This window comes from Lacibacter cauensis, from assembly GCF_007830055.1.
Classification (GTDB): Bacteria; Bacteroidota; Bacteroidia; order Chitinophagales; family Chitinophagaceae; genus Lacibacter; species Lacibacter cauensis.
Genome location: NZ_VLLE01000003.1, coordinates 576,716 through 634,386, shown reverse-complemented (window position 1 = coordinate 634,386; position 57,671 = coordinate 576,716). Strand labels below are relative to the sequence as shown.

The 57,671-nt window shown below is 41.3% G+C and carries 56 protein-coding genes (2 of these 56 running past the window's edge); 24 read left to right on the top strand and 32 right to left on the bottom strand.

Annotation, left to right across the window (positions count from 1 at the left end):
- A protein-coding gene (alaS, locus tag IQ13_RS08025; protein ID WP_199758212.1) for an alanine--tRNA ligase crosses the window boundary here: on the bottom strand, positions 1-2,499 show its 5' portion. It extends 117 nt beyond the left edge of the window; the window shows 2,499 of its 2,616 coding nt (coding positions 1-2,499); its start codon is at positions 2,497-2,499; its stop codon lies beyond the left edge, outside the window.
- A 110-nt stretch (positions 2,500-2,609) separates the two neighbouring features.
- On the opposite strand from alaS, the gene IQ13_RS08020 reads away from it, so the two are divergent.
- From IQ13_RS08020 to IQ13_RS08010, 3 genes are all read left to right on the top strand, one after another.
- Positions 2,610-3,581: a M23 family metallopeptidase gene (locus IQ13_RS08020; RefSeq protein ID WP_144885752.1), complete on the top strand. Its 972-nt coding sequence runs from the start codon at positions 2,610-2,612 to the stop codon at positions 3,579-3,581.
- 161 nt (positions 3,582-3,742) lie between these two features.
- Positions 3,743-4,195 (top strand): MerR family transcriptional regulator, encoded by a 453-nt coding sequence (locus IQ13_RS08015; protein WP_199758211.1) that lies wholly within the window; start codon positions 3,743-3,745, stop codon positions 4,193-4,195.
- Between the two features lie 20 nt (positions 4,196-4,215).
- Positions 4,216-4,731: a thioredoxin family protein gene (locus tag IQ13_RS08010; RefSeq protein WP_144885750.1), complete on the top strand. Its 516-nt coding sequence runs from the start codon at positions 4,216-4,218 to the stop codon at positions 4,729-4,731.
- Here IQ13_RS08010 and IQ13_RS08005 read toward each other — a convergent pair whose 3' ends face one another.
- The 7 genes from IQ13_RS08005 to rsfS form a co-directional block, all read right to left on the bottom strand.
- Positions 4,732-5,805 carry a mechanosensitive ion channel family protein gene (locus tag IQ13_RS08005; protein ID WP_144885748.1) on the bottom strand — a complete coding sequence of 358 codons (1,074 nt, stop codon included), beginning with the start codon at positions 5,803-5,805 and terminating at the stop codon, positions 4,732-4,734.
- Positions 5,806-5,840: 35 nt separating this feature from the next.
- On the bottom strand, positions 5,841-6,644 hold the full coding sequence (locus IQ13_RS08000) for a hypothetical protein (RefSeq protein ID WP_144885746.1): 804 nt from the start codon (positions 6,642-6,644) through the stop codon (positions 5,841-5,843).
- Positions 6,645-7,400, bottom strand: a complete 756-nt coding sequence (locus IQ13_RS07995) for a UDP-2,3-diacylglucosamine diphosphatase (RefSeq protein WP_144885744.1) — start codon at positions 7,398-7,400, stop codon at positions 6,645-6,647.
- A 35-nt stretch (positions 7,401-7,435) separates the two neighbouring features.
- Positions 7,436-7,861, bottom strand: coding sequence for a gamma-glutamylcyclotransferase family protein (locus tag IQ13_RS07990; RefSeq protein ID WP_144885742.1), 426 nt, complete (start codon positions 7,859-7,861; stop codon positions 7,436-7,438).
- A 138-nt stretch (positions 7,862-7,999) separates the two neighbouring features.
- Entirely contained in the window at positions 8,000-8,635 is a 636-nt protein-coding gene (locus tag IQ13_RS07985) for a LutC/YkgG family protein (RefSeq protein ID WP_144885740.1), read from the bottom strand.
- A 7-nt stretch (positions 8,636-8,642) separates the two neighbouring features.
- A complete protein-coding gene (ftsH, locus tag IQ13_RS07980; RefSeq protein ID WP_144885738.1) occupies positions 8,643-10,688 on the bottom strand; it encodes an ATP-dependent zinc metalloprotease FtsH in 2,046 nt (681 codons plus the stop codon).
- A 99-nt stretch (positions 10,689-10,787) separates the two neighbouring features.
- Complete coding sequence (gene rsfS, locus IQ13_RS07975) at positions 10,788-11,201, bottom strand: ribosome silencing factor (RefSeq protein WP_144885736.1); 414 nt, start codon at positions 11,199-11,201, stop codon at positions 10,788-10,790.
- 66 nt (positions 11,202-11,267) lie between these two features.
- Between rsfS and IQ13_RS07970 the strand changes: the two genes are divergently transcribed.
- Together IQ13_RS07970 and IQ13_RS07965 are read left to right on the top strand one after the other, a co-directional pair.
- Positions 11,268-12,038, top strand: a complete 771-nt coding sequence (locus tag IQ13_RS07970) for a biotin--[acetyl-CoA-carboxylase] ligase (RefSeq protein ID WP_158637350.1) — start codon at positions 11,268-11,270, stop codon at positions 12,036-12,038.
- A 78-nt stretch (positions 12,039-12,116) separates the two neighbouring features.
- Complete coding sequence (locus tag IQ13_RS07965) at positions 12,117-13,568, top strand: NADP-dependent isocitrate dehydrogenase (RefSeq protein WP_144885732.1); 1,452 nt, start codon at positions 12,117-12,119, stop codon at positions 13,566-13,568.
- 149 nt (positions 13,569-13,717) lie between these two features.
- Here the strand turns inward: IQ13_RS07965 and IQ13_RS07960 are convergent, their stop codons facing one another.
- The 3 genes from IQ13_RS07960 to IQ13_RS07950 form a co-directional block, all read right to left on the bottom strand.
- Positions 13,718-14,095, bottom strand: a complete 378-nt coding sequence (locus IQ13_RS07960; RefSeq protein WP_144885730.1) for a hypothetical protein — start codon at positions 14,093-14,095, stop codon at positions 13,718-13,720.
- A gap of 120 nt (positions 14,096-14,215) precedes the next feature.
- Positions 14,216-14,794: a thioredoxin-dependent thiol peroxidase gene (gene bcp / locus IQ13_RS07955; RefSeq protein ID WP_144885729.1), complete on the bottom strand. Its 579-nt coding sequence runs from the start codon at positions 14,792-14,794 to the stop codon at positions 14,216-14,218.
- A 74-nt stretch (positions 14,795-14,868) separates the two neighbouring features.
- Complete coding sequence (locus IQ13_RS07950) at positions 14,869-16,575, bottom strand: peptidoglycan DD-metalloendopeptidase family protein (RefSeq protein ID WP_144885727.1); 1,707 nt, start codon at positions 16,573-16,575, stop codon at positions 14,869-14,871.
- 387 nt (positions 16,576-16,962) lie between these two features.
- On the opposite strand from IQ13_RS07950, the gene carB reads away from it, so the two are divergent.
- From carB to IQ13_RS07900, 11 genes are all read left to right on the top strand, one after another.
- Positions 16,963-18,609, top strand: coding sequence for a carbamoyl-phosphate synthase large subunit (gene carB, locus IQ13_RS07945; RefSeq protein ID WP_144885725.1), 1,647 nt, complete (start codon positions 16,963-16,965; stop codon positions 18,607-18,609).
- Between the two features lie 187 nt (positions 18,610-18,796).
- On the top strand, positions 18,797-19,900 hold the full coding sequence (locus tag IQ13_RS07940; RefSeq protein WP_144885723.1) for an SGNH/GDSL hydrolase family protein: 1,104 nt from the start codon (positions 18,797-18,799) through the stop codon (positions 19,898-19,900).
- Positions 19,901-19,968: 68 nt separating this feature from the next.
- Positions 19,969-21,831 (top strand): carbamoyltransferase family protein, encoded by a 1,863-nt coding sequence (locus IQ13_RS07935; protein ID WP_144885721.1) that lies wholly within the window; start codon positions 19,969-19,971, stop codon positions 21,829-21,831.
- A gap of 12 nt (positions 21,832-21,843) precedes the next feature.
- The gene (locus IQ13_RS07930) at positions 21,844-22,995 is read left to right on the top strand and encodes an SGNH/GDSL hydrolase family protein (protein ID WP_144885719.1); all 1,152 of its coding nucleotides are present in this window, start codon (positions 21,844-21,846) and stop codon (positions 22,993-22,995) included.
- A gap of 3 nt (positions 22,996-22,998) precedes the next feature.
- On the top strand, positions 22,999-23,151 hold the full coding sequence (locus IQ13_RS21475) for a DUF5989 family protein (RefSeq protein WP_199758210.1): 153 nt from the start codon (positions 22,999-23,001) through the stop codon (positions 23,149-23,151).
- Positions 23,151-23,510, top strand: coding sequence for an SxtJ family membrane protein (locus IQ13_RS07925; protein WP_144885716.1), 360 nt, complete (start codon positions 23,151-23,153; stop codon positions 23,508-23,510). Before IQ13_RS21475 ends, IQ13_RS07925 begins: the two co-directional genes overlap by 1 nt.
- An 86-nt stretch (positions 23,511-23,596) precedes the next feature.
- Positions 23,597-24,790 carry a carbamoyl phosphate synthase preATP-grasp domain-containing protein gene (locus IQ13_RS07920; protein WP_144885714.1) on the top strand — a complete coding sequence of 398 codons (1,194 nt, stop codon included), beginning with the start codon at positions 23,597-23,599 and terminating at the stop codon, positions 24,788-24,790.
- A gap of 199 nt (positions 24,791-24,989) precedes the next feature.
- Positions 24,990-25,463 (top strand): DinB family protein, encoded by a 474-nt coding sequence (locus IQ13_RS07915; RefSeq protein ID WP_144885711.1) that lies wholly within the window; start codon positions 24,990-24,992, stop codon positions 25,461-25,463.
- 149 nt (positions 25,464-25,612) lie between these two features.
- A complete protein-coding gene (locus IQ13_RS07910) occupies positions 25,613-27,676 on the top strand; it encodes a ComEC/Rec2 family competence protein (RefSeq protein WP_144885709.1) in 2,064 nt (687 codons plus the stop codon).
- 117 nt (positions 27,677-27,793) lie between these two features.
- Entirely contained in the window at positions 27,794-29,296 is a 1,503-nt protein-coding gene (purH, locus tag IQ13_RS07905) for a bifunctional phosphoribosylaminoimidazolecarboxamide formyltransferase/IMP cyclohydrolase (RefSeq protein WP_144885708.1), read from the top strand.
- 77 nt (positions 29,297-29,373) lie between these two features.
- Positions 29,374-30,381, top strand: coding sequence for a DMT family transporter (locus tag IQ13_RS07900; RefSeq protein ID WP_199758209.1), 1,008 nt, complete (start codon positions 29,374-29,376; stop codon positions 30,379-30,381).
- A gap of 1 nt (position 30,382) precedes the next feature.
- Here the strand turns inward: IQ13_RS07900 and IQ13_RS07895 are convergent, their stop codons facing one another.
- Complete coding sequence (locus tag IQ13_RS07895) at positions 30,383-31,153, bottom strand: formylglycine-generating enzyme family protein (protein WP_144885706.1); 771 nt, start codon at positions 31,151-31,153, stop codon at positions 30,383-30,385.
- A 104-nt stretch (positions 31,154-31,257) separates the two neighbouring features.
- Here IQ13_RS07895 and rluF point away from each other — a divergent pair, with 104 nt between their 5' ends.
- Entirely contained in the window at positions 31,258-31,992 is a 735-nt protein-coding gene (gene rluF / locus IQ13_RS07890) for a 23S rRNA pseudouridine(2604) synthase RluF (RefSeq protein ID WP_144885704.1), read from the top strand.
- A 5-nt stretch (positions 31,993-31,997) separates the two neighbouring features.
- Here rluF and IQ13_RS07885 read toward each other — a convergent pair whose 3' ends face one another.
- The 7 genes from IQ13_RS07885 to mutY all read right to left on the bottom strand — a co-directional run bounded on the left by IQ13_RS07885 (position 31,998) and on the right by mutY (position 39,024).
- Positions 31,998-33,341 (bottom strand): polysaccharide deacetylase family protein, encoded by a 1,344-nt coding sequence (locus IQ13_RS07885; protein ID WP_144885702.1) that lies wholly within the window; start codon positions 33,339-33,341, stop codon positions 31,998-32,000.
- Positions 33,342-33,349: 8 nt separating this feature from the next.
- Positions 33,350-34,726: a LutB/LldF family L-lactate oxidation iron-sulfur protein gene (locus tag IQ13_RS07880; RefSeq protein WP_144885700.1), complete on the bottom strand. Its 1,377-nt coding sequence runs from the start codon at positions 34,724-34,726 to the stop codon at positions 33,350-33,352.
- A gap of 9 nt (positions 34,727-34,735) precedes the next feature.
- Complete coding sequence (locus tag IQ13_RS07875) at positions 34,736-35,332, bottom strand: DUF3109 family protein (protein WP_144885698.1); 597 nt, start codon at positions 35,330-35,332, stop codon at positions 34,736-34,738.
- A gap of 51 nt (positions 35,333-35,383) precedes the next feature.
- Positions 35,384-36,004, bottom strand: coding sequence for a gliding motility lipoprotein GldD (gene gldD, locus IQ13_RS07870; protein WP_144885696.1), 621 nt, complete (start codon positions 36,002-36,004; stop codon positions 35,384-35,386).
- A 1-nt stretch (position 36,005) separates the two neighbouring features.
- Entirely contained in the window at positions 36,006-37,346 is a 1,341-nt protein-coding gene (gene gldE / locus IQ13_RS07865) for a gliding motility-associated protein GldE (RefSeq protein ID WP_144885694.1), read from the bottom strand.
- A 64-nt stretch (positions 37,347-37,410) separates the two neighbouring features.
- Positions 37,411-37,842: a single-stranded DNA-binding protein gene (locus IQ13_RS07860; protein WP_144885692.1), complete on the bottom strand. Its 432-nt coding sequence runs from the start codon at positions 37,840-37,842 to the stop codon at positions 37,411-37,413.
- Between the two features lie 66 nt (positions 37,843-37,908).
- A complete protein-coding gene (gene mutY, locus IQ13_RS07855) occupies positions 37,909-39,024 on the bottom strand; it encodes an A/G-specific adenine glycosylase (RefSeq protein WP_144885690.1) in 1,116 nt (371 codons plus the stop codon).
- A 180-nt stretch (positions 39,025-39,204) separates the two neighbouring features.
- Between mutY and IQ13_RS07850 the strand changes: the two genes are divergently transcribed.
- From IQ13_RS07850 to IQ13_RS07840, 3 genes are all read left to right on the top strand, one after another.
- Positions 39,205-39,531, top strand: coding sequence for an HU family DNA-binding protein (locus tag IQ13_RS07850; protein ID WP_129131188.1), 327 nt, complete (start codon positions 39,205-39,207; stop codon positions 39,529-39,531).
- Between the two features lie 62 nt (positions 39,532-39,593).
- The gene (locus IQ13_RS07845) at positions 39,594-40,496 is read left to right on the top strand and encodes a tetratricopeptide repeat protein (protein ID WP_144885687.1); all 903 of its coding nucleotides are present in this window, start codon (positions 39,594-39,596) and stop codon (positions 40,494-40,496) included.
- 289 nt (positions 40,497-40,785) lie between these two features.
- Entirely contained in the window at positions 40,786-42,333 is a 1,548-nt protein-coding gene (locus IQ13_RS07840) for an Rne/Rng family ribonuclease (RefSeq protein WP_144885685.1), read from the top strand.
- A gap of 40 nt (positions 42,334-42,373) precedes the next feature.
- Here the strand turns inward: IQ13_RS07840 and IQ13_RS07835 are convergent, their stop codons facing one another.
- On the bottom strand, positions 42,374-42,793 hold the full coding sequence (locus tag IQ13_RS07835) for a RidA family protein (protein WP_317129339.1): 420 nt from the start codon (positions 42,791-42,793) through the stop codon (positions 42,374-42,376).
- A gap of 29 nt (positions 42,794-42,822) precedes the next feature.
- Here IQ13_RS07835 and IQ13_RS07830 point away from each other — a divergent pair, with 29 nt between their 5' ends.
- From IQ13_RS07830 to IQ13_RS07815, 4 genes are all read left to right on the top strand, one after another.
- A complete protein-coding gene (locus tag IQ13_RS07830; protein WP_144885683.1) occupies positions 42,823-43,452 on the top strand; it encodes a 3-hydroxyacyl-CoA dehydrogenase family protein in 630 nt (209 codons plus the stop codon).
- Positions 43,453-43,454: 2 nt separating this feature from the next.
- Complete coding sequence (gene tsaB / locus IQ13_RS07825) at positions 43,455-44,129, top strand: tRNA (adenosine(37)-N6)-threonylcarbamoyltransferase complex dimerization subunit type 1 TsaB (protein ID WP_158637349.1); 675 nt, start codon at positions 43,455-43,457, stop codon at positions 44,127-44,129.
- A 101-nt stretch (positions 44,130-44,230) separates the two neighbouring features.
- Positions 44,231-44,554, top strand: coding sequence for an ArsR/SmtB family transcription factor (locus IQ13_RS07820; RefSeq protein WP_144885680.1), 324 nt, complete (start codon positions 44,231-44,233; stop codon positions 44,552-44,554).
- Positions 44,555-44,637: 83 nt separating this feature from the next.
- On the top strand, positions 44,638-46,044 hold the full coding sequence (locus tag IQ13_RS07815) for an MBL fold metallo-hydrolase (protein WP_144885678.1): 1,407 nt from the start codon (positions 44,638-44,640) through the stop codon (positions 46,042-46,044).
- 34 nt (positions 46,045-46,078) lie between these two features.
- Here the strand turns inward: IQ13_RS07815 and IQ13_RS07810 are convergent, their stop codons facing one another.
- From IQ13_RS07810 to IQ13_RS07755, 12 genes are all read right to left on the bottom strand, one after another.
- A complete protein-coding gene (locus tag IQ13_RS07810) occupies positions 46,079-46,744 on the bottom strand; it encodes a response regulator transcription factor (RefSeq protein WP_144885676.1) in 666 nt (221 codons plus the stop codon).
- Positions 46,722-47,528, bottom strand: a complete 807-nt coding sequence (locus tag IQ13_RS07805) for a sensor histidine kinase (RefSeq protein ID WP_144885674.1) — start codon at positions 47,526-47,528, stop codon at positions 46,722-46,724. The genes IQ13_RS07810 and IQ13_RS07805 overlap by 23 nt, the downstream gene beginning before the upstream one ends.
- Positions 47,501-48,148, bottom strand: coding sequence for a hypothetical protein (locus IQ13_RS07800; RefSeq protein ID WP_144885672.1), 648 nt, complete (start codon positions 48,146-48,148; stop codon positions 47,501-47,503). The genes IQ13_RS07805 and IQ13_RS07800 overlap by 28 nt, the downstream gene beginning before the upstream one ends.
- A 2-nt stretch (positions 48,149-48,150) precedes the next feature.
- A complete protein-coding gene (locus IQ13_RS07795) occupies positions 48,151-48,546 on the bottom strand; it encodes a hypothetical protein (RefSeq protein WP_144885670.1) in 396 nt (131 codons plus the stop codon).
- Between the two features lie 371 nt (positions 48,547-48,917).
- On the bottom strand, positions 48,918-49,802 hold the full coding sequence (locus tag IQ13_RS07790) for a lysophospholipid acyltransferase family protein (protein ID WP_144885668.1): 885 nt from the start codon (positions 49,800-49,802) through the stop codon (positions 48,918-48,920).
- A 35-nt stretch (positions 49,803-49,837) separates the two neighbouring features.
- Entirely contained in the window at positions 49,838-51,439 is a 1,602-nt protein-coding gene (nadB, locus tag IQ13_RS07785) for an L-aspartate oxidase (RefSeq protein WP_144885666.1), read from the bottom strand.
- A 419-nt stretch (positions 51,440-51,858) separates the two neighbouring features.
- The gene (locus tag IQ13_RS07780; protein ID WP_144885664.1) at positions 51,859-52,632 is read right to left on the bottom strand and encodes a hypothetical protein; all 774 of its coding nucleotides are present in this window, start codon (positions 52,630-52,632) and stop codon (positions 51,859-51,861) included.
- 32 nt (positions 52,633-52,664) lie between these two features.
- Positions 52,665-54,704: a (E)-4-hydroxy-3-methylbut-2-enyl-diphosphate synthase gene (ispG, locus tag IQ13_RS07775; RefSeq protein WP_199758208.1), complete on the bottom strand. Its 2,040-nt coding sequence runs from the start codon at positions 54,702-54,704 to the stop codon at positions 52,665-52,667.
- 143 nt (positions 54,705-54,847) lie between these two features.
- Positions 54,848-55,486 (bottom strand): tetratricopeptide repeat protein, encoded by a 639-nt coding sequence (locus tag IQ13_RS07770; protein WP_144885660.1) that lies wholly within the window; start codon positions 55,484-55,486, stop codon positions 54,848-54,850.
- 97 nt (positions 55,487-55,583) lie between these two features.
- Complete coding sequence (locus IQ13_RS07765; protein WP_144885658.1) at positions 55,584-56,606, bottom strand: VWA domain-containing protein; 1,023 nt, start codon at positions 56,604-56,606, stop codon at positions 55,584-55,586.
- Positions 56,607-56,766: 160 nt separating this feature from the next.
- Complete coding sequence (gene blaOXA / locus IQ13_RS07760) at positions 56,767-57,573, bottom strand: class D beta-lactamase (protein ID WP_144885656.1); 807 nt, start codon at positions 57,571-57,573, stop codon at positions 56,767-56,769.
- A gap of 50 nt (positions 57,574-57,623) precedes the next feature.
- Positions 57,624-57,671, bottom strand: partial view of a hypothetical protein gene (locus IQ13_RS07755; RefSeq protein ID WP_144885654.1) — the final stretch only. It continues 474 nt past the right edge of the window; 48 of the gene's 522 nt are visible here — the last part of the coding sequence; its start codon lies off the right edge, out of view — the gene reads right to left on this strand; it ends in the stop codon at positions 57,624-57,626.

The following is a 57,671-nucleotide window of genomic DNA, read 5'->3' as shown; positions in this document are numbered from 1 at the left end:
TTCTTTAATAATCTTGCCTGCATCCAACCCTTTTGCTGCAACAACTGAATCGCTGATGCCTACGGCAACAAATGGCTTACCATCAATATTGGCACAAAGCACAGCCACATAATCGTTAAGATTTGATTTAAGATCGAAGCAAACTTTCTTTAATGCATCTGCATTGCCTACTTCAACAACATCGCCAATGAACGTTACATTGTTGATGATCTCATCTTTCTGCAAGAGTTCGTTGCGCAATACAACCAGCTGACGTGCTTCCAGTTTTTCTAACTTCTTCTTCAGCTCACTGTTTTCGCTTTGTATACTTTCAATAGCCTTGCCAAGATCTTTTGGATTTTTCAACAGTCCACGAATTACACGTGTTGTATTGAACTCTTCGTTTACAAACTGTTCAGCTGCAAAACCGGTAACAGCTTCTACACGACGCACACCTGCAGCAACTGCGCTTTCGCCTGTAATTTTAAACAAGCCAAGCTCGCCTGTTGAGCCAACATGTGTACCACCGCATAATTCAATAGAGTAATCAGGATCCATTATTACCACACGTACTTCATCTGCATACTTTTCGCCAAACAAAGCCATAGCACCCATTGCAATGGCTTCTTCTTTCGGCATCGACTTAATGACTACAGGCACATTTTCACGGATCTTTTCATTTACAATTGCTTCTACTTGTGCAATTTCTTCATCGGTCATTTTTGCAAAATGCGAAAAGTCGAAACGTAGGTACTGATCGTTTACCAAACTACCTTTCTGCGCTACATGCGTGCCCAGCACTTTACGTAACGCAGCATGCATTAAGTGTGTAGCAGAGTGGTGTACAGTTATTTTCTTTCGACGATCTGCATTTACTTTAGCAGCAACAACACCTGTAATGTTTACCGGTAACTGTTCAGTAAAATGAATGATGAGATCGTTTTCTTTTTTGGTATCGGTCACTACTACTTCTTCACCTTCAAACAACAGCACACCGGTATCGCCTACCTGTCCGCCGCTTTCAGCATAGAAAGGTGTTGCCTGCAGCACCAACTGACAAGCTGCTTTACCTTTAATGTTCACCTTACGGTATTTCACCAGTTTGGTATCTGCAGTAACAGCATCATAACCTACAAACGAAGTTTTATCTGCAGCAAATACTTCTACCCAATCTTCTGTATCAATGGTTGTTGCAGCACGGCTGCGTTCTTTCTGTTCGTTCAATGCAGCTTCAAAACCTTTCTCGTCAATCGCCAATTTATTTTCGCCTGCAATCAAACGGGTAAGATCAATGGGGAAACCATATGTATCAAATAATTCAAACGCAGCTTTACCATCAATCACTTCTTTGGTTGTATTGATGATATCATCAATACGCTTCAAGCCTTTTTCCAAGGTACGTAAGAACGCATCTTCTTCTTCCTTTACTACTTTTTGTACAAAGGCTTCCTGTGCTTTCAGTTCAGAAAATACTTTCTCAAACTGTGTTGCCAATACAGGCACCAGCTGGTGTAATAACGGTTGCTTGTAACCGAGATAGGAATAGTAATAACGAACAGCTCTTCTTAAAATACGGCGGATAACATAGCCTGCACCGGTATTACTGGGCAACTGTCCATCTGCAATGGTGAAGCAGATGGCACGGATATGATCGGCCAGCACACGAAAAGCAATACTTTCCTTATCGTCGCCTGCAGTATATTTTTTGCCAACAATTGTTTCAACTGTTGCAATAGTTCCGGTAAAAATATCCGTATCGTAATTGCTTTGTTTGTTTTGCAGCACACGGGTTAAACGCTCGAAGCCCATACCGGTGTCAACATGCTTTGCAGGCAGTTGCTCCAGCGATCCATCCTTCATACGGTTAAACTGGATGAATACATTGTTCCAGATTTCAATCACCTGCGGATGATCGTTGTTCACCAGTGTTTTGCCATCAACCTGTTTACGCTCATCATCGGTTCTGCAATCAACATGTATTTCTGTACAGGGGCCGCAGGGTCCGGTATCACCCATCTCCCAAAAATTATCTTTTTTATTCCCCAGGAGAATTCTGTCTTCAGCAATCCACTTTTTCCATTCATTCCATGCTTCTTCATCTTTGGGCAAATTCTCTTTTGCATCACCCTCAAACACGGTTACGTATAAACGATCTTTCGGAATTTTATACACTTCCGTCAGCAGTTCCCAGCTCCAGGCAATGGCTTCAGTTTTAAAGTAATCGCCAAAGCTCCAGTTACCCAGCATTTCAAACATGGTGTGGTGATAGGTATCAACACCCACTTCTTCCAGGTCGTTATGTTTGCCGCTTACACGCAAACATTTTTGCGTATCGGCCACACGTGGATGTTCGGCTTTACGGTTGCCCAGAAAATAATCTTTAAACTGGTTCATACCCGCATTGGTGAATAACAAGGTAGGATCGTTCTTTACCACAATGGGTGCAGAGGGCACCACCTGGTGTTTCTTAGATGCAAAAAAATCTAAAAACTGTTGTCGTATTTCAGCTGCTGTCATCATGTTCAACCGTTGTTTGGATTGATTTTTGAGGAAGTGATACTCCTATCTTTGTAAATACCCCATAAGGGGAAGCAAAGGTAAGTTAAACCACAGCACTGCGGATTGCCTGTATGAAGAAAGTCAAGTATTTCTATAATACCAATACCCTCCGGTACGAAAAACTGGTTACGCCCCTGCGTGTAAAGTTGTTGCGTGTGTTCAGTTTCCTGGCTGCTGTTTCTGTGGCGGGTTTTCTGTTTATGCAAATATCGTATCGTTATTTTCCCTCTGCTAACGAGCAGAAACTGCACAGGGAGAATAACCGCCTGCGTGAAAACTACAGCATCCTCAACGAAGAAATTAAACGTATGAACCAGACGCTGAAAGAAATTGAGAAGCGTGATAACCAGGTTTACCGTTCAATTTTTGAAGCCAACCCTTTACCCGACAGTGCACGTGCAAAAATGATTGAAAAGCAGGCCGAGGACAGAATGATTGCAAGTTTGAGTGAAGATGAACTCAATACCTCCATTCTGCAACAGATAAATACTCTGCGTAACAGACTATATGCGCAAACTGTTTCGTTTACGGCTATTGAAGGCATGGTGAAAAATAAAGAAGCACTGCTTGCTGCGACACCTGCTATACAACCCGTAAGCAATAAAGAACTTTCCAGACTGGCATCGGGCTTTGGTTACCGTATTGACCCTGTTTATAAAACCACCAAGTTTCATGCAGGGCTTGATTTTGCTGCACCACAAGGCACACCTATTTATGCAACTGCCGATGGAACCGTAACTCTGGCCGGCAATACCGGTAATGGTTACGGTAATCATGTGGTGATTAATCATGGGTATGGTTACGAAACATTGTACGGCCACATGGTGCGTGTAAAAGCACGCAACGGACAAAAAATACGCAGAGGTGAAGTCATTGGCTGGGTGGGCAGCACCGGAAAAAGTACAGGTCCGCACCTCCACTACGAAGTACATAAAAACGGAAGAGATCTCGACCCCATCTATTTCTTCTATAACGATCTTTCGCCCGAAGAATTTGACCGTATGCTGAAAATTGCAGCAACGGGTAACCAGAGTTTTGATTAAGAAAGCAAGCGGTGAATGATAAGTAGCCCGTATTTACAAATGGCTAACAACTTAGGGCTACAGGCTATCGGCTGAAACACTATTTTTGCTGAAACTACATTCCACTGGCAATTCAATCGCAAATATCATTTGATTTTGATTTTACGCCCAAGGACGACGACATGCCGAAAGCAGCACCACGTCGTGGACGTAAGCCATTGAACAAACCACCCAAGCCCAAACAAAAACGTGGCCGCAAGAGTTTGAAAGAACCGGTTGATGAAACAATGTTTGTGGAGCTTCCTTCGGATGAAGAGCTAAGCAAAAAATTGTACTACAGTATTGGCGAAGTGTGCGATATGTTCCAGATCAATCCTTCATCTATACGGCACTGGGAAACGGAATTTACTTTTTTAAAACCCAGAAAGAATAAAAAAGGAGATCGCTTTTTTAATGCAACGGAATTAAAAAAAGTGCATCTTATCTACTACCTGTTGCGGTATAAAAAATACAGTATTGAAGCGGCAAAGGATTATCTGAAAAAACACAAGACCGAAACCGATACACGCTTTGAACTGGTGAAAAGCCTGCAACAGATCAAACAATTTCTGTTAACGATCAAAGCCGACCTTTAATTGACAATACAAACACTCGTATGAAATTTTTATTTGCTGTTCTGTTGCTTACAACATCGCTCCAATTATCTGCACAGGTACAATACGAAACATCAAAAGATCCGGAGAATGGTTTAAAAACATTGAAAGGGATTCTGAGTCCCGAAATTCTTCAGAACGATGAAGCCTTTACCTGGATGAAGAACGACATCAGCTGGTATAAACCCAATGCTGATTGTGTAGCTAATCTTACTGCAGTAAAAGACACGGTACAGTTTATTGTATTCATCGGCACCTGGTGCGAAGATTCGCACAATGTGTATCCGCAGTTTTTAAAACTACTCAACCAAGTTGGCTTTGATAAGAAACGATTAACCATTGTTGGTGTAGACCGTAATAAAACCACACTTGGTTCTTTATGCCAGGCATTGAATGTTACCAAAGCTCCTACTATTCTTGTATTGAAAGCCGGAAAAGAAATTGGCCGTGTAGAAGAATACGGCAAATACGGTGTGTACGATAAAGAATTAGCTGAAGTGCTGGCGAAAGCAAAATAATTATTCTGCCTGCCGTAATGCTGCATGTTCTATCTGCAGCGTTTTCATAATACTGATGAGCTCGATATTGATGGTTTGTTTCAGTTCCTGGAACACGTTAAAATCAATCACTGCTGTAAAATAATCTACCTGCAAATTAATTGCCTTCGAACCAATCTCAGTTACGTAAGCTGTACCCGATTCAATTAGCTCATGCTGCTCCAGTAACTGTCCTGCTTTTTGCTGCAACTGCATTAACTGCTGGGCAGTTGTATCAACCCGCAGCTCCAGTTTTATTTCGGCCTTCCGTTGCGTACGTAACGAAAGATTATCGAGAATGCTATCCACCATTTTTTTGTTAGGCATTGTAACAAATGTTTTCTGATCGGTACGTATGCGTGTACTCCGCAAACCAATTTTCTCAACGGTACCGGTAATACTTTCCACTTTCACCAAATCGCCTAATGTAAATGGCTTGTCGAAAAAGATAATAAAGGATGCAATAAGATTCTCGAGGCTTTCTTTTGTAGCCAATGCAATGGCTGCAGTAACAATGCTGAGTCCTGTAATGAGGTTCGATACATCAAACTTCAATACAAATTTCGAAAACATAATTACACCTATAATAAGAGCAATGGCTTTAAAAAAATCACGAAAGAAAACCACCAGCTGGTTATCGGCCTGGTCTTCTGTTTGATCGGCTTTAGCCTTAAGTACCAATGCCAGAAAATCGATAAAGCGGCGCAGCAAACGAATGAAGAGAATAACAAGGATTGCTTTGCCCGTTGCTTCAATAACTTCCTTGGATGTTATTTTGTACAACTCAATCTCCAACACTTTAGGAAAGTTGAGTTTGTGAAATGAAAATATCACCACCAACCATACCACAAACCATTCCATCGGTATCAGCACCAATGCAATAAACTGCTCACGGCTCACATACTTTTTTGCACCTGGAAAAAAGCCATACAGCAAGCCACATAAAAAGCGAGACACAATTCCTTTCAGCAAATACATGGCCAGCAGAATACCTGCTATCCATAAATAACTGATGAGCGGATTATCTAAAATAATTGTATGGAGAAATTCAGACATACGCAAAAATACAAACTGCGTTCGTGTAAGAAACTTTAAAACGTAAAATGCTCTATACGATCGGTCTTTAATACATAAAAATGGCCGGGGCGTATCACCGCTTTTTGAATTTGCGTAACAGGCACAGGCAGCGTTAACCGCTTTTCGGTAAACGTACCGGTGGTGTATGCAATCAGCGATTGCTTTTCGATACCGATGATTGTTTTACCTACTACTGTTACATTGCTGAGCCCTGTGTACGATAGCTTGGTTTTAAACGTACCGTAAATATCAAACACGTACATTCCTTTTTCCGGATCGTAGAGATACACAAAACCATCCTGGTCGAAAATTTGTGTTGGTGCAGGTGCTTCATCGAAAATCATTCTAAAGTCCACTGTTTCGCTCAGTACTTTTCCATCTTCCCCTATCTTTTTCAATTTACTTTGCTGCTCATCGTACACCCAAATGTTGTTATCGTAACTCTGCGCAATGGCTTTTACCTGGAAGATGTTTTGTTTACGCAGATCAATTGTATTGACATTGTTAAGAAAGCGGTCGAGCACAACAACGGTTGCAAAATTTTTATAGTAGAGCAACAACTTCAATGGATTGGATGCATCAATAGAATGCAGTTTTCCATAACGGCGTACATCATTGAACACACCAACTGAATCGCCGTTTGCCGTCAGCTTTTTTAATTGATTGTTTTTCGACAGCAGCAAGTAGTTACCCAGATTATCAACTGTAAAATCGGTATACTCTCCTTCAATGGATTTAGCTTCAGTAAATGCTGCTTGCTGCGCTGCCACAGACAATATCCCAAACAGGCATAGTAAGAAGAGTAGTTGTTTGCTCATTTATTTATAATAGTTCAGTTCGAGGTTTTGTCCATCGAACGATGCGTAGCTGAAATAACGAATCCAATCGCCGAGGTTAATATAACGGCTTTCCGTATTCAGACGAAAATCGATAGGCAGATGTCTATGCCCGAACACAAAAAAATCAAACTTTTTTTGCTGCAACACTTCTTTGCAATAAATGATGAGCCACTCGTTGTCTTCGCCCAAAAACTTTTCTTCGGTTAAACCTGTTTGTGCACGGCTTCGTCTGCTAAGATAATTGGCCAGCCCAACACCTACCACGGGCGGCAAAATACCAAACAGCCACTGGCATGCAGGGTTGCGAAACACTTTCTTCAGCATTTTATAGCCATGATCGCCGGGCCCCAGCCCATCGCCATGACCCACTAAAAACTGCTTACCATTATATTCAAATTCCTTGGGTTCGTAATACACCGGAATATTCAGCTCAGTCTGCAGATAATCTTTCATCCACATATCATGATTGCCTACAAAAAAATGAACGGCAATACCTGCATCAGTGATCTCTGCTAGTTTGCCTAACAGCCTTACAAACCCTTTGGGAACTACTGTGCGATATTCGTACCAGAAATCAAACATGTCGCCCACAATAAAAATAACAGCGGCATCTTTTTTTATTTCATCCAGAAACTGTACGATCTTTTTTTCACGAACAAGGCTTTGTTCATAGTTGGGTGCCCCCAAATGAAAGTCGGAAAGAAAATATATTTTTTTGCCTTCGGGAATTTGCATCAAACAAATATAAAGAAGCTCTGCAACACCATTGTTTATTTCGCTTTGCTGCGCTGGTATTCCAGCACATCACCGCTTTCAATTACAGGCTTATCTGTTACATCGCATTTATACCAATAGATCCAGGCAGTAAACTCACCCTTATCGGTATAAACAGTTGTTGCTGTTCGTTCATATAACTGTTCTTCACCTTCTTCGGGGTGGACACCTTCGTAATCATCCAGCTGAGCCATTGCCCAACCAAATTCTTCAGCAGAGTTTGCCTGATATAACTCACCAACAATATATGCTTCATCTGTTGTGGGCAAAGCAGCAGGATACTCTCCCAAATCGTAGAGCTTTCCTTTAACTTTTCCATCGGCTACTTTCGTAAAATAAGGTGCGATGTATTGAAATGCCGGACCGGGAAATCCGCTGCGCAAGCTTCCGTAAACAAACAGTAAATGAAGGGCATTGTTCATGCCTTAAAGATACATGTGTTAAGGCACAAGAAAGAAAAATCCAAAGTCCAATTTACCAATGAAAGAATAGAAAAAAGTTCAGGAAAGAAAATAAAAAGCCGAGGTCAAATGCCGAAATCCCAATTACCAATTCCTCATTTACCCTTCAATCAAAAACACAAACACTTCTTTAGGTCCATGCACACCTACCACCAATGTTTTTTCAATATCGGCAGTGCGGCTGGGGCCTGTTGCAAAACTGATGAAGGAAGGAAGCTGACCCTGGTATTTTTCACGCAGTACCTGTATTGCATCTTTTAAATCGTACACTAACTGGCTGGTATACGCAATGCAGATGTGTACAGGCGCATACACACTGGTGGTACGGCCGCTTTCGTTTGCTGTGCTTAGTACCATTGTTCCGGTACGGCTTACAAGTAACTCACAGGTAGTAAAACTTACATCACTGTCTGCAAGGTTATCGTGAAAGTTAATAGGAATTTTGAGCTGCTTAAATATTTGCTGCAGTTTTTGCTCACGGCAAACCACTTTATCCCATTTACGTGCAGCTGCCAGTTGCAATAATTGTTCGGCCATATCTTTTTCATCGGCACAAAACACAAACTTGCCTTGCAGCTTGGTAAACTCCTGGGCAAACTGTACAGCCATATCATCAACCGGTGGTTGAAATACGCTGTTGTTGCCTTCGCTTTGAGGAAAAGGAACAGGCACCGGATGACTCAGTGCCTGTCTTATTTTTTTAAGAATGTTTTCTTTTGATGCAGATACACTCATAACTTACTTATGCAGGAAGTGGTGTAATAGTTGGACCATTGTTCGATGCATCATTGCTACCTGTTGTGTGCGAAGCTGTATCATCTTCTTCTAACAGCTTTTTATGCTCGAACGGACGCTTACCAATTAAAGCCTCTACATCGCTCTGGAACAATACTTCTTTTTCAAGTAATGCTTTCGCAAGTTTTTCTACCTCTTCCTTTTTATCAGTTAAGAGGTTTTTGGTACGTAAATACGCCTGCTCAATTAACTTTCGTACTTCATCATCAATCATTTCTGCAGTGCGTTCGCTGTACGGCTTGGTAAATGTTTGATCCTGATTTGGATCGTAGTAGCTAATGTTACCCAACTTATCATTCATACCATAAACGGTAATCATAGAGTAAGCAATTTTGGTAATCTGCTGCAGATCGTTACTTGCTCCTGTCGAAATTTTTCCGAAGAAAATATCTTCACTTGCACGGCCACCAAGCGTCATACAAATCTGGTCGTTCAGCTGCTCAATATTATAGAGATACTGTTCCTTTGGTGTATACTGTGCATAACCTAATGCAGCCGTACCACGTGGCACAATGGTTACTTTTAATAACGGATACGCATGCTCCAGGAACCAACCGCAAATGGCATGGCCTGCTTCGTGGTAGGCAATGATCTCTTTCTCCTCAGGACTGATGAGTTTGTTTTTCTTTTCCAAACCGCCAATTACACGATCAATTGCATCCTGAAAATCGCTCATATCAACTGCCGCTTTTCCTTTACGTGCAGCAATCAACGCCGCTTCATTACAAACGTTGGCAATATCTGCACCGGCAAAGCCTGGTGTCTGTTCAGCCAGTTTATGAATATCGAGTGTTTCAGAAATTTTAATTGGCTTCAGATGCACATTAAAGATTTGCTCACGACCTTTCACATCGGGACGATCAATAGAAATCTGGCGATCGAAACGACCGGGACGTAATAAGGCTGAATCCAATACATCGGGGCGGTTGGTAGCGGCAAGGATGATGATACCGGTATCACCACCAAAACCATCCATTTCAACCAGCAACTGGTTCAATGTATTTTCACGCTCATCGTTACTAACAATAGCATTACGGCCACGTGCACGACCAATTGCATCAATCTCATCAATAAAAATTACACATGGCGCTTTTTCTCTTGCCTGCTTAAACAAATCACGCACACGGCTTGCACCAACGCCTACAAACATTTCCACAAAATCGGAACCACTGATGCTGAAGAAAGGCACTTGTGCTTCACCTGCCATTGCTTTTGCTAATAATGTTTTACCTGTACCCGGAGGGCCAACCAACAATGCACCTTTTGGAATTTTACCACCGAGTGCTGTATACTTTTTGGGATTCTTCAGAAAATCAACAATCTCCATTACTTCCACTTTGGCTTCATCCAAACCGGCAACATCCTGGAAGGTTACGTTCACCTTTGTTCCTTTTTCGAACAATTGTGCACGTGATTTGCCAATGTTGAAGATGCCACCACCACCGGGGCCTGCACCGCCGCCACTGTTCATTTTACGCATCAGCAATACCCATAAACCAATCAATACAAGAATAGGTAAGAGTAAACTTATGAGCGGGCTTATCCAATTCTCTTCTTCATCGTAATCGATGCTTGGCTTGCCTGTTACTGCCGCATGCTCATCAATAATTTTATTAATGCGTTCAGAGAACGATTTTCCGTCGGCGATAGAGAAGTACAAATGCGGACCTACGTTCTTATTTAGTTTCGCTTTAGCCGAAAACTTTTTTGCAATTGCAGGATCATTAAATGCTTCGGGCTTTAATGTTACACGTACTTCGCCTTTGTTACGGATAACTTTCAACTCTTTTACATAGCCCTTCATCAGCATACTGTCTTCAAAAACAGTTTGCGACGTTTCAACAGTTGAAGGCGTAATTCCTTTAAACAGATTGAAGCCGATTAATACAGCTGCGATTAAAGCATACAGCCAATAAATATTAAAACGAAACGGTTTCCGACCGTCGCCCTTTTCGCCATTATTTTCCGGGTTATTTCCTTGATTCAAGCTCATCTTCTTATTTTTTTCCCTTCATTCAGGAGTTCAGATAGTATTACAATTAAGTGAATAAAAGTTTCGGGTAAATGTTGTTATTTTTTTGGTAACGATTTGTTATGATTCATGATCGGCTTCTGCAGCATCGCTCCACATTTCTTCCAAACGGTAAAACTTACGTGTCTCGGGTTGAAAAATATGTACAACAACATTTATATAATCTACTAAAACCCATTGCAGCCCTGTTCTTCCTTCGCTGCGGTATGGCTTTTCGCCACACTCCTGCTCAACAAGATATTCTACATGATCAGCAATTGCCTTTACCTGTGTGGTGCTGGTAGCATCACATATGATAAAGAAATCAGATACAGCTTCGGGAATTTTTCGTAAGTCGAGGCTAACAATATGCTCACCCTTTTTTTCCTGGATAGCCCGTAAGATTGTTTTAAATAATTTGCTGTTTCGGTTAATGCGTGCAGGGGTGCTTTTAGATCCTTTGCTCCGGTCATTTAACAGAGATAATGTATTCAATCGCTTGTGGGTTTAATGAATAATTCTTTTTGCTATGACGCCCGATCACAGCATTTTACTTTTAATTTGTTCAAAATTAGTCAATCTTCATCAACCTTGTCGCCTAAAAAATCAAATTACAACTGGATTGAACTGGACGCTGTAGACAGCACCAACAACTATGCCATGGGGCTTGTACATGCAGGAACGGCACAACACGGAACGGTGGTGCTGGCACATCACCAAACCAAGGGAAAAGGGCAACGGGGAAAAGTATGGGCAACCGAACCTGGCGCTAACCTCAGCTTTTCCATTGTGGTAAAACCCGGTTTACTCATTAATCAGGCTTTTCAGCTGTTGGCAACAGTGGCCGTAACGGTGCGTAACGAATTGGAAATGTATATTGGCGACGAAGCATCCATTAAATGGCCAAACGACCTGTATTGGCGTGACAGAAAGACAGGAGGCATTCTCATTGAAAATGTGCTAAGAGGTAAAGATTGGCAATGGGCCATCATTGGCATCGGCATCAATATCAATCAAACCAGTTTCGGCGATCTCAAAAATCCGGTATCCATTAAACAGATAACCGGTAAGCAAACCGATGTAACGGCTTTTGCAAAACAGCTGCATACGGCAATCCTCAACGCCTTGATGCAATTAAAAGAAACCGGGTTTACTTCGTTTTTTGATGATTACAATCAGCACTTGTTTCGCCGGAACGAAGTAGTGCGGCTGAAAAAGGAAACACGCATTCTGCATACCCGCATAAACGGAGTGAACTTGCAAGGCCAGTTAAGCACCGGAATTGAAACAGAAGAATACTTTGCTTTTGGCGAAGTGGAATGGCTGCTGTAAGATTTATCTTTTTTTTAAATAGTTCCGTATGTCCGAAGCCTAACGGATGTTACCTTTGCGGCACGAAAAAATAAACACATGAAAATTGCTGTAGCTAAAGGCGATGGAATTGGTCCGGAAATAATGGATGCCGTTTTATCAATTTTTAATGCCAACAAAGTACCCCTGGAATATGAAATTGTAGAGATGGGCAAATGGGTGTTCGACAAAGGCTTTAATAATGGTATGACACCTGAAGCGAAGCAAACCATTGAAAGTTTAGGCTTACTTTTTAAAGGCCCCATGGAAACCCCAAAGGGCAAGGGCGTAAAAAGTATTAATGTAACCGCCCGTAAAACATGGAACACCTATGCCAACAAGCGTGATTTCCAAACTTTGCATGGTGTAGATACAGTTTTCAGCAAAGCAGGTATTCCTATTAACATTACTGTTGTGCGTGAAAATATTGAAGATACTTATGGTGGTATTGAGCACATGCTTACGCATGATGTAGCTTTAAGCCGCCGTTTTATTACCCGCCCCGGCAGTATGCAGGTGATCCGATATGCGTTTGAAATGGCCCGCCAGAAAAATGCAAAGCGTATTACGTGCGGACACAAAGCCAACATTATGAAAATAACCGACGGGTTGTTTTTAGAATGTTTTTATGAAGTGGCAAAAGAATATCCTGATCTGAAAGCGGACGATATTATTGTGGATGATTTGTGTATGAAGCTGGTTACACGCCCCGATCTGTTTGATGTGGTGGTGCTTACCAATTTGCAGGGTGATATTGTGAGTGATCTTTGTGCAGGTTTGGTTGGTGGTTTAGGTTTTGCACCCAGTGCAAACATCGGCGATCATATTTCTATTTTTGAAGCAGTGCATGGTACAGCACCGGATATTGCGGGAAAGAATATTGCAAACCCAACAGCTTTGTTATTAAGCGGTTTGGCTATGCTTCGCCATGTAGGGTTAACTGAAAACGCAGCGATCATTGAAAACGCTTTACTCTATACATTAGAAAGCGGAGTACACACCGGCGACTTTGGCGACAAGAGCAAAGCAAGTGTGAACACAACCGAGTTTGCAAACGCCATCATCAACAATTTTGGTAAGAAGCCGCAAAACGGTGGTAAAGAAATTGTACCCAACAAACCAGGAACCCCAACACCTTTGAAACTGCAATCGAACTCGATGATGGTGTCACACGAAGGTGAAGCTGAAACCATTGTTGGTGTAGATCTGTTTATTGAAAGTGATGAACAACCCGCTGCCATTGCAGAAAAATGCCAGCGACACGCAGGTGTTAAGTTTAAGCTGGTGAACATCAGTAACCGTGGTACACAGGTGTGGCCAACAGGTTCTGTTTACACCAACCTGGTAAACCAGTACAACGTACGTTTCGAAAGTATTGAAGATTACCCGCTGAACCAGCAGGATGTAATTGGTTTGTATGTGAGCATGAGCGGTAACTTCAAAATCTGTTCGTTTGAATTACTGAACATGTGGGGCGATAAAAAAGCGTACAGTTTAGCGCAGGGACAATAATCGAATACCTACTCATAAACGAAAAGCGCTTCAGCATTGAAGCGCTTTTCGTTTTTACCCATTTATATAAAAAAAGACTTGTAGTAAAAGTGCGCCTTTAGAACGAACACGCACAGGCACACTTGAGCAATAGGCATTTTTATAATAGCTTAATTATTTAGAGCACCAGCATCAATCCAGCAAATAATTGAATTCTTTTGTGCTGTAGTGATTGTTCCCGACTTGGGCATAGCGCCGCTGATAATGGCAGCACGTATTTGAACTTTCGCTGCACTGATTTGCGCATAGGTTGTTAACGGACCAGGGCCGTTAGACGAGCCTGCTGCATGACAGGACGAAATAGCACAAGATGATGAGATAATAGGTGCAACATTAGCCGAAAACTGAATAGCAGCGCCATTACAATCAGGTGTAAAGGGAGTTGATCCTCCTCCACCTGTTGAACCGCCGGTTCCTGAACTACTCTTTTTGCAAGCCACAATAAACAATGCTGAACACAGAATGAGAATAGCTGATAATTGTTTCATTACGCCGGAAATTATTTCATGAAAGTTATGTAAATAACAGACGCAGGGACACTCTTTCTATCTGAACCGGTATTTTCAGTGTTTAAACAGGCATTGTTTTTTACCTGCTTAAAAGAGGAGTTATTGCTTTACCAGATCCAATATTTGCTGGGCGTGATTTTTTGAATCAACTTTTGAAATAACTGCTGCAATGATGCCCTTTTCGTTAATTACGAAAGTGGTACGCACCAAACCATCGTAAATTTTGCCCATGAACTGTTTCTTGCCCCAAACATCGTATGCATTAATAATGGCATGGTCTACATCAGCAATCAAACGAAACGGTAACGTATTACGCTCTTCAAATTTCTTATGCTTGTTTACATCGTCTTCGCTTACACCAATAATTTCGTAGCCTTCTTTTTGAAGTAGTGAAAAATTATCACGGAGGTTACAAGCCTGTACAGTACAGGTAGGTGTAAGATCCTGCGGATAGAAATACAGAATAATCTTTTTTCCTTTGTAGTTGGCAGATGAAACGGGTTTACCATCCTGATCGATGCCTTTAAAAACAGGTGCTTTATCGCCCGCTTTTAACTTGGTAACGTAGTTCTTAAATGGTTCTTTTTTGATTGCCTTTTTTGTTGCTGACTTTGTTGCTGCTTTCTTTACTGATTTTGCTGCTGCTTTTTTAACTGCGGCTTTCTTCTTCGTTGCCATTGCTCGTAAACTGTTTTGATAGAAACACGGATTTGAATGATTTGTTCATTTGAAACTCACTGAACAAATCCGGTTTATTTTCTCGTAAAACGGATGATGCGTTCCGTTACATTGCCTGCTTCGTCCTCCACTCTCAACTTTAACTCATGATCACCAATAGGACAATACTCATCTGTTTTGTAACGAAACACCGGACCTAAACCGGCGAACATTAACCACTGTCCGTCGAGTTCTGCACGAAAACTGTAAATGGCTTTTTTATTATCTGCAACTGTAACCGTAATGGGCGACCCTGCAACCACTGTTCCGCCATCGGTAACACCTGCAACGGTAATTGTTGGCGGCACTTCATCAACCTCTAACCAAAACTCACCAAAGTCACGACTCTTTGCTTCGTACCAGCCTTTTACCAGTGTTGCACGTTCAACCACCACTTTTCCTTTTGTATTATGAATCATAATAACACGGTTGCGTGCACTTGCCGGAATTTCTTTGTTCGGCTTTATTCGAAACATCATGGAGTCGTGCACCGGAACGGTTGGCGAATGCATGACATGAATGTTAGAAAAGGCAGTGGCACTTGTTTTATAGTTGTACACCAACCGGAATGCATCGTAAAAACTTTTTTCACTGCTCACCATCTGCACATCGCCTTGTTCAAAAATATTGATCTGGTTAGGCAACATATACCGACTGTCCTTCTGCACATTTGTAGCAGCACTTGTCCATGCCGAACGCTTCAATTGAAAACGAACTGTTGAAGCATTATTATTTGCATCTTTTACTACAATCTTCACCTGGTGTGTTGTGGTATCATCCAAATGAATCAGTCCATCATCCTTTTTAAAATAAATCGGTAACCGATCGCCAGGCAATGGAGAAATATGCTGATAGTAAGAACCTCCATTTGCTTTAATGCGATAATCGATATGTGCATTAAGATAACGTGTTTGCAAATAATCAATCCCATCTACCCGAAAACCGCTGATGGCTTCTTCATCCACGTACACAAGTGCTTCAAAAATACCATTGGCATTGGGCACACCTGTAACACGATCGGTAGCAACAATAGCAAACGATACTGCTTCGCTGTTCACTGTAATTGTTCCTCCCGGTACGCTATAACCTCCTGCCGCCCTTGAAAGCATCAGTGTTTTAGGTGTTTGCTCATACGTACTTTTTGTACGATCATACACGGCCAGCTTGGTAATATCTGGCGGGGTTACATCATATACACGATGAAATAACAATGCGTTCAAACAGGCATCATCCTCGGTGCGGCGGATTTCATAATGCACATGCGGACCTGCAGATGCGCCGGTGTTGCCGCTATATGCTAAAAACTCTCCTTTCTTTACCGGAAACTGATTTTTTGCAAACTCCACATCGCCCTTCCAGCTTTCTTTCACATACTGTCCTTCTTTCATTGCCTGCAACACTTTTGTGGGGAAGGTATTCATGTGGCAATACAAGGAGGTGTACCCATTGGGGTGGCTTACATAAATTGCATTACCAAAACCGTTGGGATCAACTTTAACTTTCGAAATCCATCCATCGGCCGGTGCATAAACGGGCAGGTTTTCTCTGCGGAGTGTAAACAGATCCAACCCCATGTGAAAATGGTTCGGACGCATTTCGCCAAAGTTCGCATTCAGCTTCAGTGGTATATCCAACGGATACCGGAAGTAATTGGTTGGATAGTTGTGCTCAGGAAAAAGCTGTGCCTTTGCAGTATGAATAATGAACAATAAAAAACAAGAAGTAAAAACATGTTTGAGCATGCGGCAAAAATAGGAAGATGAGCGAAAGTGTTTGCCCCTTACAGACGATGCAGTATTAACAATGGGTTGCAGATTGTTGATAACAGGCTACTACTTTAATTTCAACATCCCGTTTATTTTACTGCATCATGTAAACAGATAACGAAAAGCACAGTAACAACGAGTGCAACCTGACCATCCCCTCTTGGGAGGGGTTAGCAAAATGTTACACATAGGACAGATGATTTGGGTGGGTCTGTTGATGGCTTTACTGTTGCACAAGAGTGCGACGCCCATGCAGCCCAACAGAATTCCTAACGACCGTTACCAAAAAAACCTTGAAAATCGGTTGAAATTTCACGCTCAGGTTAACGCTCAATCCAATACTTTTGCAGCCAAATTCTCCCCATGCCAAAAGATAATTCGATAAAAAGTGTGCTGATTGTAGGCAGCGGCCCCATTGTGATTGGCCAGGCCTGTGAGTTTGATTATTCGGGTTCGCAAGCAGCCCGCAGCCTTCGTGAAGAAGGAATTGAAGTGATCCTCATCAACAGTAACCCCGCCACCATTATGACCGACCCCATGATGGCTGACCGTGTGTACCTGTTGCCGCTTACGGTTGAAAGTATTGAACAGATACTGGAGGAAAACCCGCAGATTGATGCAGTGTTGCCAACCATGGGCGGACAAACAGCCCTGAACCTTTGTAAAGAGGCTGATGAGCTGGGTGTTTGGGAAAAGAACAATGTGCGGATGATTGGTGTGGATGTAAAAGCAATTGATACTGCCGAAGACCGTGAAAAGTTTCGTCAGCTGATGATTGAAATTGGGGTGGGTGTTGCGCCTTCAAAAGTGGCTAACTCATTGCTGGAAGGAAAAGAATTTGCACAGGAAATCGGTATTCCATTGGTGATTCGTCCGTCGTTTACGCTGGGTGGAACCGGTGGCGGTTTTGTCAATACCAAAGAAGAACTGGATGCCGCACTTGAAAGAGGTTTGCAGGCCAGCCCGATACACGAAGTGCTGGTGGAGAAAGCGCTGATTGGCTGGAAAGAATATGAACTTGAACTGCTGCGTGATAAGAACGACAACGTTGTTATTATTTGTACAGTAGAGAACTTCGACCCGATGGGTGTGCATACCGGTGACAGTATTACGGTTGCTCCGGCGATGACGCTGAGCGATACAGCTTTCCAGAACATGCGTAACATGGCGATTAAGATGATGCGCAGCCTCGGCAACTTTGCCGGTGGTTGTAACGTACAGTTCGCTTTAAACCCGGAGAACGAAGAAATTATTTCAGTGGAGATCAATCCACGTGTAAGCCGTTCTTCTGCGTTGGCAAGTAAAGCAACCGGTTATCCGATTGCGAAGATTGCTGCAAAGCTGGCGATTGGTTATACGTTGGATGAATTGAAAAACCAGATCACACAAACGACTTCTGCCTACTTTGAGCCTGCATTGGACTATGTAATTGTGAAGATGCCACGTTGGAACTTCGACAAGTTTAAAGGTGCTGATGACCGTTTAGGTTTACAGATGAAGAGTGTGGGTGAAGTGATGAGCATTGGCCGCAGCTTTACGGAAGCGGTGCAAAAAGCTTGTCAAAGTTTAGAGAACAATGCAGTTGGCTTGGGCTACTACGGACAAAGTGTAAAACATGCCGAAGAGCTGATTGAATACATCAAGGTGCCGAAATGGGATCGCATTTTCCGAATTAAAGATGCGTTGATGGCCGGTGTTAGTGTGAAGACGATTGTTGAGGCAACCAAGATCGACCGTTGGTTCATTTACCAGATCCAGGATATTGTAAACATGGAAAAAGAACTGGCGAAACACGATATGCAATCGCTGCCTAAAGAATTACTGAAAGAAGCAAAACGTATGGGCTTTGGCGATGAGCAGATCTGTCGCATTATGAAAGAGGATGCCAGCGAAGATGAACTCTACGAAAAACGGAAGGCATGGGGCATTACCCGTGTGTACAAAATGGTAGATACCTGCAGCGCCGAGTTTGAGGCGAAGACGCCGTATTTCTATAGTACGTTTGAGTAACTAAGAGATTGAAAAAGTGAAAAGAAATAAAGAGAGCAGCGGTTTATTCCGCTGCTTTTTTATTTACAAAAAATAGAATCACGGATAACACGGATCAAGCAGATAGGCACAGATTAAATCCGGGTTCATCCGTTCAAATCAGTGTCACCAGTGTTTCTATCGTAAACAGTTTTTATCTTACAGTACCATGATCAAAAACCTGAAAGCATTATTGTTTGGATTACTTGTTGCACTTGTGTTGTGCGAAATTGTGTTGCGTATTTATAACCCATTCACCAATTTTACCAAGCAGGGAAAGTTGGTGTTGCCTGCTAATCAGCAAACAGTATTCGATAATCAATGGATCAAACAACTGGATACAAAGATCTGTTACAGCAGAAATGCATTAGGTTTTCGTGGGCCAATGCCGACTGATAGTATTCAAAAGCTCAACTCCATTATTACAGTTGGTGGCAGCACAACCGAGTGCCGTTTTTTGAGCGATAGTACGACATGGCCCTTTCTCCTAGGGGAAAAGCTGAAAGATTCAATACCCAACTTATGGGTGAACAATGCAGGTATTGACGGGCATTCCACCTTTGGGCATTTGTTGTTGATGAAGGAATACATCAGCAAACTAAAGCCGAAGTATGTGCTGTTGCTAACAGGTGTGAATGATGTGGAAACAGAGAAGCCCGAACAATTTGATCTGATGAATGAAAACAAATTGCAGTATGGTTCTGTAAAAGCATTCATTAAATCATTGCTCAATAAAACAGAGATCGGTGCAACTGTTTTTCAACTGTACAATATCCGTTCTGCCTATAAAAAGGGATTGATCCATAAAGATGTTGATTTTAAGCAATTGAGAGATACAACCTATACTACGGCATATATTCAGGAAGCTATTGCCAGGCAAAAGAATCACCTCATCGGTTATCATTCCAGATTACAGGAGATCATCAGTATTTGCAAAGCCAATCAAATTCAACCCATACTTCTTACACAACCATCTTTGTATGGCTCTTATACCGATAGTACTACCGGTATCAAAATGGATCTGAAGTTTCATGAAAGCAACCCCGGAAAAAATAATTTGTTGCAGGAGCAGGTGTTGGAAGAGTATAATAATGTTGTGCGTGCATTCAGCACGCAGGTAACTGTTATTGATTTGGCGAAGCTGATGCCGAAGAATACACTTTATTACTACGACTTTATACATTTTAATAAACAGGGAGCGGCTAAAGTGGCAGAGATATTAAATAAAGAGATAGAATCACGGATAACACAGATCAATACTGATCAATACTGATCAGAAATCCGTTTTCATCTGCACAAATCTGCGTCATCCGTGTTTCCATAATAGCTTATTTTGCACCCATGTACATTCTCGGCATTTCGGCTTTTTATCATGATTCTGCTGCAGCTATCCTGAAAGATGGCGAGATCATTGCCGCTGCACAGGAAGAACGTTTCAGCCGAAAAAAACACGATGCCGGGTTTCCTTCAAAAGCGGTTGTGTATTGTTTAAAGGAAGCAGGTGTAACAATCGATCAACTGGAAGCTGTTGTATTTTACGATAAACCACTACTGAAGTTTGAGCGCTTACTTGAAACCTATTATGCATTTGCACCAAAAGGATTTACTTCTTTTTTAATGGCAATGCCTGTATGGTTGAATGAAAAACTGTTTCTGAAAAAAATGATCCGTGATGAGTTGAAGAAACTTCAACCCTACGATAAAAAGAAACTGAAACTTTTATTTCCCGAGCACCATCTCAGTCATGCAGCATCGGCATTCTACCCATCGCCATTTGAAGAAGCAGCAATAGTAACAATTGACGGTGTAGGCGAATGGGCCACAACAACCATTTGCAAAGGCAACGGAAAAAACATCGAAATACTCAAACAACTCAACTTCCCCCACTCTGTTGGTTTATTGTATTCTGCGTTTACTTATTACTTAGGCTTTAAAGTAAACAGTGGTGAATATAAATTAATGGGCTTAGCACCGTATGGTGATCCATCCGCAGAACAAACAAAACAGTTCGTTTCTACCATTAAGGAAAAGCTTATAACGATTTATGATGATGGTTCCATTTATCTGGATCAACAGTATTTCAATTATGCCGTTGGTTTACGCATGGTAAAAGATAAAAAGTTTGAAACACTGTTCGGCTTTAAACGCAGAGGCGAGGAAGAAGAACTCACACAGCAACATTGTAGTCTTGCACTCGCCATTCAACAGGTAACGGAAGAAATTGTATTGAAACTTGCTGCACATGCAAAAGCAATTACAGGTTCAAAAAATATCTGTTTATCAGGCGGTGTGGCACTGAATTGTGTGGCAAACGGCAAACTACAAAACGCTAATCTCTTCGAAAATATGTTCATTCAACCTGCAAGCGGCGATGCAGGCGGTGCAGCTGGTTCGGCCTTAGCGGCACATCATATCTATTTTGAAAAAGAACGTATTGTCAGTTCAGCAATGGATGCCATGAAAGGTTCTTATCTCGGTCCTTCTTTTTCTACTGGTGAAATTGAATCAACCATTCAACAATACAAAGCGGTTGCAACTGCATTCAACAACAGAGATGAATTAAATAAAACAGTTGCAACACACATCAGCAATGGAAATGTAATTGGCTGGTTCCAGGGACGGATGGAGTTTGGTCCACGTGCATTAGGCAACAGAAGTATTATTGCTGATCCACGTAACCCGGAGATGCAAAAAAAACTTAATCTGAAAATAAAATACCGGGAAGGGTTTCGCCCGTTTGCCCCGGCTGCATTGTCAGAAGATGTACAGGATTATTTTGAATTAACTACTACATCTCCCTACATGTTGCTGGTTCAACCGGTGAAAAAAAATTTGCAGCATCCTGTACCGGCGAATTATCATCAACTCAACTTAACCGATAAATTATATTTTCAACGCAGCAGTTTACCGGCCGTAACACATATCGATTATTCGGCACGTGTGCAAACGGTGCACAAAGAAACCAATCCTGCTTTTCATTCGCTCATCACAGCATTTAAACAACAGACAGGTTGTGCAGTGTTGATTAACACGAGCTTTAATGTGCGTGGCGAGCCGGTTGTGTGTACTCCGCAGGAAGCGTATCAATGTTTCATGCGTACCGAAATGGATTATCTTGTTATCGAAAACTATCTTTTCAGTAAAAGCGATCAGCCGGCATGGAAAGAAAAAGAGGATTGGAAAAAAACACTAAAAGCTGATTAAACACACGGCTACATGGAACAGAAACCTTCACGTTTAAAACGGCTATTGTATTACATACTGTTGTGCCTGTTTTGCATGTTTTTAGTCGAAGCTTTTTTAAGCATAGCATTTCACTATAAATACGGCAATAACAAGTTAGCTATTGTCGATTTCTTTATAAGTGCAAAAAGCAGAGTTGTCAATTCCAAACTCAATGGACAGGAGTCGGAAGTACAGTTCCGAAACCAACAACTGATTCGTAATGGGAAAGCAGATGAACTAAGTAAAGAGATCGTACAGGAAATGGCTGCGGCAAATGCATTTGAATTCGATCCGTGGCTTCAGTTCCGTAATATAGATGTTACCTCAAAACATGTTAACACAACAGGCTTCATCAGAAAAAGTATTCCGTCGTTCGTAGCCAAAGGAATCGATACTTTTCGTGTCTGGTTTTTTGGAGGCTCCACCATGTGGGGATTTAATGTTACGGATGACGAAACCATTCCAGCTAAATTCGCCCAGTTATACAGTCAAGCTGCTAAATACAAAAAAAGCTTAGAGGTCTCTAACTATGGCGTACGATCTTATTATAGTTTCCAGGAAATGAAACTTTTGCAAGACAGACTTTTGTACGAGCAAACGCCTGATCTGGTTATTTTTTTGGATGGGTTGAACGATGTGGTCTTTTATCCTGCACCTTTACATAGAGAACCTTTTTACTCCGGTTTTTTGCGGGAGTACTTCAAAGGTAATTTTCCATTTGCAAGAGGGAAAAATGTAACTGACTCCATTGAAAGATATTATATAAAAGATCAAAACCGATCTGCAAAAGAAAAAGCAAACATTTTATTAAACAATTACAGCTTAACAACCGAAACAGTAAGCCGAACCGCAAAAGCATACGCATTTAATACGTTGTTTGTATGGCAGCCAGTACCCTATTATAATTATTCCAACCAATTAAAAGATCCTTTTTGTGATAAAGACTCGTTTCCTGTATATGCGTTTTTGAACCCGGCTATAGAAACGAATTTCAAAAAAATGAACAACAGTTTATACCTTGCAAACATGCTGGATGGGAGTGTTCGCTTCCCATTTATTGATCGGGTTCATTATTCACCAGAAATGAACACAGCAATTGCTGACAGTATTCTGCAGAAAATTGACAGTTTGCTAATAAACTAAACTATGCTCGAATTCTTAAAAGACATGTGGGCCTTTTTAAAAGTGCGCAAGAAATGGTGGTTGGCCCCGATTATTATTGTTATGCTCTTGCTGGGCGTATTGCTCATTTTCGGCGGTAGTTCTGCCGTTGCACCATTTATCTACTCCTTATTTTAATGAAGTGGAAGGCAAAACATACTTCACTGCTTGTTATTGCACTCGGTTTTGGCGTATTCTTTCTTTTGTTTAAAAAAGAGTGGATGCTCATTCCTGTCGGCATCAGCACCATTGGTTTTATTGTCGGGCCTGTTGGCGAATACATTCACCTGGGCTGGATGCTTTTAGCCAAAGTGCTGGGTTATATCAATAGCCGCATCCTGTTAAGTATTATTTTTTTCGTGATTCTTACGCCCATTGCACTCCTCATGCGGCTGCTGGGTAAAACCCAGTTTGTAAAAAAAGCCGGTGCTCAACAATCGCTGTTCAACAGCCGTAATCACCTGTACAACAAGCAAGACCTGGAGCAACCCTTCTGACAACTCATAACTGTTAGTAAAATCGGCCAAAATTTGGGTGAAAAAATCCCTCAAAATTTTTCCTGTAACCGTACATTTGCACCGCAATGGCAAATACGATCCTTCACAACGAATCCATTCCATCTCAACGTAAAAAAATTATTGTTCTCGGCAGTGGCCCCAACCGTATCGGTCAGGGTATCGAGTTCGACTACTGCTGTGTACATGGTTTGCTCGCCATCAAAGAATGTGGCTACGAGGCAATCATGGTGAACTGTAACCCCGAAACGGTTAGTACCGACTTCGATATGGCTGACAAGCTGTATTTCGAACCGGTGAACTGGGAACATCTCTGGGAAATTATTGAGCTGGAACAACCTTACGGCGTCATCGTACAGTTGGGCGGACAAACAGCGCTCAAGCTCGCAAAACGTCTGCACGAAAAAGGAATCCGCATCATCGGTTCTTCCTTCGACAGTATGGATATTGCCGAAGATCGTGGCCGTTTCAGCGATCTGTTGAAAGAACTGGAGATTCCTTATCCAAAATACGGTACAGCCTACACTACCGACGATGCCATTGAGGTAGCGAAAGAAGTGGGTTATCCTGTACTGGTTCGTCCCAGTTATGTATTGGGCGGTCAGCGTATGCGGATCGTTATTAACGAAACCGAGCTGGAAAGTGCGGTATTAAGCCTCATCAAACATTTGCCCGGCAATAAAATCCTCATCGATCATTTCCTCGATCGTTGCCAGGAAGCCGAAATTGATGCCATTTACGATGGTGAAAATTTCCACGTAATGGGTGTAATGGAACATATTGAGCCGGCCGGTATCCACAGTGGCGATAGTCATGCTGTGTTACCTGAGTTCAACCTTACGCCGCTGGTTGTTGCAACCATGGAAGAGTACGCAAAGAAAATTGCGAAAGCATTGAAAATACAAGGTCTCATCAACATTCAGTTTGCGATTAAAGATGGCAAAGTGTATGTAATTGAAGCCAACCCACGTGCCAGCCGTACTACGCCGTTCATTGCAAAGGCCTACCAGATCCCTTACCTCAACATTGCTACCAAAGTAATGATGGGTGTAAACAAACTCACCGACTTTACATTTGAGAAAAAGCTCACAGGTTACGCCATTAAAGAACCGGTGTTCAGCTTCAGCAAATTCCCGAACGTAAACAAAGAGCTTGGACCTGAAATGAAGAGTACGGGTGAAGCCATCCGTTTTATTAAAAATCTGCGTGATCCTTACTTCCGTCAGTTGTATAAAGACAGAAGCATGTATCTCAGTAAATAAATTTTCAACTCCGCACTTGTTGCGGAGTTTTTTATTGCTGCCGGGAAGGCGGAAAGACGAAAAGAAAAACTTACTGCCTTCCCGTCTTTCCGGCTCTCTATTTTTTTTGATACCAGCTGCAGCATTTCATAGCATCAACTGTTGCGTCGCACTCTTATACTTCATTGCAAAACGCAGCTATTCTTCTTAACTTAGAAAAATGAACAACAAAGAAGTACAATCGATCATCACAAACCTCGAACGAGTGTTAACCGGCCAGCCCTGGTATGGCGAAGCAGTGATGCCCATGCTGCGGAAAATTCATCCGGCAGTTGTGTATATCAATCCCAAGAACTCGCATGCAGCTATTGAAATATTGTATCACATGATCACCTGGGCGGAGTTTACATTAAGCCGTGTGCAAAAGAAACAGGATTACGATTTAAAAACTGCAGAAGAAATGGATTGGCGCATCATTGATCCGAAAGTACATACATGGGCAAAAGCATTGGATGAGTTTGAACAGCTACACAAACAACTCGTTGCCGAACTGCAAACAAAAGACGATGCTTTCCTAAATGAAATGGTTGATTACCGTGAATACAATTTTCGTTTCCTGCTCAATGGATTGATACAGCATAATATTTATCATTTAGGTCAAATAGCATTTTTGAAAAATTTATTAGGGGAATAATATCTCTCACTCCTGTCCGCCGTAAGCCATGCAGGCGGAGATTACACGGAGATACAAAGAAAAAATCCGTGCTTATCTGAGAAATCCGTGAGCAACCACTTGCATTTCTAACCTGCTGTTTTTATCTTACTGTAAAGCAGCTAACACCCATGATCCCCTTCTGGAAAAACATCCCTTTCCTCCGCATCTTCGTTCCGCTCAGTGCAGGTATTTTAGGTGGCTGGTATTTTTCTTTGCATTGGCAAATAGCTTTAATAGCTGCAGTAATTGCTCTTCCTGTTTATCTCTTTTTTCAGTTTAGTGGCCAGCGCAACAAATTTTATCATGGCTGGGTCAATGGCATTACTTTCAATATTCTTTTTATTGCATTCGGTATCGCATTAAACTGGTTCAATCAACTACCCCATCAACCAAACTGGGCCGGGCATTTTTACAAAGAAGGCAATGTGGTACAACTGCGTTTACTCGAACCATTAAGTGAGCGTGAGAAAACATACAAAGCACTTAGTGAAATCAGTGTTGTCTATCATCAACAAAAAGCAAGAAAGGTAAAAGGCAGGGCGATGATCTATTTCCGCAAGGATAGTATTGCGCCTTCTTTACAATATGGTGATGTGATTCTTGTACGCAGCAACTTACAGGAAATAAAAAATGCAGGTAATCCCGGCGGGTTCGATTATAAGCGTTATGCGTTGTTCAACGGCATCACTCATCAGCTCTTTGTCAAATCAAACGAGTATAACAAGTTACCGCAACAGCAAACAGCGTTCTTCTGGAAAACGATGTACAATGCACGGAGTTATATTCTGCAAACCATCCGCAAACATGTAGCCGGCGATATGGAGCAAAGCATAGCCGAAGCGTTGCTCATTGGTTATCGTGATGATCTTGACAGAGACTTGGTACAGGCATACAGCAACACCGGCGTGGTACACATTATTGCAGTAAGTGGTATGCATCTTGGATTGATCTATGGTTTGCTCATGTTCCTGTTCAAACGGTTCAACCGCAACAGGCGCATGAAACTCATCCGGGCCATTCTGGTAATTGTGTTGCTTTGGTTGTTCAGTTTATTAACAGGCGCCAGTGCATCGGTATTAAGAGCAGTAATCATGTTCACCGTAATTATTGGTGCAGAACTGCTCGACCGTAAAGGAAATATTTACAACAGCATGGCGGCATCTGCAGTTGCACTCTTACTCTTTAATCCATTTTTGTTGTGGGATGTTGGCTTTCAGTTATCCTATGCAGCTGTATTGAGTATTGTACTCTTTATGAAACCCATCTACAACTGGTTTGCAATTCAAAATAAATTACTCGATGGATTGTGGAAGCTGAATGCATTAACCCTATCTGCACAAATATTAACGCTACCGCTTTGCATGTATCATTTTCACCAGGCTCCCACATTGTTTCTCATCACCAACTTAATTGCTGTACCGTTATCGAGTTTGGTTTTGTATGTCTTGATCTTTTTAATGCTCGTTTCACCAATTACTGTACTGGCGAATGCAACTGGTTGGCTCATTACAAAAATGCTCTGGATCATGAACCAGTTTATTCTCTGGGTCGATCATTTTACGTTTGCAGTAGTGGATGGTATTCAACATGCACCTGTTCAAACCATTTTACTGTACGCCATCATAACAGCAGCAGGCATCTGGCTCATTGAAAAAAATAAAACTGCATTGCGTTGGCTGCTCGGCTGCATCGTTTGCTTCTTTGCAGTGCAATCGTTCTACCGTTACCAGACAATACAGCAACAAAAACTGGTGGTGTACAATTTATCGCAGCACACAGCGATCGATTTTATGCTGGGCGATCAATATTACTTCGCCGGCGATTCTGTTTTGCTGCAGGATGGTTTCCTGCGCAACTTTCACCTCAAACCTTCCCGCATTGCACACCGCACCTATCATCAGCCAAACCTCAACACAAACAAAGTGTGGACCATCAACCATAAAACCATCCTTCACATCAACCAATCATACCGCTACGATTCTACTAAAAAGATTACTGCCGATGTGGTGATCATCTCCCAAAATCCCAAACTCTACCTCAACCAATTACAGAAAACAATCAACTGTAAGCTGCTGGTGTTCGACAGTTCCAACCCGCAATGGAAGCTGAAATACTGGAAAGCCGATTGCGAAAAGCTCGGCATTAACTATTTCTGCACAAGTGAGCAGGGCGCTTTTGTGATGAACCTGTAGAGGCTTACCTTTGCGCCTTCTTAAAGTCTTGCCACAAAGAACTCAAGCTCCGGCACATTCTTTTCTTCGTGCCGCTTCGTGACTTAAGTGCCTTTGTGGCCAAAATCAATCACATTTATGAAGAAAATTCAATCGGCACTCATCTCAGTTTTTTACAAAGACGGTCTTGATTCATTGGTAAAGCTCCTCCACGAGCAAAATGTAACCATTTATTCAACCGGCGGCACCCAGCAGTTTATTGAAAAACTCGGCGTTCCGGTAGTGCCTGTTGAAAATTTAACCAGCTACCCTTCTATTTTGGGTGGCCGAGTAAAAACATTGCACCCTTCTGTATTCGGCGGTATCCTCGGCAAGCGTGACGATGAACAGCATTTAGCTGAAATGAACCAATACAATATCCCTGAAATGGATCTGGTGATTGTTGATCTGTATCCGTTTGAAGAAACGGTTGCTTCAACAACCGATGAAAAAGCAATCATTGAAAAAATTGATATCGGCGGACCATCGATGATCCGTGCCGGTGCAAAAAATCATAAAGACGTAGTGGTATTGGCAGCGAAGAAAGAATATGCCGTGTTGGAAAATATTCTGCGTGAGCAAAACGGTTCAACAACTTATGAACAACGTCGTGCGTTTGCCATCAAAGCATTTGATGTGTGTACTGCATACGACACTGCTATCAGCAACTACTTCCATCAATCCGCTGTTGAAACACCTTTCAACAAAGATGAAAAGATCATGCGTTATGGTGAGAACCCTCATCAAAGTGCACGTTTCTTCGGCAACCTTGATGAACTGTTTACCCAATTAAACGGTAAAGAACTTTCATACAATAACCTGGTTGATGTGGATGCAGCGGTGCAACTCATCAAAGAATTTACAGAAACTACGTTCGCTATCATCAAACACACCAATGTATGTGGTGTGGCGCAACGTGCAACAGTAAAAGACAGCTGGGATACCGCACTTGCAGGCGATAACGAAAGTGCATTTGGTGGTGTGTTGGTTTGCAATGGCGAAATTGATAAAGCAACGGCTGACGCCATCAACGAAATTTTCTTTGAAGTATTAATCGCTCCTTCGTTTGCTGCGGATGCATTGGAAGTATTGAAGTCGAAGAAGAACCGCATCTTGTTACAACTGAAAGCACAACCAAACGTAATAGAGCAATACAAATCTATTCTCAACGGTGTGTTGGTACAAGGTGTAGATGAAGGCAATTACACCGAATGGAAAGAAGCCGGTGGAAGAGAAACAACGGCTGCAGAAAAAGAAGACCTGGCATTTGCCAACCTCATCTGCAAACATTTAAAATCGAATGCCATTGCATTGGTGAAGAATAAACAACTGGTGGGTAAAGGTTGCGGACAAACAAGCCGTATCGATTCGCTTCGTCAGTCTGTTGAAAAAGCAAAACAATTCAATTTCGATCTGAATGGTGCGGTGATGGCGAGTGATGCGTTCTTCCCGTTCAATGATTGTGTGCAGTTAGGTCATGCAGCAGGTATTGTTGCATTCATTCAGCCGGGTGGTTCTATCCGTGACAATGATTCAATCGAATACTGTAAACAAAATAACCTGGCAATGGTAATTACAGGTATGCGGCACTTTAAACACTAATGGATATCGGAATAATTGATAATTCATAAGTACGGAATCATTATCAGCTATCCATTATAAAATTATCAATTGAACTTTTGAAGAAACCCAGTTTCAATAAAACAATTACAACAGCAACTGACACTGTAAAGAGTCTTTCTGTCTTCAATCCTTTAACCATTCATAAAAAAGGAACAAGGGCAAAAGCATTGTTTGCACTGGCAGTTGTTTGTGTGTTGTGGGGTACCACATGGATCGCTTCAAAAGTTGGTGTGCAGCACATGTCGTCTGCATTGCAACTTTCCGGTATGCGGCAATTGCTTGGAGGACTTTGCTACATGATTTTCTTTATTGCAAAGGGCGCACAATTCCCCAGAGGTAAAGAACTCGTTCCATTGCTGATTCTTTCATTACTGAACTTTGTATTAAGCAACGGGCTCAGCACATGGGGATTGAAATATATTTCATCGGGACTTGGCGCCATTATGGGCGCCATCTTTCCGTTGTGGATCGTTATCATTAATCTCTTTGGTTCAAAAGAAAAAATTCCGGCAAAAGCATTGCTGGGTTTAATGATCGGTTTTGCTGGTGTATGTGTGATCTTCTATGAACACCTTCAGGATTTCTTTGATCCCAACTTCCGCTTTGGTATTTTGATCTCACTGATTGCAACCTGGACATGGGCATTCGGTTCGCTCTACACCAAAAAACAAGCAGCGAATTTTAATCCTTATTTCGGTTTAGGTTTTCAGATGGTGATTGCAGGTGCTGCTTTGCTGGGCATATCTACAACCGATCCCAACTTTACGCCGTTTACTCAAATTGCATGGCAGGCTTGGGCTGCTATCGGTTACCTCGTTTTGTTCGGATCAGTGATTGCCTTTGTGTGTTACTTGTACGCATTGCAAAATCTGCCAACGGAACAAGCCAGCATATATGCGTATGTGAATCCTGTGGTGGCGGTGTTGTTTGGTGTATTGCTGTTTGATGAAAAAATATCTGTTCCATTGGCAACCGGCGGATTGGTTGCGTTGCTGGGTGTTTATCTCGTAAACAAAGCGTACAAGAAAACGGCAGAGGAGCAACGAGATGTGATGGATGCATAGTTTATTTACTTTCCTTTTTGATCACAACATATCTGAACCCAACCCACAATTCAGGCTTTAAATAAGATTGCCTTTTTGACCAGTCGCATTCAAGAAGCGTCTGTTTGAAGCTTCCTCCTTTTGCGATGTTCTTTTCCTGAACCATTTCAGAAACGTTACCCTTTATGTGAATAAGGCCACAACTACTCTTGTAAGAGTCGTAAATACTTAGTAATCGAAAATCATCATTACAACAGTAACTTTTTTGTTGAAATTTTCTTGACAAAACCGACTCTCTTATAACCTTATCAGCGGTGTTATAAATTTCCAAGGGCTTCTTATTATTACCCAGTTTATTCTCACATGAAGCAATATACTCCCATTCACTTTCTGAAGGCAATCTGTAAGTGTATTGATAACCGTTTTTGAATTTAGAACGAACTTTCAAATTAACCCAATCACAAAATGCTACGGCTTCTTCATAAGAAACACCTACAACAGGGCACCAACTGTATTCCGGATTTAAAAAGTAATCTGAAGGAATACCACCAAATCGCCTAGAAACTGATTTCCAATAAAGAGAATCTCTCTCAAAATATTTCCTCTCTGCCTTACTCATTGAAGTCCCTTTTTGAGATTCAAATAGGAATAGCTTCCATTGATAAAGAGTGACTTCGCTGATTCCAGCATAAAGAGTATCATTAATTTTCACCATTGTAGGATCCCGTAAGTCAGGAAGATCGACCAGAGAAAGACTACAAAGTAAAAGTGGGATGGCAATAAGCATTTTCATTCACTAATATTCAAAAAAAATCATCTAATAAAAAAGAATAATCAAATTTTCAATCCAATTAATACATTTTCGCTGATAACAAAATGCTTACTTATTTTTGATACATGGCGGAAGAAAAGATAAGCCTCAATAAATACATCAGTGCTACAGGTTATTGCTCACGACGGGAAGCCGATAAACTGATTGAACAAGGTCGTGTTTCCATTAACGAAAATGTAGCGTTACCCGGTGCAAGAGTAAATCCCGGCGATAAAGTTTTTATTGATGACGAACTGCTGAAAGTGAAACCGGCTTCAAAAAACAACTGGTTTATCATGGCCTTTAATAAACCGGTGAACATTACTTCCACAACGGATGAAAAAGACCGCAGCAATATCATCCGCTACATCAATCATCCAAAACGAATCTTTCCGATTGGTCGTTTAGATAAAGATTCTGAAGGATTGATTTTCCTAACCAACAACGGCGATATCGTTAACAAGATTCTACGTGCAGGGAACGAACACGAGAAAGAATACATTGTGACGGTTGATAAAAAACTTACTCCCGATTTTGCTGCTAAGATGAGCAAAGGTGTGCACATACTCGGCACTACCACACTGCCGTGTAAAGTGCGTACCATCAGCAGCAAAACATTCTCGATTATTCTTACACAAGGATTGAACCGACAGATACGTCGTATGTGTGAAGTGTTTGGTTACGAAGTAGTGAGTTTAAAACGCATCCGCATTATGCACATCAAGCTAGGTAACCTTGCTGTTGGTAAATGGCGCTACTTGAGCGAACCCGAAATGCAGGAGATGATGAAGATGCTGGAAGGTTCGAGGAATGAGCAATAGTATTGTCAATCCGCGGCACGAGGAATCTGCTCACCATTTGCACTGCTTTCGGGAGATCCCTCCTTCGTCGGGATGACAGCAGCGATGAACTTTTCATACATCTCTCTCCATCCCTTAAACATCGGCTCTGTTGCCAACATGTGATTATGAAAAGTGGTAATGAACGTACCGTTTACCTTTCGCACTTCTGCACAAAGCTGTTGCATCTCTTTTAATGCTTCCTCAGGGGATTGATGCAGTTCGTAAAATGAATTGGCTTCCATGTATGCAAACGGATGTACACGCAAAGCCGTTGTTTCTTCTTTCTCCAGATCGTACCACAAAAAAGAATGTGAAGTGGATGCACGGAAACCATTCACTGTTCCATAGCCCATGCTGTATTCATCTGTAAATCCATTTGCAATAAGTGTACGATAAGAATGCGGCAGATGAAACTGGATATAATGATTACGTGTTGCCGTAACCTTTTTTCTGCTGATCACTTGCAGTAGTTCTTTTTCCTGCTTCAACAAAGTTTCGTTTGTTACACTTTGTGTGGATGGATGAAGTGCAACCGTTGTATTTTCAGCTGTTGCACAAATGAGTTGCTGCAATGCAGCTTTCTTTGGTGAAATATTTTTATCGTACTCGCTGTTGCGTTCTGCAAGCAGGAAAAAATAAATCGCTTGCAATCTATATTGCTTATGCAATTGTTTTAGCCAATCGTATGCATCGTACGGATCTTTTTCTTTTCCGGTGATTACACGCAGACGTTTACCAATTGTTGACGGATGCTTTAATAAGCCGCCGATTGTTTTCAACCATCCCTTGTGTTTGTAACTCCAGGCAATGTCGATATCGTAAGTAGGGAGAACGGTGAATGGTGAGTGGTGAATGGTGAATGAAGAGAACTTTGCTTTTAGTTTCTCCTCAAATTTCATCAGCCAACTATCTATGAGCGGCTGATGCAAGAATTCTTCTTTCCATGCTAAAGCATTCCAATGTGCATAGCGGCCATATTCATCAGGTTCATATTCCAGGTATTCTTCGTAACGGGTGATGAGATAAAACGCAGCAGCAAACACATCAAATCCTAGATCGTCTTCAGTTTGAAAGAATGCTTTCACTCCTTCCCATTCAAAACAACTGATGCATTGCTTGCGAATAACCTGTTGCTGTAACAGGCCGGTTGATTGAACAAAAAATCCATCTGTTGAAATACGTTCTTCGCAGTATTGCAGTTTAACAGCAGTGCTTTGCTTGAATGTTTCTGCATCATCTGTTACAGCTACTTCAATCTGCCAACATTCATGCAGCAATTGAATAATGTAACTGATGCGGGGCGTGATATGCGGTGTATAAACAAGCATGTTTGAATTTACTGCCCGTTTCGTTCACGCCAAAGTTGATTGAAACTTTTTTCAGGAAACTGCATGGGGCCACGGTGGCGTGTCCAGTCTTTTACGAATGTATTGATCATCCAGCTACGCATTTTACTGCTGCCGGTATTCATGAGTTTGCGGCTCATCGATACTTTTTTCCAAACCTTCCATGCCATGCGTTCGCCAAAGGAAACAAAGCCATCTTCTACTGCTTCGTACCGATTTTCTAATAACAGTTCGTGCAGGCTAATACGCATCGGGCAAACTTCTGTACAGTTGCCGCATAACGATGATGCGTAGCTGAGATGTTTGTATTCGCCGAGATCTTTGAGGTGTGGTGTAATGACTTTCCCGATCGGGCCACTGTACGTTGTACCGTAACTATGTCCACCAATATTTTTATAAACAGGACAAGCATTTAAACAGGCGCCGCAACGGATGCAGTATAAACTCTCTCTCGTCTTTGGATTCTTCAACACATTTGTCCTGCCATTGTCGAGTAAAATCACAATCATTTCTTCGGGACCATCTTTTTCTCCAGGTTGTTTTGGTCCGAGAATGATGCTGTTGTATACGGTTACATTTTGTCCTGTTCCGAATGTTGCCAACAAAGGCCAGAACAAACCAAGATCGTTGATGCTGGGTAATACTTTTTCAATACCCACAATTACAATATGTGTTTTTGGAAAAGCACAACTCAATCTTGCATTGCCTTCGTTTTCGGTAACAGCAACGCCGCCAACATCAGCTAAAATAAAATTGGCACCTGTTACACCCACTTCGGCCTGCACATATTTTTCACGGAGAATTTTGCGTGCCGTTAGTGTGAGTTGCTCCGGTGTTGCTTTCGGATCAGTGCCGAGTTTTTCTGCAAACAGCTTCGCTACATCTTCCTTGCTTTTATGCATGGCCGGTGTAACAATATGGTAAGGCGGTTCATCATCGAGCTGCTGAATGTATTCACCGAGATCTGTTTCCACACTTTCAATATTGTGCTTACCTAAAAATTCGTTGAGATGAATTTCCTCCGTCACCATGCTCTTGCTCTTCACCAATGTTTTGCAATTGCGTGCTTCGCAAATCTTTAAAATTTCATCGCAGGCCTGCTTTGCATTTTCGGCCCAGATGACTTTACCGCCACGGCGTGTAAACTGCAGTTCAAATTCTTCCAGTTGCTGATCGAGTGTTTCCAATGCACGCCACTTCACATTCTTTGCACGTTCACGTGCAGTAAGCAGCTGCGTAAACTGTTGCTTACCCTCAGGCACTTTTGCATTGTACTTACCAATGTTGAAATTGATGGTACGCCTGTGATCGAGATCAGCAGCTTTAATGGTACTCTTAGCAATAAATTTATCTGCAGTCTGGCTCATTGATTAAAGTTACTTCTTTGCTTCTTTTGATGCGTAATACTGGTCGGCAATTTGCGTAAGCACTTCATAAAAATCTTCGCCGTATTTGCGAATGAGTGCTTCTTTCAAAAACACATATACCGGCACTTTCAACTTCTGTCCGTTTACACAACCGGGATTACACATCGGGTCTCTCGGTTCGTAGTTTACATATTGCTGTTCGGTATTTTTGCTCTTGCTGATTTTGATGGGATACAGATGACAGGAGATGGGTTTCTTCCACTGCAGTTCACCGGCATAGTATTGTTGTTCGAAAGCACACTTCACAATTCCTTTTTCGTCTACCAAACCATAGGCGCACATACCATTGCTGATGGTTGGAGTTACCCAGCCAAATTCCTGGTCGTACTGGTACAGGCCGTTTTGTTCAACTACTTTTCTGCCCTCTTCGGTAATGAGGTGTTTGATCTTTTCGTACCCATTGATCACTTCCTTTAACTCATCGTTTGTAAGAGGCGCCCCTGCATCGCCATCCACACAGCAACCACCTTTACATTTGTTGAGGTCGCACACAAATTGTTCCTCCACCACTTCATCACTGATGTAGATTTCATCAATTACTATCATGCCGCAAAGATACGGCCGCAGAACAAAAACTTAAGAGAGAGAATTGCAGGTTTAGTTACGCCACTTCAGCGTTTCAATCAAATGCTGCATATCCTTGTACAAAAATTGCTCCACCGGTTTAATGGAATCGTAGTTCGGCGTTGCATCGAAGTAGAGTGCACCACGAAGGAAATGCCTTGCACTATCGGTTACAAAAAACTGTTTACCCGTTGCTGCATTACCACCCACATCAAAAATAAATCCGTTAACACCGGCACCGCCTTTCACGGGTATTTCATCGATGGAGGTTGCTTTTAAACTGTGTTTACTGGTCATCTTAAATGCATCCTGCACCAGCACATCAAATTTATTGGTGCCACCAATTGTTTTGTAGCTGATGTGCATACGGCCGGCAAAATCCGGAAAATCCAGATTTACCCAATAGGGATTTTCTGCTTTCGCTTCAAAGAAGGTACTATCCTTCAATACTTTGCTGTAAACAGGATATTCAAAAGTGTAGGGGTAACCAGGCTCATCGAATAACACATATTTTTTTTCAGGAAAATCGATATTGAAATATCCTTTAGGGCGTGGTCTGGGATCGGAATTACACGCAACAAAAACTATAAGCAAACTGATGATATTAAAAGTACGTAGTACAAAGTACGAGGCCCGTAAATGCAGTTGTTTCATCTTAATCAATCATTGGTTTAATCGTCACTTTCACTTTTTCAATACGGTTGCGGCTTACTTCCAAAACGGCAAATTGAAAATCGCCTGTTTCAAGCACATCATTTACACGGGGCAGTCGCTCTGCGAGTTCCAGTATTAACCCGGCAAGCGATTCACTTTCGCCTTTTACAGCATCGAACGTATCTGCAGGAAGATTCATTATACGGCACACATCGTGTACCATCGTTCGTCCTTCGAAGAGATAATTGCTTTCATCGATTTTTTTGTTGATGCTTTCATCTTCATCAAACTCATCTTTAATATCGCCGATAATTTCTTCCACTACATCTTCCATGGTTACAATGCCGCTTGTGCCGCCAAACTCATCTACCACTACTGCAAAGTGAATACGCTTCTGCTGAAACTCTTTCAGCAGATCGTCAATCAACTTATGCTCAGGAACAAAAAATGGTGTACGCATGAGTTGCTGCCAGTGAAACCCATCGGCATCATTTACATGCGGCAATAAATCTTTTGTTTGCAGTATCCCTACAATTTCATCCAGGTTGTTTTTATACACCGGTACCCGGCTGTAATGAAGTTCCTGAAGACGTTTAATTACATCTGTAAAGGAAGAGTTATAATCGATACCGCTTACATCCAGCCTCGAACGCATGACTTGTTTTACGGTAATGTTGCTGAAGTTTTGAATACCCTTTAAGATTTGCTTTTCCTCTACAGTTGCTTCTTCTTCACTCATCAGATCAATGGCATAATCCAGTTCTTCTGATTTATAAGAAGAAGTTTGATGACGTGTAATTCGCTTTTCAATACTATCGGAGTAACCGGCAAGCCAGCTACCGGTTGATTTAAACAGCGGATAAACCAAAGCATCAATCCACCAGCTGGCAAAGTATGCAAAGAAGGTATTGTTTTGCGATGCCCACACTTTTGGCAGTATTTCGCAGAACAACAAAATGAAAGCTGCTATAACCAATGCTTTCACAATCATTTCTGCCCAGAATATTTTATGCTGCAAACCAAAACCTTCGTCTACCAGGTAGTTGGTGAGAAAAACGATACCAAGATTGAAGATAACATTGGCTGAAAGTAAACTGGCCATCAACACTTTTGGCTCTTCCAAAAGGTTTACAATACGTCTCGATGGTGCATCGGATTTTGTTTTAATGACATTCAAATCTTTATAGCGCAGCGAAAAAAACGCAACTTCAGCCCCGCTTACTACAAACGATAAAAAAAGTAATAACAGAAAAACCAGTATCAATACTGTAAGTAACTGGCTGTTTATTGCAAGTAAAACCGGTTTGAGAAATAATAAATTGACTGCGTGGTGATAGTCCAAAACATCAAAATTAGGTGAACAATATGCCGCTTTGGGGCAAAAATAAACAACCCATTGATATTTCCTAAAAAGGAAGATCTACGCTGGGTTCACCAATTGGTGGAATATCATCGCCATGATAGCCGGATAAAGGATCAGGACCTTCTACCTTGCCGGTACCATCAGTACGTTTATCCAACATAATCAGGTTATCGCCTACCACTTCGGTTGCATATTTTTTTACACCTTCTTTGTCTTCCCAGCTGCGTGTTTTCAAACGCCCTTCAATGTAAACAAGACTTCCTTTGTGCAGATATTTTTGCGCAAGTTCTGCCAGTCCACGCCAAAGCACAACGGTATGCCATTCTGTTTGGCTTACCAGCTTTCCTGTTCTGTCTTTAAATGTTTCGGTTGTTGCCAAAGGAAACTTTGCTACGGCGATATTGCCTTCCAACACCTGTACATCAGGTTCCTTTCCTAAATTGCCTATCAGCATTACACGGTTAACTCCTCTCATACAATAAAATATTTAAGTGCAGAATGTGTAAATCAGGTTCTAAACGCTTTTATCGTTCCTTCTAAATTACGTTTTTTGCTTTACTGTTGTATGCCTGCCTGCAAATAATTCGAGAATACCGGCTTTAAAAAAATCATTTAACAATTTCGGAAAAGGTAACTGCTTCACTTCGTCGGCTGTTTTCCATTCCCAGCTATTTGCAGGTGTGTGTTTGCTGTTTACATGTACCAGCTGTGCATTTCCCCAAATAAGCTGATGACTCAACTGTTGCTTGATTGCTTTAGTGGTTGCAATAACGTTGTACGTTTGATTTATTTTTTGTTCATTTAACCACAGTTCAGTTACAGTACCTTTTGCTTCCTTCCATTCTTTTTCAGATGAAAACTCCTGGTTGGGAAACTCGTACAAATTACTCCACACATCTTTTGCGGTGCGTTTCTGCACAGCAATTTTATTATGCTGCATAATGATGTAAAACGTAAACCACCTCTTCCTGATTTTTATTTTCTTTTCTTTTACAGGCAGTTCGTTTACTCTTTGCTGGTTATATGCAATACAGAACGATTGCATGCTGCAGTTTTTGCAATCGGGCAAATCGGGTTTACACACAGTTGCACCAAAATCCATAATGGCCTGGTTGTAAGCTGCCGGATTTTTTACATCCAGGCAATCGTTTGCCAGCTGTTGAAACTGTTTTTTTCCTGCGGTGCTGTCTACTGCAGTTTCAATGCCAAAAACACGGCTTAATACCCGGAACACATTGCCATCAACCACAGCATGCGGTAATCCAAAACCAAATGATGCAATGGCAGCTGCTGTATAAGGGCCAACGCCCTTCAACTGAAGAATTGCGTCGAAACTGTCGGGGAATTTTCCGTTTAACTCAAAGGCAATGTATTGGGCTGTATGGTGCAGGTTGCGGCAACGGTTGTAGTACCCCAGCCCTTCCCAGTATTTATAAACTTCTTCAAGCGGAGCATTGGCCAAGTCGGTTATTGTTGGGTAAGCAGCAGTGAATCGCTCATAGTATTTCCAGCCCTGCTCGGCCCTTGTTTGCTGCAGAATAATTTCACTTAACCAAATACGATAAACATTTTTTTCCTCCTTCCACGGAAGCTCCCGCTTATTTTCGGAGGTATGCCACTTTACTAACTTTTGCCTGAATTTGGTTGATTGCTCCATGCTGCTTTAGAACTGTATTAAACAAACAATATGCAAAATAGCATAAAGTGACAGAACACGTAAAACCACTTATTGTTCATAATCAACCAGTTCTGAAAGATTTTTTATCCAATATGTTTCATTTTTTGAATTTTATTCAGGATATTAGTCTTAATTATCACAACCCATAAACTTTTACCCATGAGAAAAGCAGATCTCGTGAATCAAATCTCAGAAAAAACAGGCATTCCTAAAGTGGATGTTCTAGTTACCCTTGAAACCATGTTTAAAGAGGTGAAAGATTCCCTTTCTGCAGGTCAGAACATCTATATCAGGGGGTTTGGCAGCTTTATTACCAAGAAAAGAGCAGCAAAAATTGGCCGCAACATCAAGCGTAACACAGCCGTACATATTCCGGAACATTATATTCCTGCTTTTAAACCGGCAAAGGAGTTTGTGCAGGAAGTAAAAAGCCGCTACACAGGTGGAGGCAGCTCGGAGAACGAACCCGATGATTCTGAAGACTAATTCTGCAGAGAGCTAACAAATGCTCCCATCTTGCCTTAGCTTTGCAGCTCTAAATTATTCGTGTGAGCAGGCAACAACTTTTATATGTAACTGCTGCTATAACAGCAGTTTTTCTTTTGTTCTTTTTTGGAAGAACGGTTCCTAAAACCCACGTTGATGATCATGCAGGCCATGATCACAGCAAAACAGCAGCCCCTCCTTCTGCCAACACAGGAAATGTGGCACTCGATTTTCCTACGATGTTAGGCTTGGCCAAAAAACGCTTAACGGCAGCGCAACTTCAGAAAGTAACCGAATGGGAAAATTCAGTGGTTCGTGGCGACGTAAAAAATCAGCAAATAAAGGTTTACAGAACCATGTCTGCGTTCTGGATGGATACCATCGGCGCCTTTGTGCCGTATGCCAAATATCTCGGTGAAGCAGCTAAGTTGGAAAATTCGGAGAAAAACCTCACCTTTGCAGCCCATTTGTTTTTAAGGGAGGCACAGTCTGTATCGGAACAACCGTTACAAATATGGCTGGCCAAGGAAGCAAAAGAGTTATTTGAAAAGGCATTAGAAGTTAATCCGGCGAACGATTCAACGAAAGTTGGCTTGGGCAGTACCTACTTTTTTGGTGGTGCAGGTAATGAACCACCTATGAGAGGAATTGCATTGATAAGGGAAGTAGCAGAAAAGAATCCGGATGACAGCTTTTCGCAATACATGTTAGGTATTGGTTCAACCATCAGCGGACAATGGCCAAAAGCTATTGAACGATTTGAAAAGGTTTTAGCCTTAGAACCTCAAAACCTGGAGCTGATTTTACGATTAGCCGACACGTATGAAAAAAGCGGAGACAAGGCTAATGCAAAAAAGAAGTACGAGTTGTTTTTACAAACAGTAAAATCACTCGAAACACAAGGCAAATTCAAGAGCAATCCTGAAATGCTGAAACAAATTGAAGACCACATTAAATTATTATAACCCTATTTTTTAACGAACGTAAATAGTATTAAACATGCCTTGCGGAAAAAAGAGAAAGCGTCATAAAATTGCGACGCACAAGCGTAAAAAACGTCTTAGAAAGAACCGTCATAAGAAGAAGAACAAATAAGATCTTCTGAAATTGAACGGAGTCCCGCCTTTTAGTCGGGACTCTGCTTCGCTATGGCCATTGCAGAAATCTGTCTGCTTGCTTGTATACATTTGTTTACAGTGGTCCCTTCCTTCTGATCAGGTGAAGTAGTATAGTTCAATTTTAAAAGACGTTTTAGTGAATAAGGAACTGATCATCAATTCAGCCCCAACCGGGGTTGAAATTGCATTGTTAGAAGATAAGAAGCTGGTAGAACTGCATCAGGAAAGTCTTGATACCAGTTTTACTGTTGGCGATTTGTACTTGGGAAAAGTAAAAAAGCTTGTACCTGGTATGAATGCTGCATTTGTGGATGTTGGTTTTGAGAAAGATGGCTTTCTTCATTACACCGACCTGAGCCCCTATGTCCGCTCCCTGCTGAAGTTTACAGCACTTTCCATTACAGACAAAAGCGAAAGCATCAGTGATTTCAGCAAGTTTCAAACCGAAGCTGAAATTATTAAAACAGGAAAAATTGGCGAAGTCCTCAACGGAAAGCCAAACATTCTTGTACAAATTCTGAAAGAGCCGATTGCAGCAAAAGGCCCACGCCTCAGTTGCGAAATTTCATTACCCGGCCGCTTTGTAGTGCTTACACCGTTTAACGACATCGTAGCTGTATCCCGTAAAATACATTCAAGCGAAGAGCGCAAGCGTTTACAAAAGATTGTAGAATCCATCCGCACCAAAAACTTTGGTGTTATTGTACGCACTGCTGCAGAGGGAAAGAATACTGCCGAACTCCACGAAGATCTCAACAACCTCATTACCATGTGGCAGCAGATTCAGCGCAATCTTAAAAATGCTGTTGCTCCTGCAAAAATTTTGGGCGAAACGGATAAAACTACCAGCATCCTTCGTGATTTACTCAATGCCGATTTTAATCGCATTGTTGTAAATGATAAAAATATTTATAACGATGCGCTCAGCTACATTCAGAAAGTAGCTCCGGATAAAGCTGATATTGTTACGTTTTATCAGAATGGTTCGCCCATTTTCGACAACTACGGTATTACCAAGCAGGTGAAAGCTTCGTTTGGCAAAACAGTGAATCTTGCCAGTGGTGCGTACCTCATTATTGAGCATACGGAAGCATTGCATGTTATTGATGTTAACAGCGGCTACAAAAGTGTAAGCGCCAACCAGGAAGAAAATGCATTACAAACAAACCTTGAAGCTGCAGAAGAAATTGCCAGGCAATTGCGTTTGCGTGATATAGGTGGCATTATTGTCGTAGACTTTATTGATATGAAGTTGCCCGACAATAAACGCAAACTTGCTGAATCAATGGAAGAGTTCATGCGTGCAGACAGAGCCAAGCATGCAATTCTGCCCATCTCCAAGTTTGGTTTGATGCAGATTACAAGGCAGCGTATGAAGCCTGAAGTGAACATCAACACCCAAGAGGTTTGTCCAAGCTGTAACGGTACAGGAAAGGTTTCATCAACATTAATACTGGAAGATGAAATTGAAAAGAACATCAGCTACCTCGTTATGCAAAAGCATAAAGAACTGCTGATTGCTGTACACCCGATTATGGAAGCTTACTTACGCAAAGGTTTCCCATCGAAGCGAATGAGATGGAGCTGGAAATACAAACAAAAGATCAAGATAAAAGCAAATACATCTTATCACCTTACTGAATATCATTTTTTTGATAACCACGAAGAAGAAATTAAACTCTAAATAAAAAAGGTTGATCTCTTGATCAACCTTTTTTATTGCGTTATAATGCGGCTATCATACTTATTTCTACATTCACGTTTTTGGGTAGCCCTTTTACTGCAACAGTTTCACGTGCCGGAAAAGCCCCTTCAAAGTACTTACCGTAAATTTCATTTACTTCTGCAAACAGATTCATATCTGTAAGGAAGATGGTTGTTTTGACTACATTATTAAAAGTAATACCTGCTTCCTGCAAAATAGCTTTCAGATTATGCATCACCTGGTGTGTTTCGGCCTGTATATCGGCGTTGTTCAACTCGCTTGTCCCGGGTTTAATACAAACCTGCCCGGAGATAAATAAAAAACCACCGGCTGCTACTGCCTGGTTATATGGACCGATCGGTGCCGGTGCCGTTTCTGTTTGAATAATTTTCTTTTCCATCATACCACAAACATACTCCTTTGGCAAGAAAAAAAGCAAGTTGCCAAGCTTCGCTTAAATTTGTGGCAATGAATATTTTGCTCATCAGTTCAGGCATCTGCAATACACTTTTTGGAAAATCATTTCCGTTCGATGGTTTTCAATGCCACACAAAGCAGGAGGTAAAAGCTGATGACATTGCATTTGCAGACTTTATTATTGATTTGGATTTTGAAGAGAACCCGCAGCGAATCAACCTCTATCAGCCCCTTAACAAACCCGTGCTCATAGGTTCAGTGGTTCATACACTGAAAGACCTGGCAGTTCAGCCACAACAACCCATTGCACGTTTTAATCACTGGCCAGTTTTTATTAACAGACCGGTTGTGGAATTTGCTGTTCATCCCAGCCATCGGTCGTTATTCGAAGACATCTTTCAACAGTTATCCGTATCGTTTTATAGTACTGCAGATACACCTGGTTTTGTAAGTGCCCGTACAGTAAGTATGATCATTAATGAAGCCTTTCTTGCAAAAGAAGAAAAGGTATCTGCCGAAACAGAAATTGATACCGCCATGCAGTTAGGAACCGGATATCCGATGGGGCCATTTGAATGGAGCAAACAAACAGGCGTAAAGCGAATTGCTTCTTTGCTGCAAAAACTTTCAGCTACCGATCAACGATATCAACCTGCATCATCTCTTTTAAACCAATTATAAGAATGGCTTTGTTGCTTTGCATCGATTCGTCCACAACCCATGCATCCGTTGCTGTTGCAAAAGATGCAGTTCTGCTTGGCATCAAAACAAGTGCATCGCAAAAAGAGCATGCCTCCTTTTTACAGCCCGCCATTCAAAATCTGCTGCTTGAACTGGGTCAGGAGTTAAAACAATTAGATGCTATTGCGGTTACTACAGGTCCTGGTTCTTATACTGGATTGAGGGTTGCAATGGCAACAGCGAAAGGACTCAGCTTTGCTTTAAACATCCCATTAATTGGCATACCAACAACACTTGTTATGAGTGCTGCTGCCCGTGAACAGCTTACAGAAGAAGCGGGATTTGTACTTTGTCCGATGATTGATGCCCGCAGAATGGAGGTCTTCACTGCCATTTATTCCCCCCAACTGGAACTATTGTCTCCCATAACCCCAAAAGTACTGGATGCAGGTTCATACGAACAGGAACTGGCGAAAACACCCGTTTACTTTTTTGGTGATGGAGCCGCTAAATGGCAGAATATCTGCACCAGCACCAATGCTCGTTTTATTTCAACTAATTGGAATTCAAAGCATATGATAGCAATTAGTGAGCGATATTACAGCCAAAAACAATTCCTTTCACTCGCATATTCTGCGCCGGAATACGGCAAAGGATTTCACTTTGGAAATCAGTAAACTATGTCTTTTACGACTATGATTTCCGTAAATTTACGGTTAGTTTTACGGTTCGATATATAAGAAAAATTACGAACCCAACCCACAAAACATACCCTACAATGGCTGTTACCAAAAAAAAGGAAAGCAATCCCCCTATCACATTAGATTATCATGCTGTAAAAAAATCAGCGCTCATTTTACGGGCAATCAATCACAAATTGCGCCAGCAGATTTTACAACTCATCAACGAAAGCGGGCAATTAACCGTAACTGAAATATATGTGAAGCTTCGCCTGGAACAATCAGTGGCATCACAACACCTGGCTATTTTACGCAGAAGCAATATTGTTAAAACCACACGTGAAGGCAAGTTTATCTGGTATACTGTTAACCACGACAGACTTAACGAAATTGAACAGTTTATAAAAAGTCTGTTGGGGTAATTCTACCTTTCTGTTACCGAACTCTTATTGGCGCTTGTCTACAGATCTTCTGCTTACGTACATTTGCAGAAACTGTATACATCATGTTCATTCAACAACTCTACACAAACTGTCTTAGCGAAGCAGCCTATTATGTTGAAAGCGAGGGAGAGTGTGTAGTTATTGACCCTATGAGAGATGTTGATGCCTACATCAACCTCGCAAGGGAACGCAATGCAACGATCAAATATATTTTTGAAACGCATATTCACGCCGATTTTGTAAGTGGTCATCTCGATCTTGCAAAAGCAACAAATGCACCTATTGTTTATGGGCCAAATGCTTCCACTTCTTTTCCAATTTATGTTGCAAAAGATCGTGAACAGTTTAAAATCGGCAAACTGGTACTTGAAGTATTGCACACACCGGGACACACAATGGAAAGCTCCTGCTTTTTGCTGAAAGATACGCAGGGAAAAAATCATTGCATTTTTACAGGCGATACGTTGTTTGTTGGTGATGTTGGCCGCCCCGACCTTGCACAAGGCGGAGAAGTTACACAAGAAGAACTTGCAGGAAAACTCTACGACTCTTTGCAGGAAAAAATTATACCGCTTGCCGATGATGTGCTTGTTTATCCGGCGCATGGGCCCGGCAGCTCCTGTGGTAAAAACCTTGGCCCTGAAACGTTCAGCACCATTGGTGAACAGAAAACAACGAATTATGCTTTACAGCAACAAACAAAAGAACAATTCACTAAAGCCGTAACGCAAGGATTGGAAGCTCCTCCAAAATATTTTCCCGTTAATGTTCGCATTAACAAAGAAGGCTACGATTTATTACAAACAGTTTTACAAAAAGGTATGACAGCATTATCAATCGACGCATTTAAGCAACTCCTCAAACAACCAAAAACAGTATTACTCGATACACGAGCTGCCGCAACTTTTACAATCGGTTTTATACCCGGTTCCATCAGCATTGGACTGGAAGGCCGATTTGCAGAATGGGCTGGCGCTTTGTTATCGTTTGATGAAAACATTGTGCTTGTATGTGAACAGGGAAAAGAAGAAGAAACCATTACACGACTTGCACGTGTTGGTTTTGAAAAAATAACTGGTTACTTATCCGGCGGTTTTGAAGCGTGGCAGCAGGCAGGAGAAGAGATTGATATGATTATTGATGTGGAAGCAGACGAACTTGCAATGGACTTACCACACGACGACAATTTAGTTGTGGTTGATGTACGTAAAGAAACAGAGTTTGCCGAAGGACATGTAAAAGATGCCGTAAACCTTCCTTTAGCTGAAATGAACGATCCCGGATTAATTGCCAATATTGAAGATCGTGATAACCTCTATGTTCATTGCGCCGGCGGTTACCGTAGTGTAATTGCATCGTCTATTTTAAAAAAGCAGGGCTTTCATAACCTGCGTAATGTAGTTGGTGGTTTTGAAAAAATTAAAGAACAGAAAATTGATATTGTAAAAGAAAACAGTGTACTAAATTAATAACAAGAAAGCCGGCGAACTGCCGGCTTTCTTGTTATACAGTAACAATGCCATTTTTTATGGCATACATCACAAGTCCTACCCTTGTTTTCAGCTCGAGTTTTTCAAACAGCGCATCACGGTAACCATCAATTGTACGTGGGCTCAGAAACATCTTATCTGCAATTTCCTTGTACGTCATTTCTGTACAGGCGTAGCGCAGAAACTCAATTTCACGATCGTTTAAACTATTCAATTCTTTTTTTGGTGCATTGGCTTCTCCCAACTTATTAATTGTATGAATTAAGCGACCGGTCACCAATTCCGAGTAATAAAAACCCTTTTGTCTTACAGAATCAAGCGAACGTTTTAACTCTGCTGGTTCACTGTCTTTTAAAATATATCCTTTAGCTCCTGCTTTAAACATTTTAATAATTGCATTCTCACTATCGTACATCGAAAGTGCAATTACCATCACCAGCGGATAGTGTTCCTTTAGCCATTGTGCTGTTTGGTAACCATCCATCTCCGGCATATTAATATCCATCAACACAATATCTGGTTCGCCATATGCTCTGATCTGTTGCTGAAAATGTTTTCCGTTATCTGCCTGAAACAATACGACGTATTCACCAAATCCATCTACTACAGATGCAAGTCCGTTACGGAGCAGCACATGGTCATCTGCCAATGCTACTTTAATTTTTTGCTGTTGTTTCATCGGTTGTATTATTTAACGGTAATTGAAGCTGCAGTTTAGTTCCTGCACCCGGGCTGCTATACAAAAAAAAATGTGCACCAATCAAGGCTGCTCTTGCCTGCATATTACGTAACCCAAGACCAAAGCTGGAATTATCCGGATCAGTTAATGGCCCTAGATCAAACCCCTTGCCGTTATCGTAGATAACTATTTCCATTTTGTCTTTACTAAACAGGATGGCAGTGTTCAGTACACTTGCGTTAGCATGGCGGATAACATTGTGAATAGCTTCCTGCACTATGCGAAAAAGAATCAGCTCTTTTTGTTTACCAAGTCTTACAGTAGATCCATCAATAGCAAATCCGGTTTCTATGGTACCTGTTTTTTTAAGAAGAGCCAGTTCGTATTCTATTGCCCGAATAAGCCCCATTTCTTTTACATAGTCTGTATTGAGGCTACGGCTGAGATCCCGAAGATCCTGTATGGCTTTGCCGATAAGCTGTTGACTCGTTTTTATTTTTTCAGCCGAAGCACTTTCTTCAATAACAGTTGTTGCTAGGTTTAATTTGGCCAAGGTGAGTACCTGACCTACATTATCATGTATTTCCTGCGAAATATTTTTAAGTGTGTGCTCCTGTATTTCCAGTTGAGATTTAAGGGTTTCGCTTTGGAGCTTTTCGAGCTTTGTTTTATTAATGAGCAGCCGCTTTTGATAAAATACAAACAGTATCAAAATAAATAACCCCAGCAATAAAAGAATGATGGTTACTGAAATGATTAATATGAATAATTCTTTTTCTTCCATTGCAGAACGAAACCAATTGTAATTAATGAATATAATACAATGCTCATTGATTTTGTAATGATCAATTGTTGGGATGCAAGAACAGTATTATACTTGGTAAGTAATTTAATTGCCCCGATAAACGGAAGCGCTCCCAAAAAGTAAAGCAAAAAGCCACTGCTGATCCAAAAGAACGGCTCCCTTAACGGATTCTGAAGGCTGTCCTTATCCATTAAAGAATACGTATAAATCAATGATAAAATAATTACATAAATACCGCCTGCAAGAAAGTAACTAGAATGCAACACAAAAAAACTTCTATAGAAAAACAAGTTGAATACAAAGAGCAGTACAGTTAACCCGATAAACGATAAAAAAACTAAACGCTGTATTCTTCTCTTCTTCAACACATCAAAATATATCCACGCAAGCATCGGAAACCTAAAATACGAATAGCAGTTATAAAAAGCGATTGTATTAACTGCTCTTTTCTTCAGGAAATAGCAAAGCACCTCGTTGAATAAAGTTACTATAAGAAAAAACACCAATGCCTTGTTCCAAACAGGGCTTGCTTTCTTTACTAAAAGCAAGCCCGTAATTACAGAAGCGGCAATAAAGCTGATGTAGATAAAGTCGATCAAGCTCAAAAATTTAAAAGTCCTTCAGGGTCACAAACCGGAGGTGGGCAAAGTTGACCATCATTAAACTGTGTATCTTTTTGATCTTCACCACCTGCTTCATCCAAACCACTCGGTGGTTGATCGGGGTTCGACAAAATATCAAAATGAAGCGGACCACCTGGCTTGCCCTCTCCTGTAGGAACAAGCACAACAGTTAATTTTCCTTTTTTATTTTCATCAATATGATTTTCAGAATAAGCAGCTAAATAAATACGTAAGCCATCAGGAAAAACTTCTGCTTCCATGTACGGAAGTTTGGTTTCTTTAAGCATTCCCGTTTCGGGATCTCTAACTAAACCTAATGCTTCATAAAATACTTCTTTACTAAACCAAATACCCCGGGTGTCGTTTGGTTTCAATTTTTTGTCGAGCTTATGATCCCGATAATTTTTTGCAAGCCCTCTGGCTTTACCTGTGGAGATTCTGGACATGATTTCAATTTAAGTTTTATAATAACACATTCAATAACCAGCCAAATAAAAATAAAGTGCTTCTTATTTGGATGGGTGTTTTCACCCTCTTGTTTAATAAATATATAACAGCGGAATAAAACTTACTATGCAAGAGTAAGTTAATACGACTTTATGCAACAGCTGTTCGAATGAAATAGAAAAAGTTTATTCAAAAATCAGAAAGTATCAAAGGCTACTTGTCAGGAGAAAAGTAGGTACAAACAGGCAATACATGATCTTATATACTATTGATGTTTGTTGATATGTTTACAGAACTCTTAAGAAGCAATCCATTTGTCTCTGTATGCTTCGTTCCATGCATGCTTCCATCGTCTGTGGCTCCACAAGTAATTTGCAGGCCGTTGACGAATTGATTGTTCTACTTTATTTACAATACTGCGTGTGAGTTCTCCTTCTTGATAACTATTAGGATCTGCAGTAAGTAATTCAAGCTTATATTCATAATAGCCTCTTTTCACTTTATAAAAATCGGCGTAGATAACAACAGTATTATTTCTGCGTGCCCCTTTTTCAGGACCAACAACAAACGGAGCAGGTTTTGAAAAAAAGTTTAACCAGTATGCTTTAGAAGGATCGCCGGGGTTTTGATCGCCAACAAGAATTAAAGCGTATTGTTGTTTACTGATTTCTTTGAACTGAGCTCTGAAATCTGTTGCAGCAATAAGTATACTACCTGTTTTTTTGCGGATATCATAAACGAGTTTATCTGCTGCTTTATTCTTAATGGGCATATACACTACCACAAATGGAATTTCACTTACAGAAGCCACTCCAAGATTTGCAATTTCCCAATTAAAAAAATGCCCGGATACCACCTGCACACTTTGTCCTTTATCTTTCCATTGATTCAGTATTTCTGCATTTCCCTTAAAGCGTTTGTTGATCTCCTTCTCACTCCAGCTCATCAGCTTGATCATCTCGATAAAATTATCGCAGAAATTATGATAGAATGCTTTCATAATTTCTTTTCGTTCCTTGTCTGTCTTTTCCGGAAAAGCAATGGATAAGTTGTACAGCACCACCTTCTTCCTGTAGCCAAAAACATAAAAAAGCAAAACGTATACAAAATCGCTCAGTATGTAAAGCAGGCGTAAAGGAATAAACGAAAGCAGTTTTAAAAATCCGTACAGGATATAATACATAGTATGAAGATATAAATTCGGCAAACGTTATCTGCTTACAGGACAATATTCTGCAACAGCGGATTTTTGTTTGGATAATCGGTGTTAAAATGAAGGCCCCTGCTTTCTTTACGGAATGCCGCTGCTTTTGTAATAAGATAACCAACCGTAATCATGTTACGCAACTCCATTATTTGCGGAGAGATGGTTGTATTACGATAAAGCTCTTCCGTTTCTTCCCACAACAGATCCAGCCTGCGCATAGCCCTTTGCAAACGAATATCGTTGCGCACAATGCCTACATAATCACTCATCACCTGTTGCAATTCTTTAAGGCTTTGTGTAATTAAAATCATTTCCTTGGGCACGCTGGTTCCTTTCGCATTCCACTCCGGTAATTCCGTTTGTGCAACTGTAAACATTTTCATTTGTTCAACTGCATCCAGGTAACTGCGGTGCGCAAATACCATTGCTTCTAACAATGAGTTACTCGCAAGGCGGTTGGCACCATGCAAACCTGTACTTGCACATTCGCCCGCAGCATACAAATGCTTAATAGAAGTGCGTCCCCATTCATCAGTTTTAATACCACCACAACTGTAATGCGCTGCCGGGGCAACCGGTATCATTTGTTGTGCAACGTCAATACCCAAGCTTTTACACTTTTCGTAAATATTGGGGAAGTGATGAATAAACTTTTCAAGATCCATATGCCTGCAATCGAGCCACACATGTTCGGTACCGTTAATTTTCATTTCGCTGTCGATGGCTCTTGCAACAATATCACGTGGCGCAAGATCTTTACGTTCGTCGTAACGTTCCATAAACGCTTCGCCCTTATGGTTACGTAAAATACCCCCATCGCCACGTACAGCTTCTGTTATCAGGAATGCCTGTCCCTTCTGACCTGCCTCGTACAAAGCCGTTGGATGAAACTGGATGAACTCCATATTTTCAATACGGCCTTTTGCACGATACACCATTGCCACACCATCGCCACTTGCAATAGAAGGATTTGTTGTAGTACGATACACCTGCCCGTTACCACCTGCTGCCAGCATGGTAATTTTCGACTGTATAATTTCAATACGGTTAGTTTGCAGGTTAAGTGCATACACACCATAACATTGTATATCGGGTGTTGATTTTGTTACCAGGTAACCAAGGTGATGTTGTGTAATGAGATCAACAACAAAATAATGATTCACGAATTGAACATTCTTAAGACGACTTACTGTTTCCAGTAATGCCCTTTCCATTTCGGCACCTGTAACATCTTTATGATGCAGAATACGGTGCTCACTGTGCCCGCCTTCTTTTCCCAATGCATAATCGCCATCTTTTTCTTTATCAAAACGTGCGCCCCACTCAATAATTTCGTTTACCCGTAATGCACCTTCTTTCACTACAACTTCCACAATATCTTTATTACAAAGACCATCACCGGCAATCAACGTATCATCAATGTGTTTTTCAAAACTATCGTTCTCCAGATCGTTTACCACTGCAATACCACCCTGTGCATATTTTGTATTGGTTTCATCTGCCATTGATTTTGTCACAATCAATACCTGCTTATCCGGACAAGCTTCTGCCACCTTAATTGCATACGTTAAACCTGCAATGCCCGACCCAATCACCAAAAAATCTGTTTGCATAATTTTTATCTATAAGCTAAAGTTAGTGAAACATAAATGTTTGTGCGTTGCATGCATACATTGCCAATATTTTTTCAAAAAAAGCTTGTCAAAAAAAAGTTTGATGCATATCTTTGAAATATAATATGAAGCTGACCTGTTTTACAGATCCCCTTTATAGAAAAACACCTGATCCCTCTTGTAAATTATCAATGTAAACGTTTGTTTTAGCGAAACAGCTTTGTGCTGAGCGTATAAAAACGACATGTTTATTATTCTTGTACAAGCAAGATTTTTGGTATTGAATTTGTAAAGAAAAAAGAGATAAGATATCCATAAAAAAACTGTTCTGCACGAGCTCTGGCTTATCAGCTTTTATGCAATGATGGGGGCATGTGCAGAATTTTTTTGTGCCTATGCCACCACCATACAATCGGTTGTTAGAAAATTACTTTGAAGGTATTAGACTCTGCGTTGTCCATCATTTCTGATAACGACGTAGACAGAAACACCGAACGCTTATCATCGGACAGCTTTGCATTTTTACCTTCCAGTCTTTTTGCAGGACGAGGTAATTTAATGGTTACCATCATGTTCATTTGCGACATAAACATTTCAGCTCCCTGCATTTCCTTTCCCATTTGCTCCTGCATTTTTTCTTTTGATAATGCAACACGTTCAATGCTTGTATCGGTAATAATATAGGGCGTTCTGTTAAACGGCAATCCTCCATTCATTAATCCTTGAGAAGGATCCATTTGATCATTTGGTCCGGCAATTGCTTCTGCTTCCTTTTGCTGCTGCTTCTTCAACTTATTTAAAGAATCTACTTTATCATACACTGCAAAAAACTTTTTTAAGTCGGCTGCATTCTTTACCGGAAACTGCATTACCACATTCATCTTATTTCCCGGCATATCCATTTTAACATGTGCCGTACCATTGTAGAAATAAGCTTTCTCTTCTTTTGTAAACTCACCACCCGAAGAATCAATCATTCCTTTCAATGAATAAACAGAATCCATTACCCTGTTTGAAACACTGTCGGGAATTTTATCGCCACTCATACTTTTTATCATTGCCATCATCTGGCTCATGTCAACATCTATTTTATAAAAGCCATTCCCTTCTTTTGCAAGATCAATTTCTTCGTGCATACTGCATGATGTTAACAACAATAAGGCAGCAACAACAACTGATAAGTATTTGTACATGATTTGTGTTTAATTAAATGATTGAACTGTTATTATGCCGGCTCTACCCAGGCTTCGTTTTCTTTTAAGAGATTAATGAGTTCATCAACCGCAACCTCACTGTCTACATTACGTTTCACGACTTCTTTTCCTTTGTACAAGGTAATTTTTCCCGGACCACTGCCCACATAACCAAAGTCAGCGTCGGCCATTTCGCCGGGACCGTTTACAATACAACCCATGATGGCAATTTTAACACCTTTGAGATGATTGGTTACCGAACGGATTTTTGCAGTGGTTTCCTGCAAATCGAACAATGTTCTTCCGCAACTGGGGCAACTGATGTACTCGGTTTTGGAAATACGTGTACGTGTTGCCTGCAATAAGCTGAATGCAGTATTGTTGATGAACTGTTCAGGCGATTGATTGGAAAGATAATTACGGCCACTTGTGTTTTGCGAGTAGCTTGCTGTTTGCAGTTCGTAACTGTTTGTACTCATGCCAAGGCAAACACCGTCGCCCATACCATCCAGCAACAATGCACCACACTCAGTTGAATAATGAATAAGATGCTCATCGGCTGTACTCCAGTTGCTATCTGTTATTAATACAACCGGATTTTGAATTTTACGGTTCATCAGCTCAATAAACATTCGACGCACACTCTGCATAGCATTTTTATTGGTACTGCTTAAGCAGAATACTACTGTCGGGTTATTGGCTAATTGATCGAGATAGGTATAATCGTTGATAGTTTCTTCATCGTTATAACAGTCGATCATTACAAAATTCAACTGTGCATGTTTCTTCTCTGCTTCAACATAACCGCTATCCATAAAAATGGGATAGTACTTTTGTTCGCCTGCACTTGCTGCCGTTGTTTCTTTCCATGTTTCAGGATAAACAATCACTTTTAATGTACCGGGTAATTCAAAGTTGAGTTTTTGGTTTGCAGTAAAAATATAATCGGCTGCCATATCGCCAATGCTCCACTTATCGGTTACCTCATCATATTTATAACCAACCTGCTCCAGGTCTTTCGGAGTAATCTTTTTCAGCTTACTTAAATCGGCAATTACAACAGGTACTTGTTTGCCACCGATATTGCTTACTTCAAATGTTTCTCTGCGTTTATACTCAAATGGAGAATAAGGTAAGCTGCCGGTATGAATAGCAGGTACGCTACTATGGGCTGTTGTCTGTCGACTGTCGACTGAATAACGCTTCACCAGATCACGACAAACAGGAATTTCAAATTCCGGATCTTCGGTTAAGCTTACACGAACTGTATCGCCTATACCATCTTCTAACAACGTACCAATACCTGCTGCACTTTTAACACGGCCATCTTCACCATCGCCGGCTTCGGTAACACCAAGATGCAACGGATAACATTCGTTGAACTCTCCATACATGTGTTGAATAAGCAAACGATACGCCTGTACCATCACCTGCGGGTTACTGCTCTTCATGCTCAACACAATGTTGTGAAAACTTTCTGCCCGTGCGATACGCAAAAACTCCATTGCACTCTCCACCATTCCAATAGCAGTATCGCCATAGCGGCTCATAATGCGATCGCTCAACGAACCATGATTGGTGCCGATACGCATTGCTGTACCGTACTCCTTACAAATTTTTACCAGCGGCGTAAAACGTTCACGAATACGATCGATTTCTTCGAGGTATTCAGCATCGGTATATTCAATCTGCTCAAACTTTTTCTTATCCACATAGTTGCCGGGGTTTACACGCACTTTCTCTACAATACGTGCTGCAATTTCTGCAGCGTTGGGCGTAAAATGAATATCGGCCACCAACGGTGTGTTATAGCCACGCTTGCGTAACTCGTTTTTAATATTCTGTAAATTCTCTGCTTCTTTTCTGGAAGGCGCAGTTATCCGTACCAATTCTGCACCGGCTTCAATACAGCGGATACTCTGTTCTACCGTACCCATTGTGTCCATGGTATCGGTAGTGGTCATCGTTTGTACACGGATAGGATTGAAATTGCCCAGCAGCAGATCGCCTATTTTCACCTCTTTTGTCGCCAGTCGTTGATAATCCGTTAAGGAAGGAGTATAGAGAAACATCAATCTGAAAATTTGAAAATTGATTAATTTGAAAATTTCCGGCAGACTGCTTTGGAAATTCGTACAAATGTAACAAAGAAAGGGCTGCAAGGTTGAGTAAAACACGGCCCGATTCAATTTCAAATTTATCAGAAAGTGGTTGGCTACCAGTCTTTTTCGGGTTGGTTGGGTGCACCGGTCTTCTTCTGCACCTTTTCCTGCAGTTCTTTTTCTTTTTGCTCCAGCGCTTTCAGGTATTGCTCAGCCTGCTTTTTGGTAAGCTTGCTTTTTTGCGGTTTGGGTTGTTGAGGCTTCGGTTGTTCCTTTTTCTTTTCTTCTTTTGGTTGCTGCTGTTGCTTTTGGTTCTTCTTCTTTTCCTCGGGCTGCTGTTGCTTTTGTGCACGCAAAGCTATCTGCAGGTTTTTTCTTACCTCGTCATCATCCGGCGATAAACGCAGCGCCTGTTTATACGCTGCAATTGCTTCGGGCAGACGGTTGTTTTTATGCAACAGCACCGCCTTGTTGTACAAGGCTTTTATTTTTAAAGCCGGATCGTCGGCTGCTGCAATAGCCTCATCAAAAGCTTTAATGGCCTTGTCAATTTCTTCACGCTTGTACAATGTGTTACCAAGGTTATATCCGGCAACAGGCGTAGGCTTTTTTTCCAATGCCTTGCGGTAAGACTCTTCTGCTTTTTCGTAATTCCCTTCTTTGTAATAACGGTTTCCTTTAACCACATCACCATCCTGTGCGTATGCATATACACACAAAAAAGAAATTAAAATGGTGATGATCAGCTTCACGTGTTAATTTTTATTTGATTTTTTGCCACATGTTATTCGTCACAATAAAATGTTCATTTCGTTTGGTAATAACATGAACATTTTATCATGGCTCATTTCATATTTTTTTATTGATTGCCGTCGTTACCTTTTTCCGCTCCGTAATAAATACTTCCATCGTTAACAACAAGAATGCTGCCAACAGGAACCACATAAAATGGTAGTTGTAATTTGCCTGGCTTACTTCTCCTTCCACTGCTTTCTTTTCCAACTGGTTGATGACATTTGTAACATCGTTCAACATCTCATCGGTATTCTGCAGATTGCCATACAAACCACCATTGACCGCAGCCAACTGCTTTAGCAAGGGCTCGTTCAACTTGGTAACAACAGTTTGTCCAAACTTATCTTTCTTATAATCTTTTGTTTCCGGATCGGGTATAGCCGATCCTTCTGCTGTACCAAGGCCGATTGTAAGCAACAAAATACCACCATCTTTCAATTCTTTGGCCATCCGTTCTGCTGCTTCATCGTGATCTTCACCATCGGTGATAAGGACAATAATTTTATAGCGTTTACTGTTCTGCGGAAAACTTTCTGCTGCCAACCGCAACGCCTCACCAATAACAGTGCCTTGCGTAGGAACAGCATCCGGAGCAGCAGATTGAATAAAGAGTTTGGCTGCACCCTGATCGGCGGTTAAGGGCATTGGTAAATAAGCCTTACCTGCAAACCAGATCAAGCCAATACGATCATCAGGCAACTGATCGAGTAGTTTTGTAACAAACAGCTTGGCTTTATCTAACCGGGAGGGCTTTACATCATCGGCCAGCATGCTTTTGCTTACATCCATGGCAACAATGACATCACGACCTTTCCGGTTGACTGCCTCTGCTTTACCGGCAGTGCGTAAGTTGGCAGCACCAATGGCTGTTAAGGCCAAAGCACCTAAAATGAGGTAAAACTTTATGGAAAACTTTTTAGCAGAATGATTTACCGTTAACAAATTCACCAGTTGCTCATCGCCTATTTTCTTCCTTGTTATCGTTTTCCAGCGTTTATTCAATACAAACAACAACAGCGCCGGTATTACCAACAGCAGCAACAGCAAATATTCAATATGAGCGAAAGAAAACAACATGTTCGGTTACGGGTACAAGATACCGGAATAGAGCAATAACGGCAAACAGGTTGCAAAAGTTGCGCCAATGTTTATTCTAGCCGATAGCCGATGGTTATTAGTAAATAGCCTTTAGCTGAACCTCAAACCAGAAACCTTAAACTATAAACAAGAAACTGCTTTACTTCTTCCCCTGCATAAAATCGTAATGCTTGAGAATAGCTTTCAACAAAGCCAGGCGATTAGTACGCATATCGTAATTACGATCGGGCGATTGTACCAGCAGTACAAAGAAATAAGGGTGACGGTTCTCTTCGATCCAACCTACGATCCAACCCACATTATCGCCTTTTTCATCGAAACCCCAGCCTGTTTTGTACGACAGCTTGTAGAGTGAATTATCTTCCTGCAGCATTACTTTACGAACGATCTGCTGCGTACGTTTTTGAAAAGGTAATTGTTCGAAGTATAAACGCTTCACCAAACCCAATTGCTCATCGGGCGAAATTTTTAATTGATTGTTGAGCCAGAACGAATCGACAGCAGTACCGATTTGCATGTTACCATACTTGATCGAATCGAGCCAATATTGCATGGTATCTTTTCCAATACGGCGGGCTACTTCCTGGTAATAAGGAACAGAAGAAACTTTGAACGCTTCTTCCATTGTTAAATCTTTGTTCAGTTCTTCACGTTCCCTTACAACACCATCCCATTTAATGATCATTTTCTCATCGAAGATTTTGCCTGTTTCCAGGCCAATTAATGAGTTAACAATTTTAAACGTGGAAGCCGGTGTATAACGCTTGCGAAAATTAGCTGAGTCGTAAATGGTAAAATGCGCCTGTGCATTATCGAACATGGCAAACGATCCCTTGGCTTTGTACTGATCGAAGTATTGCTGCAGATCGTTATCAATACTGAAATTATTGATAGAACAGGAATTGAAGAAGAGCACAACTGCCACCAAAATTGAAACAAGACGCATACCGTTGAAATTTGGCACAAAAGTAAAGTTAGAATGTGAATGCAGGCCTTTTAATTGGCTACTCTTTTAAGAACCCCTTGTTGCAAGCCAAGAACCTT

Coding starts and splice junctions, on each gene's coding strand:
- IQ13_RS08020 (WP_144885752.1), top strand. CDS start 2,610: ATGAAGAAAGTCAAGTATTTCTATAATACCAATACCCTCCGGTACGAA.
- IQ13_RS08015 (WP_199758211.1), top strand. CDS start 3,743: ATGCCGAAAGCAGCACCACGTCGTGGACGTAAGCCATTGAACAAACCA.
- IQ13_RS08010 (WP_144885750.1), top strand. CDS start 4,216: ATGAAATTTTTATTTGCTGTTCTGTTGCTTACAACATCGCTCCAATTA.
- IQ13_RS08005 (WP_144885748.1), bottom strand. CDS start 5,805: ATGTCTGAATTTCTCCATACAATTATTTTAGATAATCCGCTCATCAGT.
- IQ13_RS08000 (WP_144885746.1), bottom strand. CDS start 6,644: ATGAGCAAACAACTACTCTTCTTACTATGCCTGTTTGGGATATTGTCT.
- IQ13_RS07995 (WP_144885744.1), bottom strand. CDS start 7,400: ATGCAAATTCCCGAAGGCAAAAAAATATATTTTCTTTCCGACTTTCAT.
- IQ13_RS07990 (WP_144885742.1), bottom strand. CDS start 7,861: ATGAACAATGCCCTTCATTTACTGTTTGTTTACGGAAGCTTGCGCAGC.
- IQ13_RS07985 (WP_144885740.1), bottom strand. CDS start 8,635: ATGAGTGTATCTGCATCAAAAGAAAACATTCTTAAAAAAATAAGACAG.
- ftsH (WP_144885738.1), bottom strand. CDS start 10,688: ATGAGCTTGAATCAAGGAAATAACCCGGAAAATAATGGCGAAAAGGGC.
- IQ13_RS07965 (WP_144885732.1), top strand. CDS start 12,117: ATGAAAATTGCTGTAGCTAAAGGCGATGGAATTGGTCCGGAAATAATG.
- IQ13_RS07960 (WP_144885730.1), bottom strand. CDS start 14,095: ATGAAACAATTATCAGCTATTCTCATTCTGTGTTCAGCATTGTTTATT.
- bcp (WP_144885729.1), bottom strand. CDS start 14,794: ATGGCAACGAAGAAGAAAGCCGCAGTTAAAAAAGCAGCAGCAAAATCA.
- IQ13_RS07950 (WP_144885727.1), bottom strand. CDS start 16,575: ATGCTCAAACATGTTTTTACTTCTTGTTTTTTATTGTTCATTATTCAT.
- carB (WP_144885725.1), top strand. CDS start 16,963: ATGCCAAAAGATAATTCGATAAAAAGTGTGCTGATTGTAGGCAGCGGC.
- IQ13_RS07940 (WP_144885723.1), top strand. CDS start 18,797: ATGATCAAAAACCTGAAAGCATTATTGTTTGGATTACTTGTTGCACTT.
- IQ13_RS07935 (WP_144885721.1), top strand. CDS start 19,969: ATGTACATTCTCGGCATTTCGGCTTTTTATCATGATTCTGCTGCAGCT.
- IQ13_RS07930 (WP_144885719.1), top strand. CDS start 21,844: ATGGAACAGAAACCTTCACGTTTAAAACGGCTATTGTATTACATACTG.
- IQ13_RS21475 (WP_199758210.1), top strand. CDS start 22,999: ATGCTCGAATTCTTAAAAGACATGTGGGCCTTTTTAAAAGTGCGCAAG.
- IQ13_RS07925 (WP_144885716.1), top strand. CDS start 23,151: ATGAAGTGGAAGGCAAAACATACTTCACTGCTTGTTATTGCACTCGGT.
- IQ13_RS07920 (WP_144885714.1), top strand. CDS start 23,597: ATGGCAAATACGATCCTTCACAACGAATCCATTCCATCTCAACGTAAA.
- IQ13_RS07915 (WP_144885711.1), top strand. CDS start 24,990: ATGAACAACAAAGAAGTACAATCGATCATCACAAACCTCGAACGAGTG.
- IQ13_RS07910 (WP_144885709.1), top strand. CDS start 25,613: ATGATCCCCTTCTGGAAAAACATCCCTTTCCTCCGCATCTTCGTTCCG.
- purH (WP_144885708.1), top strand. CDS start 27,794: ATGAAGAAAATTCAATCGGCACTCATCTCAGTTTTTTACAAAGACGGT.
- IQ13_RS07895 (WP_144885706.1), bottom strand. CDS start 31,153: ATGAAAATGCTTATTGCCATCCCACTTTTACTTTGTAGTCTTTCTCTG.
- rluF (WP_144885704.1), top strand. CDS start 31,258: ATGGCGGAAGAAAAGATAAGCCTCAATAAATACATCAGTGCTACAGGT.
- IQ13_RS07885 (WP_144885702.1), bottom strand. CDS start 33,341: ATGCTTGTTTATACACCGCATATCACGCCCCGCATCAGTTACATTATT.
- IQ13_RS07880 (WP_144885700.1), bottom strand. CDS start 34,726: ATGAGCCAGACTGCAGATAAATTTATTGCTAAGAGTACCATTAAAGCT.
- IQ13_RS07875 (WP_144885698.1), bottom strand. CDS start 35,332: ATGATAGTAATTGATGAAATCTACATCAGTGATGAAGTGGTGGAGGAA.
- gldD (WP_144885696.1), bottom strand. CDS start 36,004: ATGAAACAACTGCATTTACGGGCCTCGTACTTTGTACTACGTACTTTT.
- IQ13_RS07860 (WP_144885692.1), bottom strand. CDS start 37,842: ATGAGAGGAGTTAACCGTGTAATGCTGATAGGCAATTTAGGAAAGGAA.
- mutY (WP_144885690.1), bottom strand. CDS start 39,024: ATGGAGCAATCAACCAAATTCAGGCAAAAGTTAGTAAAGTGGCATACC.
- IQ13_RS07850 (WP_129131188.1), top strand. CDS start 39,205: ATGAGAAAAGCAGATCTCGTGAATCAAATCTCAGAAAAAACAGGCATT.
- IQ13_RS07830 (WP_144885683.1), top strand. CDS start 42,823: ATGAATATTTTGCTCATCAGTTCAGGCATCTGCAATACACTTTTTGGA.
- tsaB (WP_158637349.1), top strand. CDS start 43,455: ATGGCTTTGTTGCTTTGCATCGATTCGTCCACAACCCATGCATCCGTT.
- IQ13_RS07820 (WP_144885680.1), top strand. CDS start 44,231: ATGGCTGTTACCAAAAAAAAGGAAAGCAATCCCCCTATCACATTAGAT.
- IQ13_RS07815 (WP_144885678.1), top strand. CDS start 44,638: ATGTTCATTCAACAACTCTACACAAACTGTCTTAGCGAAGCAGCCTAT.
- IQ13_RS07810 (WP_144885676.1), bottom strand. CDS start 46,744: ATGAAACAACAGCAAAAAATTAAAGTAGCATTGGCAGATGACCATGTG.
- IQ13_RS07805 (WP_144885674.1), bottom strand. CDS start 47,528: ATGGAAGAAAAAGAATTATTCATATTAATCATTTCAGTAACCATCATT.
- IQ13_RS07790 (WP_144885668.1), bottom strand. CDS start 49,802: ATGTATTATATCCTGTACGGATTTTTAAAACTGCTTTCGTTTATTCCT.
- nadB (WP_144885666.1), bottom strand. CDS start 51,439: ATGCAAACAGATTTTTTGGTGATTGGGTCGGGCATTGCAGGTTTAACG.
- IQ13_RS07780 (WP_144885664.1), bottom strand. CDS start 52,632: ATGTACAAATACTTATCAGTTGTTGTTGCTGCCTTATTGTTGTTAACA.
- ispG (WP_199758208.1), bottom strand. CDS start 54,704: ATGTTTCTCTATACTCCTTCCTTAACGGATTATCAACGACTGGCGACA.
- IQ13_RS07765 (WP_144885658.1), bottom strand. CDS start 56,606: ATGTTGTTTTCTTTCGCTCATATTGAATATTTGCTGTTGCTGCTGTTG.
- blaOXA (WP_144885656.1), bottom strand. CDS start 57,573: ATGCGTCTTGTTTCAATTTTGGTGGCAGTTGTGCTCTTCTTCAATTCC.